The organism is Mesorhizobium sp. M1A.F.Ca.IN.020.04.1.1, from assembly GCF_003997315.1.
In the GTDB taxonomy this organism is placed as follows: Bacteria; Pseudomonadota; Alphaproteobacteria; order Rhizobiales; family Rhizobiaceae; genus Mesorhizobium.
In genome coordinates this window covers 1-55856 of sequence record NZ_RZSN01000009.1, presented here as the reverse complement: position 1 = coordinate 55856, position 55856 = coordinate 1, and the positions used below count along the sequence as shown (strand labels likewise).

The 55856-nt window shown below is 64.8% G+C and carries 59 protein-coding genes and 1 tRNA gene (1 of these 60 running past the window's edge); 41 read left to right on the top strand and 19 right to left on the bottom strand.

The window, feature by feature from the left end; all coding sequences use genetic code 11:
• Both EOA49_RS04060 and EOA49_RS04055 read left to right on the top strand, forming a co-directional pair.
• Window positions 1-542: the 3' end of a GAF domain-containing protein gene (locus EOA49_RS04060; protein WP_095799666.1), read on the top strand. 736 nt of this gene lie to the left of the window's left edge; 542 of the gene's 1278 nt are visible here — the last part of the coding sequence; its start codon lies beyond the left edge, outside the window; the stop codon is at window positions 540-542.
• On the top strand, window positions 542-1282 hold the full coding sequence (locus tag EOA49_RS04055) for a response regulator transcription factor (RefSeq protein WP_095799667.1): 741 nt from the start codon (window positions 542-544) through the stop codon (window positions 1280-1282). The genes EOA49_RS04060 and EOA49_RS04055 overlap by 1 nt, the downstream gene beginning before the upstream one ends.
• A 22-nt stretch (window positions 1283-1304) precedes the next feature.
• Here the strand turns inward: EOA49_RS04055 and EOA49_RS04050 are convergent, their stop codons facing one another.
• Complete coding sequence (locus EOA49_RS04050; protein ID WP_095799668.1) at window positions 1305-1643, bottom strand: putative quinol monooxygenase; 339 nt, start codon at window positions 1641-1643, stop codon at window positions 1305-1307.
• A 142-nt stretch (window positions 1644-1785) separates the two neighbouring features.
• Between EOA49_RS04050 and EOA49_RS04045 the strand changes: the two genes are divergently transcribed.
• The 10 genes from EOA49_RS04045 (at window position 1786) to EOA49_RS04000 (ending at window position 12292) form a co-directional block, all read left to right on the top strand.
• Window positions 1786-1980, top strand: coding sequence for a 4-oxalocrotonate tautomerase family protein (locus tag EOA49_RS04045; RefSeq protein WP_095799954.1), 195 nt, complete (start codon window positions 1786-1788; stop codon window positions 1978-1980).
• Complete coding sequence (locus EOA49_RS04040; RefSeq protein WP_095799669.1) at window positions 1980-2870, top strand: SMP-30/gluconolactonase/LRE family protein; 891 nt, start codon at window positions 1980-1982, stop codon at window positions 2868-2870. The genes EOA49_RS04045 and EOA49_RS04040 overlap by 1 nt, the downstream gene beginning before the upstream one ends.
• A gap of 95 nt (window positions 2871-2965) precedes the next feature.
• Window positions 2966-3982, top strand: coding sequence for an ABC transporter substrate-binding protein (locus tag EOA49_RS04035; RefSeq protein ID WP_066998252.1), 1017 nt, complete (start codon window positions 2966-2968; stop codon window positions 3980-3982).
• Between the two features lie 45 nt (window positions 3983-4027).
• Complete coding sequence (locus tag EOA49_RS04030) at window positions 4028-5491, top strand: sugar ABC transporter ATP-binding protein (RefSeq protein WP_067323041.1); 1464 nt, start codon at window positions 4028-4030, stop codon at window positions 5489-5491.
• 1 nt (window position 5492) lies between these two features.
• A complete protein-coding gene (locus tag EOA49_RS04025; RefSeq protein WP_095799671.1) occupies window positions 5493-6467 on the top strand; it encodes an ABC transporter permease in 975 nt (324 codons plus the stop codon).
• Between the two features lie 3 nt (window positions 6468-6470).
• Window positions 6471-7418: an ABC transporter permease gene (locus tag EOA49_RS04020; RefSeq protein ID WP_067323048.1), complete on the top strand. Its 948-nt coding sequence runs from the start codon at window positions 6471-6473 to the stop codon at window positions 7416-7418.
• 145 nt (window positions 7419-7563) lie between these two features.
• Window positions 7564-8589, top strand: coding sequence for a BMP family protein (locus EOA49_RS04015; protein WP_067323051.1), 1026 nt, complete (start codon window positions 7564-7566; stop codon window positions 8587-8589).
• 164 nt (window positions 8590-8753) lie between these two features.
• Window positions 8754-10265, top strand: a complete 1512-nt coding sequence (locus EOA49_RS04010) for an ABC transporter ATP-binding protein (protein ID WP_127241720.1) — start codon at window positions 8754-8756, stop codon at window positions 10263-10265.
• 30 nt (window positions 10266-10295) lie between these two features.
• Window positions 10296-11351 carry an ABC transporter permease gene (locus EOA49_RS04005; protein ID WP_127241719.1) on the top strand — a complete coding sequence of 352 codons (1056 nt, stop codon included), beginning with the start codon at window positions 10296-10298 and terminating at the stop codon, window positions 11349-11351.
• The gene (locus EOA49_RS04000) at window positions 11348-12292 is read left to right on the top strand and encodes an ABC transporter permease (RefSeq protein ID WP_127241718.1); all 945 of its coding nucleotides are present in this window, start codon (window positions 11348-11350) and stop codon (window positions 12290-12292) included. Before EOA49_RS04005 ends, EOA49_RS04000 begins: the two co-directional genes overlap by 4 nt.
• 61 nt (window positions 12293-12353) lie before the next feature.
• Here EOA49_RS04000 and EOA49_RS03995 read toward each other — a convergent pair whose 3' ends face one another.
• Window positions 12354-13121, bottom strand: a complete 768-nt coding sequence (locus EOA49_RS03995) for an SDR family oxidoreductase (protein WP_095826244.1) — start codon at window positions 13119-13121, stop codon at window positions 12354-12356.
• Between the two features lie 279 nt (window positions 13122-13400).
• Here EOA49_RS03995 and EOA49_RS03990 point away from each other — a divergent pair, with 279 nt between their 5' ends.
• Window positions 13401-13550 carry a hypothetical protein gene (locus EOA49_RS03990; RefSeq protein ID WP_082953811.1) on the top strand — a complete coding sequence of 50 codons (150 nt, stop codon included), beginning with the start codon at window positions 13401-13403 and terminating at the stop codon, window positions 13548-13550.
• A gap of 144 nt (window positions 13551-13694) precedes the next feature.
• A complete protein-coding gene (locus EOA49_RS03985; RefSeq protein ID WP_245460514.1) occupies window positions 13695-14696 on the top strand; it encodes an LLM class flavin-dependent oxidoreductase in 1002 nt (333 codons plus the stop codon).
• 158 nt (window positions 14697-14854) lie between these two features.
• Here EOA49_RS03985 and EOA49_RS03980 read toward each other — a convergent pair whose 3' ends face one another.
• Window positions 14855-15529, bottom strand: a complete 675-nt coding sequence (locus EOA49_RS03980) for an isochorismatase family cysteine hydrolase (protein WP_127241717.1) — start codon at window positions 15527-15529, stop codon at window positions 14855-14857.
• Between the two features lie 190 nt (window positions 15530-15719).
• Between EOA49_RS03980 and exbB the strand changes: the two genes are divergently transcribed.
• From exbB to EOA49_RS03920, 12 genes are all read left to right on the top strand, one after another.
• Entirely contained in the window at window positions 15720-16718 is a 999-nt protein-coding gene (gene exbB, locus EOA49_RS03975) for a tonB-system energizer ExbB (protein ID WP_245432963.1), read from the top strand.
• A gap of 7 nt (window positions 16719-16725) precedes the next feature.
• Window positions 16726-17211, top strand: coding sequence for a TonB system transport protein ExbD (gene exbD / locus EOA49_RS03970; RefSeq protein WP_127243064.1), 486 nt, complete (start codon window positions 16726-16728; stop codon window positions 17209-17211).
• Window positions 17208-18185, top strand: coding sequence for an energy transducer TonB (locus tag EOA49_RS03965; protein ID WP_127243063.1), 978 nt, complete (start codon window positions 17208-17210; stop codon window positions 18183-18185). The genes exbD and EOA49_RS03965 overlap by 4 nt, the downstream gene beginning before the upstream one ends.
• Window positions 18186-18344: 159 nt before the next feature.
• Window positions 18345-19439 carry a transporter substrate-binding protein gene (locus EOA49_RS03960; RefSeq protein WP_095826242.1) on the top strand — a complete coding sequence of 365 codons (1095 nt, stop codon included), beginning with the start codon at window positions 18345-18347 and terminating at the stop codon, window positions 19437-19439.
• Entirely contained in the window at window positions 19436-20038 is a 603-nt protein-coding gene (locus tag EOA49_RS03955) for an ANTAR domain-containing protein (protein WP_127241762.1), read from the top strand. Before EOA49_RS03960 ends, EOA49_RS03955 begins: the two co-directional genes overlap by 4 nt.
• Window positions 20039-20057: 19 nt before the next feature.
• Entirely contained in the window at window positions 20058-20924 is an 867-nt protein-coding gene (locus EOA49_RS03950) for an ABC transporter permease (RefSeq protein ID WP_176478976.1), read from the top strand.
• Window positions 20921-21841 carry an ABC transporter permease gene (locus tag EOA49_RS03945; RefSeq protein WP_067323079.1) on the top strand — a complete coding sequence of 307 codons (921 nt, stop codon included), beginning with the start codon at window positions 20921-20923 and terminating at the stop codon, window positions 21839-21841. Before EOA49_RS03950 ends, EOA49_RS03945 begins: the two co-directional genes overlap by 4 nt.
• Window positions 21842-21874: 33 nt before the next feature.
• Window positions 21875-23518, top strand: a complete 1644-nt coding sequence (locus EOA49_RS03940) for an ABC transporter substrate-binding protein (protein WP_127241763.1) — start codon at window positions 21875-21877, stop codon at window positions 23516-23518.
• On the top strand, window positions 23508-24452 hold the full coding sequence (locus tag EOA49_RS03935) for an acetamidase/formamidase family protein (protein WP_095799684.1): 945 nt from the start codon (window positions 23508-23510) through the stop codon (window positions 24450-24452). The genes EOA49_RS03940 and EOA49_RS03935 overlap by 11 nt, the downstream gene beginning before the upstream one ends.
• Before the next feature lie 151 nt (window positions 24453-24603).
• The gene (locus tag EOA49_RS03930) at window positions 24604-26412 is read left to right on the top strand and encodes an ABC transporter ATP-binding protein (protein WP_127243062.1); all 1809 of its coding nucleotides are present in this window, start codon (window positions 24604-24606) and stop codon (window positions 26410-26412) included.
• Window positions 26413-26541: 129 nt separating this feature from the next.
• The gene (locus tag EOA49_RS03925) at window positions 26542-27936 is read left to right on the top strand and encodes a multicopper oxidase family protein (RefSeq protein ID WP_127239490.1); all 1395 of its coding nucleotides are present in this window, start codon (window positions 26542-26544) and stop codon (window positions 27934-27936) included.
• A 125-nt stretch (window positions 27937-28061) separates the two neighbouring features.
• Window positions 28062-28556: a hypothetical protein gene (locus EOA49_RS03920; protein ID WP_127239489.1), complete on the top strand. Its 495-nt coding sequence runs from the start codon at window positions 28062-28064 to the stop codon at window positions 28554-28556.
• A 54-nt stretch (window positions 28557-28610) separates the two neighbouring features.
• Here EOA49_RS03920 and EOA49_RS03915 read toward each other — a convergent pair whose 3' ends face one another.
• Window positions 28611-28790 carry a hypothetical protein gene (locus EOA49_RS03915; protein WP_095799687.1) on the bottom strand — a complete coding sequence of 60 codons (180 nt, stop codon included), beginning with the start codon at window positions 28788-28790 and terminating at the stop codon, window positions 28611-28613.
• A 276-nt stretch (window positions 28791-29066) separates the two neighbouring features.
• Here EOA49_RS03915 and EOA49_RS03910 point away from each other — a divergent pair, with 276 nt between their 5' ends.
• Window positions 29067-29402, top strand: coding sequence for a hypothetical protein (locus EOA49_RS03910; protein ID WP_127239488.1), 336 nt, complete (start codon window positions 29067-29069; stop codon window positions 29400-29402).
• 36 nt (window positions 29403-29438) lie between these two features.
• On the opposite strand, the gene EOA49_RS03905 is transcribed toward EOA49_RS03910, so the two are convergent.
• A tRNA-Ala gene (locus EOA49_RS03905) sits at window positions 29439-29514 on the bottom strand.
• Between the two features lie 140 nt (window positions 29515-29654).
• Here EOA49_RS03905 and EOA49_RS03900 point away from each other — a divergent pair.
• The gene (locus EOA49_RS03900; RefSeq protein WP_067002157.1) at window positions 29655-29945 is read left to right on the top strand and encodes a YggT family protein; all 291 of its coding nucleotides are present in this window, start codon (window positions 29655-29657) and stop codon (window positions 29943-29945) included.
• A 9-nt stretch (window positions 29946-29954) separates the two neighbouring features.
• Window positions 29955-30266, top strand: coding sequence for a DUF167 family protein (locus EOA49_RS03895; RefSeq protein WP_127239487.1), 312 nt, complete (start codon window positions 29955-29957; stop codon window positions 30264-30266).
• A 105-nt stretch (window positions 30267-30371) separates the two neighbouring features.
• Here the strand turns inward: EOA49_RS03895 and EOA49_RS03890 are convergent, their stop codons facing one another.
• The 3 genes from EOA49_RS03890 to EOA49_RS03880 are packed head-to-tail and all read right to left on the bottom strand — an operon-like array spanning window position 30372 to window position 33103.
• Complete coding sequence (locus EOA49_RS03890) at window positions 30372-31253, bottom strand: MurR/RpiR family transcriptional regulator (protein ID WP_067001412.1); 882 nt, start codon at window positions 31251-31253, stop codon at window positions 30372-30374.
• A 9-nt stretch (window positions 31254-31262) separates the two neighbouring features.
• A complete protein-coding gene (locus EOA49_RS03885; RefSeq protein ID WP_127239486.1) occupies window positions 31263-32330 on the bottom strand; it encodes an ABC transporter ATP-binding protein in 1068 nt (355 codons plus the stop codon).
• Between the two features lie 2 nt (window positions 32331-32332).
• Window positions 32333-33103: an SDR family oxidoreductase gene (locus tag EOA49_RS03880; RefSeq protein ID WP_095799691.1), complete on the bottom strand. Its 771-nt coding sequence runs from the start codon at window positions 33101-33103 to the stop codon at window positions 32333-32335.
• A gap of 169 nt (window positions 33104-33272) precedes the next feature.
• Between EOA49_RS03880 and EOA49_RS03875 the strand changes: the two genes are divergently transcribed.
• The 4 genes from EOA49_RS03875 to EOA49_RS03860 all read left to right on the top strand — a co-directional run bounded on the left by EOA49_RS03875 (window position 33273) and on the right by EOA49_RS03860 (window position 38107).
• On the top strand, window positions 33273-34502 hold the full coding sequence (locus tag EOA49_RS03875; RefSeq protein ID WP_095827478.1) for a sugar ABC transporter substrate-binding protein: 1230 nt from the start codon (window positions 33273-33275) through the stop codon (window positions 34500-34502).
• Between the two features lie 305 nt (window positions 34503-34807).
• The gene (locus EOA49_RS03870) at window positions 34808-35677 is read left to right on the top strand and encodes a sugar ABC transporter permease (RefSeq protein ID WP_127239492.1); all 870 of its coding nucleotides are present in this window, start codon (window positions 34808-34810) and stop codon (window positions 35675-35677) included.
• Window positions 35674-36501, top strand: a complete 828-nt coding sequence (locus EOA49_RS03865) for a carbohydrate ABC transporter permease (RefSeq protein WP_127239484.1) — start codon at window positions 35674-35676, stop codon at window positions 36499-36501. The genes EOA49_RS03870 and EOA49_RS03865 overlap by 4 nt, the downstream gene beginning before the upstream one ends.
• A 79-nt stretch (window positions 36502-36580) precedes the next feature.
• Window positions 36581-38107 (top strand): M81 family metallopeptidase, encoded by a 1527-nt coding sequence (locus tag EOA49_RS03860; protein WP_127239483.1) that lies wholly within the window; start codon window positions 36581-36583, stop codon window positions 38105-38107.
• A gap of 109 nt (window positions 38108-38216) precedes the next feature.
• On the opposite strand, the gene EOA49_RS03855 is transcribed toward EOA49_RS03860, so the two are convergent.
• From EOA49_RS03855 to EOA49_RS03830, 6 genes are all read right to left on the bottom strand, one after another.
• Window positions 38217-40271, bottom strand: a complete 2055-nt coding sequence (locus EOA49_RS03855) for a M3 family metallopeptidase (RefSeq protein WP_127239491.1) — start codon at window positions 40269-40271, stop codon at window positions 38217-38219.
• Between the two features lie 82 nt (window positions 40272-40353).
• A complete protein-coding gene (locus EOA49_RS03850; protein ID WP_067323116.1) occupies window positions 40354-40770 on the bottom strand; it encodes a hypothetical protein in 417 nt (138 codons plus the stop codon).
• Between the two features lie 10 nt (window positions 40771-40780).
• Window positions 40781-41422, bottom strand: a complete 642-nt coding sequence (locus tag EOA49_RS03845; RefSeq protein ID WP_067001427.1) for a carbonic anhydrase — start codon at window positions 41420-41422, stop codon at window positions 40781-40783.
• Window positions 41423-41551: 129 nt separating this feature from the next.
• Window positions 41552-42319: a DUF429 domain-containing protein gene (locus EOA49_RS03840; protein WP_127239482.1), complete on the bottom strand. Its 768-nt coding sequence runs from the start codon at window positions 42317-42319 to the stop codon at window positions 41552-41554.
• On the bottom strand, window positions 42316-43200 hold the full coding sequence (gene pdxY / locus EOA49_RS03835) for a pyridoxal kinase PdxY (RefSeq protein ID WP_127239481.1): 885 nt from the start codon (window positions 43198-43200) through the stop codon (window positions 42316-42318). The genes EOA49_RS03840 and pdxY overlap by 4 nt, the downstream gene beginning before the upstream one ends.
• A gap of 12 nt (window positions 43201-43212) precedes the next feature.
• The gene (locus EOA49_RS03830; RefSeq protein ID WP_067001435.1) at window positions 43213-43464 is read right to left on the bottom strand and encodes a hypothetical protein; all 252 of its coding nucleotides are present in this window, start codon (window positions 43462-43464) and stop codon (window positions 43213-43215) included.
• Window positions 43465-43619: 155 nt separating this feature from the next.
• Between EOA49_RS03830 and EOA49_RS03825 the strand changes: the two genes are divergently transcribed.
• The 5 genes from EOA49_RS03825 (at window position 43620) to ppa (ending at window position 47342) form a co-directional block, all read left to right on the top strand.
• Complete coding sequence (locus EOA49_RS03825; RefSeq protein ID WP_067001437.1) at window positions 43620-44264, top strand: LemA family protein; 645 nt, start codon at window positions 43620-43622, stop codon at window positions 44262-44264.
• A gap of 221 nt (window positions 44265-44485) precedes the next feature.
• Window positions 44486-45292, top strand: coding sequence for a YgcG family protein (locus EOA49_RS03815; protein ID WP_245460515.1), 807 nt, complete (start codon window positions 44486-44488; stop codon window positions 45290-45292).
• Between the two features lie 6 nt (window positions 45293-45298).
• Window positions 45299-45937 carry a TPM domain-containing protein gene (locus tag EOA49_RS03810; RefSeq protein WP_127239478.1) on the top strand — a complete coding sequence of 213 codons (639 nt, stop codon included), beginning with the start codon at window positions 45299-45301 and terminating at the stop codon, window positions 45935-45937.
• A 149-nt stretch (window positions 45938-46086) separates the two neighbouring features.
• Window positions 46087-46593 carry a GNAT family N-acetyltransferase gene (locus EOA49_RS03805; protein WP_067324917.1) on the top strand — a complete coding sequence of 169 codons (507 nt, stop codon included), beginning with the start codon at window positions 46087-46089 and terminating at the stop codon, window positions 46591-46593.
• A 215-nt stretch (window positions 46594-46808) separates the two neighbouring features.
• Window positions 46809-47342, top strand: coding sequence for an inorganic diphosphatase (gene ppa, locus EOA49_RS03800; RefSeq protein WP_067001447.1), 534 nt, complete (start codon window positions 46809-46811; stop codon window positions 47340-47342).
• A 280-nt stretch (window positions 47343-47622) separates the two neighbouring features.
• Here ppa and EOA49_RS03795 read toward each other — a convergent pair whose 3' ends face one another.
• Window positions 47623-48213 (bottom strand): hypothetical protein, encoded by a 591-nt coding sequence (locus EOA49_RS03795; protein WP_067324919.1) that lies wholly within the window; start codon window positions 48211-48213, stop codon window positions 47623-47625.
• A 214-nt stretch (window positions 48214-48427) separates the two neighbouring features.
• Window positions 48428-49045, bottom strand: coding sequence for a TetR/AcrR family transcriptional regulator (locus tag EOA49_RS03790; protein ID WP_095824171.1), 618 nt, complete (start codon window positions 49043-49045; stop codon window positions 48428-48430).
• Window positions 49046-49123: 78 nt separating this feature from the next.
• Here EOA49_RS03790 and EOA49_RS03785 point away from each other — a divergent pair, with 78 nt between their 5' ends.
• Both EOA49_RS03785 and EOA49_RS03780 read left to right on the top strand, forming a co-directional pair.
• Entirely contained in the window at window positions 49124-50407 is a 1284-nt protein-coding gene (locus EOA49_RS03785) for an MFS transporter (RefSeq protein WP_127239477.1), read from the top strand.
• 135 nt (window positions 50408-50542) lie between these two features.
• Entirely contained in the window at window positions 50543-52114 is a 1572-nt protein-coding gene (locus EOA49_RS03780; RefSeq protein WP_127239476.1) for an alkaline phosphatase, read from the top strand.
• Between the two features lie 98 nt (window positions 52115-52212).
• Here EOA49_RS03780 and EOA49_RS03775 read toward each other — a convergent pair whose 3' ends face one another.
• The gene (locus EOA49_RS03775; protein WP_245307538.1) at window positions 52213-52497 is read right to left on the bottom strand and encodes a hypothetical protein; all 285 of its coding nucleotides are present in this window, start codon (window positions 52495-52497) and stop codon (window positions 52213-52215) included.
• A 194-nt stretch (window positions 52498-52691) separates the two neighbouring features.
• On the opposite strand from EOA49_RS03775, the gene typA reads away from it, so the two are divergent.
• Window positions 52692-54521: a translational GTPase TypA gene (typA, locus tag EOA49_RS03770; RefSeq protein ID WP_067001463.1), complete on the top strand. Its 1830-nt coding sequence runs from the start codon at window positions 52692-52694 to the stop codon at window positions 54519-54521.
• A 55-nt stretch (window positions 54522-54576) separates the two neighbouring features.
• Here typA and EOA49_RS03765 read toward each other — a convergent pair whose 3' ends face one another.
• Together EOA49_RS03765 and EOA49_RS03760 are read right to left on the bottom strand one after the other, a co-directional pair.
• Window positions 54577-55203 (bottom strand): DUF1062 domain-containing protein, encoded by a 627-nt coding sequence (locus EOA49_RS03765; protein WP_067324929.1) that lies wholly within the window; start codon window positions 55201-55203, stop codon window positions 54577-54579.
• Window positions 55204-55566: 363 nt separating this feature from the next.
• The coding region (locus EOA49_RS03760; RefSeq protein ID WP_206520139.1) for a hypothetical protein at window positions 55567-55856 on the bottom strand (290 nt) is incomplete at its 5' end.

Genomic DNA, 55856 nt, shown 5'->3' with positions numbered 1-55856 from the left:
AGCAGGAGGTGGCGGGCTGCCTCGCGGAGCTGCGCCACATCGTCGACGACATGCGGCCGAGCGTCCTGGAACTGTTCGGGCTGCGCGACGCGGTCGAGGCACATCTCAACCGCAGCGTTGCCAGGGCCAAGCCGCCGATCGCGGTGCGCATCGCCGACACCAGCGACGGCAGCGCCGACGGCCTGTCGGAAACGCTTCGCACCGCGCTCTATCGCATCGTGCAGGAAGCCATCAACAATGCGGTCCGTCATGCCGCGCCAAGCCGCATCGAGGTGCAGCTGGCGTCGACGGCAACCACATTCAACGTGACCGTCACCGACGACGGGCATGGCTGCGGCGCGATCGATCCCGCCGCTCAAGGCGGCATCGGCCACATGCACACGCGAGCGGCCCTTGTCGGGGCGCGGCTGCGTTTCGAGCCGGCCGACCGCAAGGGCGGCACCAGGGTCGTGATCGAGATCGATCGCGAGTCCGCCGAGGCCGAGGCGGCGGCGTGCGGCACCGCGATAACCCAAGCTCAGCCGGTGGCGGAGGCAGTCTGATGCTGGTCATGATCGCCGAAAATGACGGGCTGCACCGCACCTTCGCGCGGCGGACCGTCGAGCAATTGTGGCCCGGCGATGTCGAGGTGATCGAAGCCGGCGACGGCGAGGACGCCATCAATCTTGCGGCGGAACGGCAGCCGCCGCATGTCGTGCTCGACCTGCAACTGCCCAAGGCGACCGGAATCGAGGTGGCGCGCGCCATCTGGAGCCAGCGCGCCGGCACGCATATCCTGTTCTGGTCCAACTTCGCCGACGAGGCCTATGTGCGCGGCGTGGCGCGCATCGTGCCGCCGGGGTCGGTCTATGGCTATGTGCTGAAATCGGCGACGGAAGAAGGCATGCGCTCGGCGCTGCGGGGCGTGTTCCGCGAGGGGCATTGCATCATCGACCGCGAGATCCGCGGCATCCAGCACCGCGTCCAGGACCGGTTCGAGGGCATCACCGACGGCGAATATGAAAGCCTGATCGACATCGCGCTCGGCCTCACCGACCGAGCGATCGCGGCGCGGCGCGGCCTGTCGATCCGCGGCGCGCAGAGCCGCATCAAGCATGTCTATGAGAAGCTCGGAATAGTGCCGCCGGAGGAAGGCGTTGGCGAGGCGTCGGTGTTCAATTCGCGCACCCGCGCGATCTATCTGGCCATGGCGCGCGGCCTGATCAACATCGATGCGCTGCGGCGCGAGCAGGAGCAGCTCGACGCCTGGCTCGCGCAGGCAACGCCGTTGCAGGAGCAGTAAGCCCCGCGATGGGTCAACAGGCTCAGCTTGAATGCTGATTGCTCTTGGCCCTCAGAACGATCGGCTCGGTCTCGATCAATCGAAGCGACCTGACCATATCAGCCGTCCGCGGCTTGTATTTGAGAAAGTGCGGCGCGGTCAGGTGGGCGTGGTAGGCGGAATGATCGACGTAGCATTCGATGACGCGCACCGTTTCGGGCGAACCTTTTATCGAGACCGCGTGCAGGAACAACACGCCGGGCTCGTTCTGCACCGAGGCCTCGATCTCTTCGGCGAGCAAGGCCCTGAAGCTGTCGAGCTGGAAGGCATCGATCTCCAGCTCCGCAATCCGTACGATCGGCCTGCCGCATCTCTCCGCCATCAATGGTTCTCCTGTCTGCAGCCGCGGATGCCGGCGCCGACTGTGCAAAACCACAGTCGGTGCTGCGCTTAGACCGCTATCGCCCGGTCCGCGTCCCGACTAGCTTTTGTCCTACAAAAACAAAAATCACGGGGAAGCGCTCATGCCGTTCGTCAGCATACGGATACTCGAGGGTCATTCGCAAAAGGGCAAGAACGAGATCTCTCGCCGGGTCACCGAGGCGATCAGCGAGGTCGCCGGACTGCCCATGGACGCGATCTGGGTGGTGATCGAGGACGTGCCGGGCAGCGACTGGTTCGTCGCCGGCAAGCCGGTGCGGGAACCCAAGAGCCCGTGATGTCGATCCCGGCGCGCGCCCGTCAGTCCGGCTTTGATGACGTCGTCGGCAATGCGGCGATGGAGCGGCTCGCCACCGGCTACGGCTTCATCGAAGGTCCGGTGTGGCATCCCTATGAGAAATGGCTGGTCTTTTCCGATATTCCGCAAAGCCGCATGTACCGGCGCAGCGCTTCCGGCGAAATCGCGGCGTTCCGCGACCCGAGCCACATGGCCAACGGCAACACGCTCGACCGGCAGGGGCGGCTGGTGACCTGCGAGCACGCCAGCAGCCGCGTTACCCGCGCCGAGCCGGGCGGCACCACGACCGTTCTCGCCAGCCATTACCAGGGCAAGCAGCTCAACAGCCCGAACGACATTGTCGTTGCTACTGGAGGCTCGATCTATTTCACCGATCCGACCTACGGCCGAGCGGAATTTTACGGCGTGCCGAGGCCGCAGGAACTGTCCTACCAGGGTGTCTACCGGATCGACGGCGACGGCGCCGGGCTGACGTTGCTTGCCGACGATTTCGCGCAGCCCAACGGGCTCTGCTTCTCGCTCGATGAATCGCGGCTCTTCGTCAACGATACCACGCGTGGCCACATCCGTGTGTTCGGCGTCGAATCCAATGGTGACCTCAATGGCGGCGCCGTATGGGCTGTGACCGAGGGCGATGCGCCAGGCGCGCCGGATGGGATGAAGATCGACAGCCGCGGCAACCTCTATTGCACCGGCCCGGGCGGCATCCATGTCTTTGACGCGTCGGGCGATCTCCTCGGCGTCATCGCGACGCCGGAAGATTGTGCCAATTTCACCTTCGGCGACGAGGACCTGCGGAGCCTCTACATCGCCGCGTCGACGTCGCTCTACCGGCTGAGGGTACGGGTGCCGGGATTGAGGCTGTTTTGAGCGGGACCGTTCGCGCTCAGATCGGATGGGAGTGAAGCCGGCCCGCAGGGGCCGGTGGGAAGTGCAGCAGTCAACACATCTGGGAGGATAATGACATGAAGAAACTACTGGTCTTGAGCGCCTTTGCAGCCATGCTCGCCTCGGGCACCGCGCTTGCCGACACGAGCGGCAAGAAGATCGCCTTCTCCAACAATTATGCCGGCAATTCGTGGCGCCAGGCGATGCTCGACAGCTACGCCATCGTCACCAAGAAAGCGGTCGAGGACAAGGTGGTGGCGGCGGCGGATGTCTTCACCACCGCCGACAAGGAAGTGCCGACGCAAGCCGCGCAGGTGCAGAACCTGATCCTGCAGGGCTATGACGCCATCGTCATCAACGCCGCCTCGCCGGATGCGCTGAACGGCGCCATCAAGCAGGCCTGCGACGCCGGCATCGTCGTCGTTTCCTTCGACGGCATCGTGACCGAGCCTTGCGCCTACCGCGTCGTCGTCGACTTCAAGGACATGGGTAGGCAGGAAGTCGAGCAGATGGCCAAGTTCCAGCCGAAGGGCGGCAATTTGCTGGAAATCCGCGGGCTGGCAGGCACCTCGATCGACGATGCCATCCATGCCGGTATCCTCGAAGGCGTCGCCGCCCATCCCGAGTTCAAGATCGTCGGCTCCGTGACCGGCGACTGGGACCAGACCACGGCGCAGAAGGCGGTGGCGACCATCCTGCCGTCGCTGCCGGAGATCGTCGGCGTCGTCGACCAGGGCGGCGACGGCTACGGCGCCGCGCAAGCGTTCGCCGCCGCCGGCAAGCCGCGTCCGACCATCATCATGGGCAACCGTCAGGACGAGCTGAAGTGGTGGAAGGAGCAGAAGGACAAGGACGGCTACCAGACCTGGTCGGCCTCGATCGCGCCCGGCGTGTCGACGCTCGCCTTCTGGGTGGCGCAGCAGGTGCTCGACGGCCGCAAGGACGTGCCGCACGATCTGCTGGTGCCGTATCTCGCCTTCACCCAGGACAATTTCGAGGCCGCGCTGCCGAAGATCAAGGAAGGCGGCGTCGCTACCCACGAATACACCCAGGAAGACGCGATCGCGGCCATCAAGGCCAACATCAAGCAATAGCGGCGCGACGTTGCCAGCCGCATCGCCGACCGGATATCGTTGAGGATGCTCCAGGCTATTGCAGACATCGTCAGGCTGGACGGCGCCGAAAAGCACTTCGGCGCCGTCCGCGCGCTCAACGGCGTCGACTTCCATGTCGGCGCCGGCGAATGCGTCGGGCTGGTCGGGCACAACGGCGCCGGCAAGTCGACGCTGATGCATATGGTTGCGGGCACGCTGCGGCCCGATGGCGGGCAGATCGCGGTGCGCGGCAATCAGGAAGCGAGCTATTCCGTGGCGCGCGCGCTCGAGCTCGGCATACGCTGCGTGTTCCAGGAGCTGTCGCTCTGCCCAAACCTCAGCGTCGCCGAGAACACGCGCATCAACCATCCCTCGCTCAGCGGGCTCGGCTGGCGGCGCAAGGCCGCCGATCTCATCCAGGCCAAACTCGACGAGATCTTTCCCGACCACGGCATCGCGGCGGACGACATTGCCGGCGATCTGTCGATCGGACGCCGCCAGATGGTCGAGGTGGCGCGCGCCTTCACGCTGACCCGCGAGCCGCTGCATCTGGTCATCCTCGACGAGCCGACCTCGTCGCTCGATGCGCACACGGCCGGCCAGCTGCTTTCATTCGTGCGCCGCTTCGTCGCCGCGGGCGGCAGCTGCATCCTGATCTCCCATGTGCTGGGCGAGGTGCTGCAGAATGCCGACCGCATCGTGGTGATGCGCGACGGCAAGGTGGTCGCCGCCGACGCCGCAAGCGCGTTCGACCGGGACAAGCTGGTCGCCGCGATGGGCGGCGCCGGGGAACATCAGAAGGCCGCCGCCGAGACCCGCAAGGTCGCGGTCGGGGCGCTCAGGGTGCGGGCGCGCCCGGCGCGGCAGCAGGATGGCAAGGAGCTTGTCGCCCGGGCGGGCGAGATCATCGGCCTTGCCGGACTCGCGGGGCATGGCCAGACGGACCTGCTGCTCGCGATCTTCTCGGCCGCCTCGCGCGCCAGGGCCGGCATCGAAGTGACGGCGCCGGTGGCGCTGGTCGCCGGCGACCGCCAGGCGGACGGCATCTTCGCCCAATGGTCGATCGCCCAGAACATCGGCATCCGCTCGCTTCAGCGCCTGCGCGACGGCCTGCTGATCTCGCCGCAGCGCGAGGCGGAGCTGGCCGAATTCTGGAAGAAGAAGATCGGCATCCGCACGCCGGACATGAACAACAACATCTATTCGCTGTCGGGCGGCAATCAGCAGAAGGCGCTGTTTGCGCGCGCGCTCGGCTCCGATGCCGAGATCGTGCTGATGGACGATCCGATGCGCGGCGTCGACATCGGCACCAAGCTCGAAGTCTACGACCTCGTGCGCGAGGAGGCCGGAAAGGGCCGCACCTTCCTCTGGTACACGACCGAAACCGAAGAGCTCGACAATTGCGACCATGTCTATGTCTTCAAGAACGGCCGCATCGTCGCCAATCTTGGACGCGACGAACTGACGGAGGAGAAGATCATCCAGTCCTCGTTCGGCGACACGGCCTGAGATGACGGCGATCGCTCCCGGCACGCTCCCCAAATCTTCCCGCGGCAGCGCGGCCCGCGCACGCATGCTGCGCAGCCTGCTGCCGGCGCTGTCGCTGGCGCTGGTGCTGATGGCCATCGCCTGGCTCAATCCGCGTGCCATCAGCTATTTCGGCTTCAACCTGATGCTGAACCTGGCGATCCCGATCGCGCTGGCGACGATCGCGCAGATGTTCGTCATCGCCGGCAATGAGCTCGATCTGTCGATCGGCACTTTCGTCGGCTTTGTCGGCTGCGTCACCGCCACCTGGCTCAGGGATGCGCCGCTCATCGGTGTCGCTGTGCTGCTCGGTTCAATCGGCGTCTACGCGCTGCTCGGCGCGCTGATCCATCTGCGCAACCTGCCCTCGATCGTGGTGACGCTCGGCATGAGCTTCGTCTGGCAGGGGCTGGCCATCCTCATCCTGCCGAAGCCGGGCGGCAAGGCTCCGGACTGGCTGCTGGCGATCATGTCTTTCAAGCCGCCCTATATCCCGTTCCCTATACTGGCGGCACTGCTCATCGCGGCGATCGTGCATTTTGGCCTGATGCGCACTTCATATGGCGTCATCCTGCGCGGTTCCGGCGGCAATGCCGCGGCGCTCAGGCGCGCCGGCTGGTCGCTGCTCAAGACAAAGATCGTGCTCTTCGCGTTGACCGGCCTGTTCGGCGTGCTTTCCGGCATGGCGCTGATCGGCATCACCACTTCGGCCGACGCCAATATCGGCAACGGCTACACGCTGCTTTCGATTGCCGGCGTCATCCTTGGCGGCGGCGAGTTCGTCGGCGGCCGGGTGTCGCCGATCGGCGCGGTCATCGGCGCGCTGACGCTGGCTTTGGCCGCCTCGCCGCTCTTGACCTTCATGCACATCCCGCCCGATTGGCAAGTGGCCGCCAATGGCGCGATCCTGATCATCGTGCTGGCGGCCCGGGTGCTGATCAGCCGCAGGGAGAGGTGAACGATGACCTCGGTCCGGATGCTGCTTGAAAAACCCTGGCTCTGGTCCTTCGTCGGCGCCGTTCTCGTGTGGGTGGCGACCGTCGCCTTCACCGGCGGCTATGGCGCCGGCGGCATGGTCACGGCGGCACTTTCGCTTGCCGTCTTCACCGTCATCGTCGGCGTCGGCCAGATGTTCGTCATCACGCTCGGCCCCGGCAATGTCGACCTGTCGCTGCCCGCCAATATCGGACTGGCGAGCGCGGTGGCGATGAAGGTTATGGGCGGCAGCGATTCGATGATCGTCGTCGGGCTGTTGGCGGCGCTCGCCTGCGGCGCGGCGATCGGCGCCATCAACTATCTGCTGATCTGGGCGCTCAGGATTCCGCCGATCATCGCGACGCTGTCGGCGAGCTTCATCATCCAGTCGGTCGACATCAGCTACGGGCGCGGCCTGCAGATCAAGCCGCCGCCGGGTTTTGCCGATTTTACCAACTGGCAGGTGCTGGGGATCCCGGTGCTGGCGATGCTGACGGTGGTCTTCACCATCGCCGCGGCGCTGGCGCTGCAGCGCATGATCTATGGCCGCTCGGTGCTGGCGATCGGGCAGAACATCCGCGCCGCCTGGCTGGCCGGCGTCAATGTCGGCCGCATCCGCTTCCTCACCTACACGCTTTGCGGCGCGCTCGGTGGCATCGACGGCGCGCTGCTTGCCGGCTATTTCCGCGGCGCCAATGTCGATATCGGCAATGAATATCTGCTCGCCTCCATCGCGGTCGTCGTCATCGGCGGCACCTCGGTCGCCGGCGGCAAGGCCAACGTGCCCGGCGTCTGGGGCGCCGGCCTGTTCCTGGTGCTTTTGCTCACCATGCTCAACACCTTCGGCGTAAGCGCCGGCGTGCGGCTGGTGCTGACCGGGCTGATCATCGTCGGGGTGATCACGGCGGCGGGTGGCGAGAAGGCTGTGCGGTGACAAGTCCGAGGAGGGGGTCGCTCTCCGGGGTCTCTCCAGCCAAATTTGACCATGTGGACAAAGGTCGGGCGTCGTTCCATAGTCCTCCCGTCTGACATGTTTTGAACGGCCGGCTCGACACGGCCGTCGAGCAGAGGGGATTTCAATGGAAAACGATCATCGCAAAACGCAACGCGCCGGCCTGTCGCGGCGCAATGTGCTGGAACTCGGCGCCCTTGGGCTGACCGCGGCGGCGCTGCCCGGCGTGGCCTTCGCCAAGGACAAGAAGCTGAAGGTGGCGGCGATCTTCGCGACGCCGATCGAGGAGCCCTGGGACAACCAGATCCATGTCGCCCTGCAGAAGGCCGAGAAGGAGCTGGGCATCGAATACAAATGGTCGGAGAAGGTGCAGACCGCCGACTTCAGCCGTGTGATGCGCGAATATGCGCAAGGCGGCTACCAGTTGGTGCTGGGCGACGCCTTCGCCGCCGAGCGCGAATCGCGGCGCACGGCAAAACAGTTCCCGAAGACGGCCTGGCTGTTCGGCTCCGGCGCCGGGCCTGCGGAACCCAATTTCGGCGTCTTCGACAACTGGATCCACGAGCCGGCCTATCTCTCCGGGCTGATCGCCGGCAAGATGTCGAAGTCGGGCACGATCGGCGCTGTCGCGGCAATGGGCATTCCGGAAGTGAACCGGCTGGTCAACGCCTTCTTCGCCGGCGCCAAGGAGGTCAATCCAAACATCAAGCGGAAGGTCGCCTTCATCGGCTCCTTCTTCGATCCGCCGAAGGCCAAGGAGGCCGCGATCGCGCAGATCGATGCCGGCGTCGACGTCATCTATGCCGAGCGTTTCGGCGTCATCGAAGCGGCGGTCGAAAAGAAGATCTACGCCATCTCCAACATGTCCGATCAGTCGAGCCTCGGACCCGACACGGTGATCACCGGCCCGGTATGGAATATGTATCCGACGGTCGAGCAGGCGATCAAGCTGGTCAAGGCGGGCGTCTTCACCGCGCAGGACTATGGCGACTTCTCGCGCATGGCCAAGGGCGGCTCCGATCTCGCCCCCTATCACAAGTTCGAGAAGACGCTGCCGGCCGAGGTCAAGGACCTGGTCGCCAAGAAGAGAGCCGAGATCCTGGAAGGCAATTTCCGCGTCGACGTCGACGAGAACACGCCGGTGTCGGATTGACCAGTACCCTCCCCCTTGCGGGGAGGGGTGCCGAGCGAAGCGAGGCGGGAGGGGTCGTCTCAACCGCTCGACCTTGACGACTGAAGATGGAGCGCGTCGCGGGCGACCCCACCCGGCCCTGCAGGCCACCCTCCCCTCGAGGGGGAGGGATATTAGGAGCATCCTTGCCCGTCCCACTGATCGAAATGCGCGGCATCACCAAGAGCTTCGGCGCCGTCAAGGCGAACGAGGGCGTAGATCTCAGCGTCGCCCCCGGCGAGATCCTTGGCCTGCTCGGCGAGAACGGCGCCGGCAAGACGACGCTCATGAACGTGCTGTTCGGCGCTTATGCGCCGGATGCGGGCGAGATCCTGGTCGAGGGCAGGCCGGTCGCCATCCACAATTCGGCCGATGCACTCGCGGCCGGCATCGGCATGGTGCATCAGCATTTTCATCTGGCGCCGCGGCTGACGGTGCTGGAAAACCTCTTGATCGGCATTGCCGGCAAGTCCGGCCGCATCGACCGCACGGGCGGGCTGGCGCGGCTGAAGGAGATCGGCCGCCAACATGGCTTACATCTCGATCCCGGCCTGCCGGTCTCGGCGCTCTCGATCGGCGAGCAGCAGCGGCTGGAAATCATCAAGGCGCTGTTTCGCGGCGCCAGGCTCCTGATCCTCGACGAGCCGACGGCGGTGCTGGCGCCCAGCGAGGTCGATGGCCTCTTCGCCGCGCTGCGCTCGATGGCGGCGCAAGGGCTCGGCATCATCTTCATCTCGCACAAGCTCAACGAAGTCAGGGCGCTCACGCATCGTTGCGTCGTGCTTCGGCATGGCAAGGTCGCCGGCCGCGTCGATCATCTGGCAGGAACCACCTCGGCCGAGATGGCCAAGCTGATGTGCGGCCACGAAATCATGCCGCCGATCAAGGAGGTCTCGACGCCGGGCGCGCCCGTGCTGACGCTCGACGGCGTTTCCACCTCAGGTCATGGCGGCACGCCGCTGCGCGAGGTCTCGCTCTTCGTCCGCGCCGGCGAGATCCTCGGCGTTGCCGGCGTCTCCGGCAATGGCCAGCGGGCGCTGGCTGATGTGATCTCCGGCATGCTGTCGCCGAGTGCCGGTTCGATGACGATAGCCGGCAAAGCAGTTGCACAATTTTCGCCGCGGGCGCTGCAGGCGCTCGGACTCGGCCGCATCCCGGAAGACCGGATGACGACCGGGCTGGTCACCAACCTGCCTTTAGCCGACTCCATGGTGCTGCCCCGCATCGGCACCGAGGCCTTCAGCCGCATGGGGCTGCTCGATCCGGTGGCGATCCGCGCCTTCGCCGAAGCGCAGATCAAGGCCTATGACATACGCTGTCCCGGGCCCATGACGCGCGCCGGCGCGCTTTCCGGCGGCAATCTGCAGAAGGCGCTTTTGGCGCGCGAGCTCGCCTTCGACCCGAAGGTGCTGATCGTTTCGCAGCCGACGCGCGGCCTCGACATCGGCGCTGCACGGTTCATCCACGAAAAATTCCTGGCCATGCGGGCGAAGGGTTGCGGGATCATCGTGATTGGCGAGGATCTCGAGGAATTGCTGATGCTCTGCGACCGCATCACGGTGATGTATGAGGGTCGCATCGCCGGCACGCTTTCCGGCCCGGAGGCCACCGTCGCGAGGCTTGGGCTGCTGATGACCGGCGCGGAGGGGAGGGCGTAGAGCGATGGAATTGCCTCGGGAGCACGCCTGATGTTCCGTCTCGAAGTCCGCACGTCGACGCCGGCCTGGTTCAATCTCGCCCTGCCGCTGCTCGCCATCGCCGTCGCGCTGGTTTTGTGCAGCGGTCTCATCGCTGTCGCCGGCGCCGGTGTCATCGAGGCCTATGGCGTGATGCTCTCGGCCTCGCTCGGCGACAGCTACGCAATCACCGAGACGCTGGTGCGCGCCGCGCCGATGATCTTCACCGGCCTTGCGGTGGCGATCGCCTTCCGCGCCAAATTCTGGAACATCGGGGCCGAAGGCCAGCTGCTGGCCGGCGCGGTTGCGAGTTGTGCCGTAGGCGCCATCCCGATGCCGGGACCGCTCGCCATCCTGCTGATGGCGCTGGCCGGCGCGGCGGCCGGCGCCCTCGTCGCGCTGGTGCCGGCGACGTTGCGCGTCAAATTCAAGGTCGACGACGTGGTCAGCTCGCTGCTGCTCAACTCGGTCATCTATTACGCGCTGATGGCGCTGATCGAGGGGCCCTGGAAGGACACCTTTTCCGGTTATCCGATCTCGCCGCCAATCGAGGATTCCGCCTATTTCCCGGTGCTGATCGAAGGCACAAGGCTGCATATCGGCGTCGTCGTGGCGCTGATCGCAGCGCCCGTTTGCTGGTTCCTGATCGCGCGCACCACGCTCGGCTTCCGCATCCGCGTCACCGGCGAGAATGCGGAGGCGGCCCGCTATGGCGGCATCAATACCCAGCGCGTGCTGCTCTCCACCGCGCTGCTTTCCGGCGCGCTGGCCGGACTGGCCGGCGTCGGCGAGGTTGGTGGCGTCCATTTCCAGGTGATGAGCGACATCTCGCCGGGCTACGGCTATTCCGGCATCGTCGTCGCCATGCTCGCCCGGCTCAATCCGCTCGGCGTCGTGCCGGCCGCGATCTTCCTTGCCGCGGTCATGACCGGCGCCGAGGCGATGTCGCGCGCGACCGGCGTGCCGGCCTTCCTCAGTGAGGTCATCCAGGGTACGGCGCTGCTTGCGATGCTGGTGGCGCTGCTCTTCACCGCCTACCGCATCCGCCGCGTGGGGGCGCCCGCATGAGCGCGGTGTTAGAGCAGATTTTTCAGGTCGGCTTTCTCGCCGCCATCATCCGTATCGCCACACCGCTCGCCTTCGCCACGCTAGGCGAGATGTTTTCCGAGCGGGCGGGCGTGCTCAATCTCGGCATTGAAGGCATCATGCTGTTGGCGGCCATGGCCGGGTTCACCGCCGCGAGCCTGAGCGGCAGCCTGTGGCTGGGCGTGCTGGTGGCCGTGCTTGTCGGGGCGGCGATGGGCGCGGTGCATGGGCTGTTCACGGTGGTCTTGGGCCTCAGCCAGCATGTCTGCGGCATCGGCGTGACGCTGTTCTGCTCTGGGCTCGCCTATTTCCTCTACCGGCTGATCTTCGGCCAGCAATCGGTGCCGCCCAGCATCAAGGGCTTTCAGCCGGCGCCGATCCCCCTGCTGTCGGACATTCCGATCCTGGGGCCGGCGGTGTTCAACCAGTTCACGCTGGTTTATCTCGCGATCATCGCCGTTCCGTTTGCCGCCTTCGTCCTCTACCGCACGCCCTGGGGGCTGTCGGTGCGCATGGTCGGCGAGAACCCGCGCGCGGCGGATTCCGCCGGCGTCAGCGTGATCGCCACGCGCTTCCAGGCCGTGATCCTCGGCGGCGCGCTGATGGGTCTTGCCGGCGCCTTTCTCACCATGGCGCAGTTCAACGCCTTCACCTTCGGCGTGGTGTCGGGGCGCGGCTGGGTGGCGATCGCGCTGGTGGTGTTCGGCCGCTGGGACCCGTGGCGTTCGGCGGGCGCGGCATTGCTCTTTGCCTTCGTCGACGCGCTGCAGCTCAGGATGCAGGCCAGCGGCCTCGGGCACATCCCTTACGAAGCCTTCCTGATGCTGCCCTTCATCTTCACCATCGTCGCCATGGCCTTCATTTCGCGCAACGCGGTCGCGCCTTCGGCGCTGCTGAAGCCGTTTCGACGCGAGGAACGGTAGGTAGATTCTTTCCTCTCCCCCGATCGCCGGGGTAGAGGAAGGGCGCCAAGCTTGGGACGCCTCAGATCGCCGTGAAGGCGTTGTCGACGAAGAGATGCGCGCCGTTGACGAAGCTCGATTCGTCGCTCGCCAGGAACAGCGCCGCCTTGGCCACTTCCTCCGGCTCGCCGATGCGGCCCTGTTGCGCGGCCATGGCGGCATCGGAAACATCGACGCCGAGCTTGCCGAGGTCGGCGACCTCGCGCATTCCGTGCGGCGTGCGGATGAAGCCGGGACAGATGGCATTGCAGCGGATGTTGCGATCGCGGAACTCCACCGCGATGGCACGCGCGAACATATGGCAGGCGCCTTTAGTGGTGTCATAGAGCACTTCGTTCGGCGTCGCCGCCACCGCCGAGATCGACGAGGTGCAGACGATCGAGCCGCCGCCGGCGGCGATCATGCCCGGCAGCACCGCGCGCGTCATCAGGAACATCGAACGCACATTGACGGCGTGCAGCCAGTCCCATTCCTGCAGAGTCGTCTCCAAGAAGGGTTTAATCACAATGGTGCCGGCGTGGTTGAACAGCACGGTCACCAGCCCGAATTTTTCCGCGGCCGCCTTCGCCGCCGCCTCGACCTGCGCCTCATCGGAAACGTCGGCTACGAAATGCTCCGCATCATGGCCGCGCGCGCGGATCGCCGCGGCGGTCTTGCCGGCGGCCTCGCCATTGCGGTCGATGATCGCAACCTTGGCGCCTTCGGCGGCAAACAGCTCGGAAGCCGCTCCACCCATGCCCGTCGCGCCACCCGAGATGATGGCGACCTTGCCCGCCAGCCTTCCACCCATGTTTTTCTCCCTGAGTCCTGTGAGACTATTTTGATGCTATCCCCTCGCGTACCGAGTAGCCAAGCGCTTGAACGAGGCCGTTTGCCGCCGAAAAGCCGGAGCTACAGGCATTTTGTCGGATCCTCCGGTGGCGCATCCCCGCACGTTTTCGATCTCGGCTGAGAATAAACGCCCCTCAAGTTGCCGTTTCCGAGGACGTCCTTCCAAAAACGGGCGAAAAATAGCACTCGACAAAGTCTACTATCTTTATAGATTAATAGCCGAGACGGAGGTTCGACCATGACCTACATGCAGAATGCTCAGCGCAAGGGCCAGAGGCTGACCGCCGACCAGAGCTGGAGGCCCGCCTATGGCGGAACCTTCGCCTATCTCGTTTTCGCGCTGGCATTCGTGTTCACCGGCGCGGTGGTGCTTGGGATCATCCCCTGACAGAGCCGGGGCCTACGGCCCCGCCGTCCAAAAATCTGAGTTGGAGTAACCGGAGAAGATAACTGGCCGAGCGCCAGGCGCGCCTGCGCGCATTGGATTGTTCGAGGTGGAGCGGGGCAAGCCAACGTGACGGAGGAGATGGCAATGCCGATCGAGTTCACGCATGTTCCCGGTGAGCCTGCGAATGGCAGCTTCTTCTACGATTTCGCCGAGACGGCGACCAAGCTGTCGCTGATCGAGGATGCGGGGTTCCGCAAGCTGGTGATCGACGATCCGGCCGGCCTGCTCGCCAACATGGACATCGCCGCGCAGACGCTCGACCGCACCCCGGCGCTGGAAGTGGTGCTGACGCACTGGGCCGGCGTGGTCGAGCCGACCGTGGCGGCAAGGCAGCTCGCGGCGCTCGACTTGAGAGGCGGCGGCCGCCTGTCGCTCAGGATGCTGAGCGAGCCGCTCCAGGACAGTGATGCCGAGGCGCGGCCGGTCGGCCACAGCGTGGTGTGGCAGCGCATCGACGAATATCTTGTGCTGTTGAAGCGGCTGTGGTCGAACGACGAGCCCTTCGACCATGAAGGCGCCTTCTACAGCGTCAAAGGCGGTTACGTGCCGCGCAAGGGCCCGCATGGCGGCGACCTCACCATCCGGCTCGGCGGCCAGTCCGGCACCGCGCTGAAGGTCGCCGGCCGGCATGCCGATATATTCGAGCTGGCGGCCGGCTCGCCGGACGAAGTCGCGCAGCTGATGCAGCGTGTGCGCGGCGCTGCAGCCGAGCACGGCCGCGTCGGCAGATTGCGCTTCGCGCTTCCCGTCCGCATTCGCCCCGAAGGCTGGTCCGGCGCCTCCGACCACAAGGCGGTCGAGGTCGCGGGGCCGCCGGCGCGGCTTGCGCTCTCGCTGTTGCCCTATGCCGCGCTAGGCATCGAGGAATTCATGATCTGCGGTATCGACCGTCCCAGCGAGATCGCGCGGATCGGCCGCGAGACGGTCACGCTGATCGCGAAATTCGCTGGCGCGGTGCGACGCCGACACCCTGGCGCCAGGAACGTTCGCGTCGCGCTCGTTCACCGGGGCACACCTTCGGTGAAATCGCCGGATGGCGGTGAGACCGGCCGCTGCGGCTGCCGGTTTCATCAAGACGGGACATAGTGAAGACATTGATCAAGGTCACTGCGGTTGACATGGCTTGGCTCCGTCTGTCCTGGCGGCGGCGGCTAACCGTGAAGACGAAAGCGTCGCCGGCAACGGAACGGTGCACGCAAAAAGATTTGTGACCGATGGATTCTTGTGATCCCGAAATCCCGATATCAATCCCGTTCTTCTGCGATCCGCGACAGCGCGGCGATGACCGCCTCCGAGCTCGCCAGCGCGCCGAAGACGCCGTCCTCGACCGTCACCATATGCAGCGCGGCTTCGTGCGCCCGGCCGTCGCCGCTGGCGCAGGCGTCCGCAATCGTCAGGCATTGGAAATTGCGGTCGCAGGCCTCGCGCAGCGTCGTGTGAACGCAGACATCGGTCGTGCAGCCGGTGAACATCAGATGGGTGATGCCGCGCGCCCTCAGCACCAGTTCCAGATCCGTATAGGTGAAGGCGCCGTTACAGGTCTTGTCGACAATGATGTCCTCGGGCCTGACTTCTATGTCGGCGACGATCTGGAAGCCTGGGCTGGAGCGCAGCAGGATATCGGTGCCGTCCAGTCCCGCCCGCTTGCGGCGCCATTTTTCGTAAGCCGTCATATCGGCCATGTCGGCGCGGTAGCCTTGCCTCGTATGGACGATTGCGAGGCCGGCGGCGCGCGCGGCCGCAATCAGCCGATTCACCGTCGGCAGAATGGCCCGCAGCGGCGAAGGGTCATAGCCTTTCCTGGCGAAATAGCCTGTCGGCGACAGGAAATCCTCCTGCAGGTCGATCACGAGCAGGGCGGTGTCTTGCGGCACCAGCATTCCGTCATAGGGGAAGTCGAACGGGGTCGCCCTGATCATCGCCTGCTGCCTCGGTTGTGGCTGACATGGTGGCCCAGCGACGGCGTCGCAGTCCAGACCTCACGGCGTCCCCGGCTACCGGCGCGCGACCCGGATATTTGATGGTGATGGACATCTTAATAGTTGACTCGCTAACTCATGTTTTCTAGTCAGACGGCATTGGCGTGCAATGATGAAGCGAGGACTAGCCTTGTCCCGGAACAGTCTTTTTGTGGTGCTGGCCGCGTTCGCCATTCTTGCGGCCGGCTCCTTTCTTCCCGACGTCGCGCTGGCGCAGGAGCAGCCGGCACCCGCGGCACCGGCCGCACAAGCGCCCGCTCAGCAGCCCATAACAGCTCCGGCAGCCGTGCAGGCAGCTCAGGCCCCGGCCGCGGCACAGCCCCCGGCGACGGAGGCACCAACCGCTGCCGCACCGACCGAACCGCGCGTTCAGCCGGCGCCGGGCACTGCCGGGGGCGAAGAGACTTCCGCCATTGCGCTGACGCTGCCGCATGACCTGTCGCCCTGGGGCATGTTCATGAATGCCGACATCGTGGTGAAGGCGGTGATGGTCGGACTTGCTCTCGCTTCTCTGGTCACCTGGACGATCTGGCTCGCCAAGTCGCTGGAGATCCTCGGCGGCAAGCTCAAGGCGCGGCGCGCGGCGAACGCGATCGGCAATGCCGCGACGCTGATGCAGGCCGGCCGCGCGCTCGGCCACAGCGGCGGCCCGGGCGCGCTGCTGGTGCGGGCGGCGGAGGAAGAGCGCGCGCTCTCGGCCGGCGCGTTGGATCACATCTCGGGCGACGGCCTGAAGGAGCGCGTCACCTCGCGGCTGTCGCGCATCGAGGCGGCAGCGTCCCGGCGCATGTCGCGCGGCACCGGCCTACTCGCCACCATCGGCTCCACGGCGCCCTTCGTCGGCCTGTTCGGCACCGTCTGGGGCATCATGAACGCCTTCATCGGCATCTCGCAGGCGCAGACCACCAATCTTGCGGTGGTGGCGCCGGGCATCGCCGAAGCCCTGCTCGCCACGGCAATGGGTCTGGTGGCTGCGATCCCGGCGGTGGTGATCTACAACGTCTTCGCGCGATCGATAGCCGGCTACAGGCAGATCCTCGCCGACGCCTCGGCAGGCGTCGAGCGGCTGGTCAGCCGCGACCTCGATTTTCGCACTGTGCCGCCGGCAACCGCGTTGGCAGCGGAGTGAGCGGCCAATGGCGGCGCGGATTCGCGAGACGGCCGGCGACGATCTCGAGGAAAGCCACGAGATCAACGTCACCCCGTTCATCGACGTCATCCTGGTGCTTTTGATCAACTTCATGGTCGCGGCTCCGCTTGCGACCGTCGACGTCAATGTCGACCTGCCCGGGTCGACGGCGACGCCGGCGCCACGGCCGGAGACACCGCTGTTCCTGACGCTGAAAAGCGATCTTTCTCTGGCGATCGGCAATGAGGCTGTGCCGCGACCGAGCTTCGCCACCGTGCTCCACATCCGCACCAAGGGCGACAAGCAGACGCGCATCTTCCTGCGCGCCGACAAGACGGTGGGCTATGGCGAGCTGATGGAGGTAATGAACCTGCTGCGCGCTGCGGGCTACCTCAAGATTGCGCTGGTCGGGCTGGAGACGGCGTCCGGCACCGGGGCTGCGGCCGCGGGCGCCACCTCCGCGCCGGCGACAAGCGGAAGCGCGGCGCAATGACGCAAGCGATCGCCGCCTTGTCCACCCAGCCACGCTTCGGCTTCCGCGAAGCCGGTCTGTGGGCAAGCGCGGCCACGGTTATTTTCGCCGCGCATGTCGCGGTCGCTTATGCGGTGCAGAATCTGAGCTTTACCGAGGTGCCGGACGGCGGCGCGCCGCCGGCGCTGGCTGTCGAAATGGCGCCGCTGCCGACGACGCCTGCCGTGCCGGAAGAGGCGGCCATGCTGGACACGGTCGCGTCGGACCAGCCAGATGCGGCGGAGGAGACGGAAAAGCCCGCCGAAGTGAAACCGGTGACCGATCCGGCGCCGGTCATGAAAAGGGTCGAGCCGGTCGCCGAGCCGCCGGTCGTTTCCGACAAGGCGGCGGAGGCCGAACCGGTGGAGACAGCAGCTGCGCTCAGCGAGCGGCCGCCGCTGGACGAGGTCGTGCCCGACCCAGTCGAGACGGTTACTCCCGACGGCTCCGTTCCGCTGCCGCAGCCAAAGCCTGTCGAGGCGCAGCCGAAGGCAAGCCAACCCGTCGAGGCGAGGAAAAAAGCGGAAAAGAAGCCGGTCGAAAAGCCGAACCAGAGGAAAAGGGCAAAGGCCGCGCCGCCAAAGGCCGTGACGATGGCCAGCATCGATGCCAACGCAGGCGCGAAAGCCGCCGCGCCGCAATCCTCCGAGTCGGTGTCGCGATCGAGCGTCAGCCCGTCGCGCTGGAATTCCAGCTTGGCGGCATGGATCAGGCGGAATATCCGGTATCCGAGCGCGGCGCGCTCCAGGCGCGTCGAGGGCACGCCTACCGTAACCTTCACGGTAGACGTCTCCGGCAGGGTGGTCTCTGCCCGGCTGGCGCAATCCTCGGGCGATCCGGATCTCGATCGCGCCGCGCTCGGCGTGTTGCAGGGCGCGTCGGTGCCGGCGCCGCCGGCCGAACTCGGCGCCCACGTCACCCGCACCGCGCCTTTCGTCTTCAGCCTGCGCGATTAGATGCCCCGCCGCGCCATGCAACTTTGAGGCTTGACTGGCGGGCGGTAGGGAATAGGGTAGCTGCGAACATATCGGCCTCGGTCGCCGGACGGCAAGAATGCCTCGTATGCCTCGCCTGTCGGCGGCGGCTGCGGGGCTTTTTCATTTTTGGGGCATTGCTTGAAACGGCGTATCGAGATCGGCGTCCTCTATTCGCGATCCGGCAGCTACCAGCTCGTCTCGGACGCGTGCCGTACGGGCGCGATGCGGGCGATCGCCGACATCAATGCCGACCGAAGCTGCGGGATCGAGCTGGTGCCGGTCGAACGCGATCCGCAAAGCAATGCCGACCGCTACGCCTCACTTTGCGAGGATATCTTCCGGACCAGCAGCGCCCGCCACGTGATCGGCTGCATTACCTCCTGGAGCCGCAAGGAGACGATCCCTGTGCTGGAGAAGGCGGGCGGCATGCTCTGGTATGCCTGCCCCTATGAGGGGTTCGAGGCCAACGAGCATGTCGTCTACATGCATGCCTGCCCGAACCAGCATCTGGTTCCGCTGATGGCTCATGTAGCGCCGCGTTTCGGCGCCAACGGCTTCCTGCTCGGCTCGAACTATATCTGGGGCTGGGAGATGAACCGCGTCGCGCGCGACCTGATCGCCGACGCTGCGGGCAAGGTGCTCGGCGAGCGCTACCTGCGCATCGGCGAAACCGACGTTTCGCGCCTGATCGATGAAATCCGCGCCACGCGGCCGAACTTCATCCTCAACAACCTCATCGGCACCTCGTCCTATGCCTTCCTGGCGGCATATCGCGACTTGGGACGCGAGAATGCGGCCTTCAAGGCCGATGCCTGCCCGGTCATATCCTGCAATCTCACCGAGGGCGAGTTGCCGGCGATCGGCGAAACGGGCAGGGGCCATTTGTCGGCCGGACCCTATTTCGCGCCGCGCCCGGCTGCCTTCGCCTCGTCCTTCGAGGCGTCCGCCTATGCATCGGTGCAAGTGATGGCGGACGTGCTCTCCGGCGATCCCGACGCCGGCCCGGCGGCGTTCTCAAAAGCCTTCGCCGGGCGCCGCTTCACGACCCGCCTGGGGCCTATCGCAATCGATCCGCACACGCAGCATGCAACCCTGCCGGTGATCATCGGGCGCATCGCCGATGGATTTTTCGAGGTCGTCAGCCGCGAGGAAGAGGTGGCGCCCGATCCCTATCTGTCGCGTTACGACCCGGCGAAGACCTTCGGCCGTCCGCGGCTCAGGGTGGTGTCGTGAGCCGGTCCGCACGCATCCCCAATCTCGGCGGCGCGCGGGCCTTCGTGCTGCATCGCCCGCACGCGACGGTGCAGGCGATCACCAGGCAGCTGTCGGCGATCGGCCTTGAGGCGGTCGAATGCTGGCCGCAATTGCCGGCAGAGGCGCTTGCCGCGGATTTCGTCTTCTTCGACGCCGATCTCGGCTTCGACGAGCAGTTCCCGTGGCAGCCGGGCGAGGCGCCGATGCCCCTGGTGGCGCTGATCGGTTCGGAAGCGCCGGGCCGCATCGAATGGGCGCTGTCGCAAAAAGCCGACGCGCAATTGTTGAAACCGGTCGGCAATGCGGGCGTGTACAGCGCGCTGCTGATCGCCCGGCAAAGCTTCGAGGCGGGGAAACGGCTGGCCGACGAGATCGCGTCGCTGCGCCAGCGCGTCGGCGAGCGCCAGACCATCGTGCGCGCGGTCGCGGCGCTGTCGAAAGGCAGCGACGACGATCGCGCCTATGCGCAGTTGCGGTCGCTGGCGATGAGCTGGCAGATCAGCGTCGAGGAAGCGGCCCGGCGGATCGTGGCGATGACGGAAAACGAGGATGGCGGTGACCAATCCGATCGCGCCTGATCTCCCGGCGCCGGGCCAAATGCCGGTCAAGCCGCGCGCCGGCGTCTGGCGCCGGCTGCTCAAGCGGCCGCTGGCGCTGCTCGGACTCTTCATCGTCGCCATCGTGCTTGCTGGCGCCATCCTGGCGCCGTGGCTGACCGGCTACGATCCCAACGAGCAGATGTTCGACGGACTGACGCTGGAAGGTTCGCCCTTGCCGCCGAACGCCAAGTTCTGGCTGGGCACCGACCTGCTCGGCCGCGACCTGTTGACCCGCATCCTGTTCGGCGCCCGCACCTCGCTGATCATCGGCATCGTCGCCAACGGCGTGGCGCTTCTGATCGGTACGCTGGTCGGCGTCACGGCCGGTTATTTCCGCGGCTGGATCGGCAGCGCGCTGATGCGCTTCACCGACCTGATGATGGCCTTCCCGGCACTGCTTCTCGCCATCTGCCTGGCGGCGGTGTTCGAGCCGAGCCTTTGGATCGTTGCCATGGTGATCGCGCTGGTCAACTGGGTGCAGACCGCGCGCGTCATCTACACCGAAACCTCGTCGCTGTCGGAGCGCGAGTTCATCGATGCCGAGCGCACGATAGGGGCGAGCGCGCCGCGCATCCTGTTGCGCCATATCCTGCCGCATCTGCTGCCGACCATCATCGTCTGGGGCACGCTCGGCATCTCGACCACGGTGCTGCTCGAAGCCACGCTCAGCTATCTCGGCATCGGCGTGCAGCCGCCGACGGCCTCCTGGGGCAACATCATCTTCGAGAACCAGACCTATTTCCAGGCGGCGCCCTGGCTGGTGTTCTTCCCCGGCGCCGCGATCCTGGCGCTTGCGCTTGCCTTCAACCTGATCGGCGACGCGCTGCGCGACATCCTCGACCCGACGCAGAGGGGGCGGGCATGATCGCCTATCTCGGCCGACGTCTCATCCAGTCGCTGCTCATCCTGCTCGGCGTCTCGCTGATCACCTTCGCGCTGCTCTATCTGCTGCCGGCTGATCCAGTGCGCCAGATCGCCGGCCGCAGCGCGACGCCCGACACGGTTGAAAACATCCGCAGGCAGCTCGGCCTCGACCAGCCCTTCATCGTCCAGTACTGGCACTATCTCACAAGGCTGCTCAGCGGCGATCTCGGCCGCTCCTACATCCAACGCTCTGAAGTCACCGAGCTCATCGTCTCGCGGCTGCCGGCGAGCCTGCTTCTGATGGTCGGCGCCATCCTGTGCGAGCTCGCGATCGGCCTTACCATGGGCCTGATCGCCGCCGTCAAGCGCGGCACCTCCACCGATCAGACCTTGATGGTCGCCTCCTTTGTCGGCGTCTCGGCGCCGCAATTCGTCGTCGGCCTGCTCCTGCTCTATGTCTTCGCCGTCCGGCTCGGCTGGTTCCCGATCGGCGGCTACGGCAGTTGGCGGCATCTTGTGCTGCCCTCGCTGACCATGGGCATACTCGGCGCCGGCTGGTATGCGCGCATGATGCGCTCGTCGATGATCGACGTTCTGCGCCAGGACTATATGCGCACCGCCCGCGCCAAGGGCCTGGCGCGCGGCGCCATCCTGTTCCGCCATGCGCTGCCCAACGCCATCCTGCCGGTGGTCGCCATGATCGGCATCGACATCGGCGTCTTCATGGGCGGCATCGTGGTGGTCGAAAGCGTCTTCGGCTGGCCCGGCATCGGCCAGCTCGCCTGGCAGGCCATCCAGCGCGTCGACATCCCGATCATCATGGGCGTCACCCTGGTCTCGGCCTTCGCCATCGTGCTCGGCAACCTGCTGGCCGACGTCATCGCGCCCTTCATCGACCCCCGAATTAAACTCAGATGAACAAGGCAACAACCAGAGAAAGGGAACAGTGACGTGAGACGATTTCTGGCATCCACCGTGGCGGCCTCGGCGCTTGCGCTGATGCTCGGCATGGCAAGCGCGATGGCCGACGATGCGATCGACCCTAACGCCAAGCAGGGCGGCGCCATCACCATCACCTACAAGGACGATGTCGCGACGCTCGATCCGGCGATCGGCTACGACTGGCAGAACTGGTCGATGATCAAGAGCTTGTTCGACGGGCTCATGGATTACGAGCCCGGCACCACCAAGCTGAAGCCCGACCTTGCCGAAAGCTACGAGATCTCGCCGGACGGCAAGACCTTCACCTTCAAGCTGCGCCACGGCGTGAAGTTCCACAATGGCCGGGAGATGACGGCCGACGACGTCAAATACTCGCTCGACCGCGTCACCAATCCGAAGACGCAGAGCCCGGGCGCCGGCTTCTTCGGCTCGATCAAAGGCTATGACGAGGTCGCCGCCGGCAAAGCGAACAGCCTCTCCGGCGTCACCGCGGTCGATCCCTACACGATCAAATTCGAGCTGACCCGGCCGGACGCCACCTTCCTGCATGTCATGGCGATCAATTTCTCGCATGTGGTGCCGAAGGAGGAGGTCGAGAAATACGGCGCCGACTTCGGCAAGCATCCGGTCGGCACCGGCGCCTTCAAGCTTGCCGAATGGACGCTCGGCCAGCGCATCGTCTTCGAGCGCAACCCCGACTACTGGCACAAGAGCCTGCCGCATCTCGACAAGATCACCTTCGAGATCGGCCAGGAGCCGATCGTGGCGCTGCTGCGCCTGCAGAAGGGCGAGATCGACGTGCCCGGCGACGGCATTCCGCCGGCCAAGTTCCAGGAGGTGATGAACGATCCGGAGCAGAAGGCCCGCGTCGTGGTGGGCGGGCAATTGCACACCGGCTACATCACCATGAACACCACCATGCCGCCCTTCGACAATGTGAAGGTGCGCCAGGCGGTGAACACGGCGATCAACAAGGACCGCATCGTTCAGATGATCAACAACCGCGCGGTGCCGGCCAATCAGCCGCTGCCGCCGTCGATGCCCGGTTACGACAAAGCTTTCAAGGGCTACCCCTATGACGTCGCCAAGGCCAAGGCCCTGCTTGCCGAGGCCGGCCACCCCGATGGCTTCGAAACGCAGTTGTTCGCCATGAACACCGACCCCAATCCGCGTATCGCGCAGGCGATCCAGCAGGATCTGGCGGCCATCGGCATCAAGGCCAGCATCCAATCGCTCGCCCAGGCCAACGTGATTGCCGCCGGCGGCGACAAGTCCGGCGCGCCGATGATCTGGTCGGGCGGCATGGCCTGGATCGCCGATTTCCCGGATCCGTCCAACTTCTACGGACCGATCCTCGGCTGCGCCGGCGCGGTGCCGGGCGGCTGGAATTGGGCGTGGTACTGCAACAAGGATCTCGACGCCAAGGCGGCCGAAGCCGATTCGGTCGTCGATCCGGCAAAGTCCGCGGATCGCGAGAAGATGTGGAGCGCGATCTACGACAAGATCATGGAGGACGCGCCCTGGGCGCCGGTCTTCAACGAGCAGCGCTTCACGCTGAAGTCGGCCCGCATGGGCGGCGCCGACAATCTCTATGTCGACCCGGTCCATATCCCGATCAACTACGACAATGTGTATGTGAAAGATGTGCAGTAACTGCGACTACACCATCCACGGGCGCCATCACCACTTCGGCTGGGACAATTCCTTTGCCCCGGCCGAGCGCGTGGCACCTGGCTCGACGATCGAGTTCCAGTGCCTGGATTCTTCCGGCGGGCAGCTCAAGGCCGACAGCACCGTCGGCGATATCGCCAATCTCGATTTCGGCATGATCAACCCGGTGACCGGGCCGATCTTCGTCGAGGGCGCCGAGCCCGGCGACGCGCTGAAGGTGACGATCGAAATGTTCAAGCCGTCCGGCTTCGGCTGGACGGCGAACATTCCGGGCTTCGGTCTGCTTGCCGACGACTTCAAGGAGCCGGCACTCAACATCTGGAAATATGACCCCGGCTCGCTCGAGCCGGCGCTGTTCGGCAGACAAGGCCGCGTGCCGCTGAAGCCGTTTGCCGGCACGATCGGCAACGCGCCGGGCGAGATGGGCCACCATTCGGTGGTGCCGCCGCGGCGCGTCGGCGGCAATCTCGACATAAGGGACCTTGCCGCCGGCACCATTCTCTATCTGCCGGTGGAAGTGGCAGGCGCGCTGTTTTCGGTCGGCGACACGCATGCCGCGCAGGGCGACGGCGAAGTGTGCGGCACTGCGATCGAGAGTCCGATGGACGTCGTGCTCAAGCTCGACCTGGTGAAGGACGCGCGGCTGAAGACGCCGCGCTTCACCACGCCGGGCCCGGTGACGCGGCATCTCGACGCCAAAGGTTATGAGGTGACGACCGGGATCGGGCCCGACCTGATGACCGGCGCCAAGCAGGCGGTCAGTCAGATGGTCGACCTGCTGGCCGGCCGATACAAGCTCGACCCGGTCGACGCCTATATGCTGGTCTCGGTCTGCGGCGATCTCAGGATCAGCGAGATCGTCGACATGCCGAACTGGGTGGTGTCGTTCTACTTCCCGCGCTGCGTGTTTGAATGAGAGGTCGGCGCCCCACCCCCGCCCCGCTGCTTCGCAGCGACCCTTCCCACAAGAGGGAGGGTAAAACGCCAGCGCCCTACCTCCCCCTCGTCGGGAGGTCGGACCAAAGGTCCGGGTGGGGACCGGCGCTCCGACTTGCTCGGGGAGAGCAATGACGCAAAGCGTTCGCGAAGTTCCATCAGCGCTGGCCGGCGAGGCGGTGCTGGAAATCGCCGGCCTCAGCGTCAGCGTGCGCGGCGAGGATGGCGAGCGCGAGGTGGTATCCGGCCTGTCGCTGTCTCTCAAACGCGGCGAGACGCTGTGCATCGCCGGCGAGTCCGGCTCCGGCAAGTCGATGACCGCGCTGGCAATCATGCAATTGCTGCCGCAGCCGGCCGGCCGCATCGCCGCCGGCACGATCCGGCTTCGCGATAAGGATGGCAGTGCCGTCGAGCTGACGGTGCTCGACGAACGGCGCATGCGCGACATCCGTGGCGACCGCATCGCCATGATCTTCCAGGAGCCGATGACCTCGCTCAATCCGGTGCTGTCGATCGGCCGGCAGCTCACCGAGTCGATCGAGGCGCATACCGGTGTATCCCACACGGAGGCCAAGCTGCGCGCGGTCGCGGCGCTAAAGGCGGTGCGCATCTCCGAGGCCGAAAGCCGGCTGAAACAATTTCCGCACGAGCTGTCCGGCGGCATGCGCCAGCGGGTGATGATCGCGATGGCGCTGGCGCTCGAACCCGCCGTGCTGATCGCCGACGAGCCGACGACGGCGCTCGACGTGACCGTGCAGGGCGAGGTGCTGGAACTGCTGCGCGACCTGCAGCGCCAGCACGGCACCAGCGTGATCCTGATCACCCACGACATGGGCGTCGTGGCCGAAATGGCCGATCGGGTGATCGTCATGCGCAACGGCCGCATGGTCGAAGAGGGGACGACATCGGCTATTTTTGCCAGGCCGCAAGCCGCGTATACGCGCGAGCTCCTTGCCGCCGTTCCGCGCATCGGCTCCGGCGCGCGCCGCCGGGCTTCCGGCGAGTCCGACGTGGCGGCAATGCAAGACAAGGTGGCGGTCGTGAAAGACCTGCATGTCCGCTTCGACCTGCGCGGTGGCTTCTTCGGCCGCGTCAACCGAAGGGTGCATGCCGTCGAAGGCATTAGCTTCTCGATCGCGCCGAACGAGACGCTGGCGCTGGTCGGCGAATCCGGCTGCGGCAAGTCGACCACCGCCAAGGCGCTGGCCGGCCTCGTTCCTTATAGCGGCGGCGTGACGATCGGCGGACGCGAATTGTCCCGCCTCGGGCGCGACGAGCGCAAGGCGGTGCGACGAGACGTGCAGATGGTCTTCCAGGACCCTTATGCCTCGCTCGACCCGCGCATGCGCGTCGGCGAGCTGGTGGCGGAGCCGCTGCTGATCCATGGCATCGGCTCGAAGGAAGAACGGCGGGGGCGCGTGGCAGCGCTGTTCGAGCGGGTCGGTCTCTCGTCTGAGCAGATGGAGCTTTATCCGCATGAATTCTCGGGCGGCCAACGCCAACGCATCTGCATCGCGCGGGCGCTGGCGCTGAGGCCGAAGCTGATCATCGCCGACGAGAGCGTTTCGGCGCTCGACGTTTCGGTGCAAGCGCGCGTGCTCGATCTCTTGAAGGAGCTGCAGCGCGAATTCGGCGTCGCCTATCTGTTCATCTCGCACGACATGGCGGTGGTCGAAAACGTCTCGGATCGTGTCGCCGTCATGTATCTCGGCCAGATCGTCGAGATCGGCAGTCGCGACCAGGTGTTCTCCAATCCGCGCCATCCCTATACGCGGCGGCTGATCGAGGCCGTGCCTGTTCCCGATCCGTCATTGCGCCGGACACGCTTTGCCCGTCTCGACCGCGAAATTCCAAGCGCGACGCGGCGGATCGGCGAGAGCGTGCCGAAACTGGTGCTCAAGGATTTCGGCGGCGGACATTTCGCCGCCGTCGGAGATTGATCAGGATCACGGCCTGCCGCATTCAGCCTGGCATTCGATTGGCTTTCGGGAGCGGCGATCTGTCCGTTTCGGGATGTACGCGAATGATGGTAGAGCCTGAAGCCGCCACTCACCCATTCCGGATTCTCAATGTCGGTCTTCACACGCCGCAGACTCCTGCAGGGCGCCGCGGCGGCCGGCGCGGCCGGCATCGGCCTCTCGACCGCCGGCAAGTTCGCCGGCTGGGCGGCGGCGAAACCCGAACCGCTGATCTTGAAGACGGCAGGCATAGCAGCGCAGTTGATGGCCGGCGCGCCAACGAAGAATGTCCTGACCTATGGCGAGGCCGGCCCGCCGCCGGTCATCAGGATGAAGAAAGGCAAGCCATTCGCTGCGCGGCTCGTCAACGGCATCGACGACCCGACGACCATCCATTGGCATGGCATCCGCGTTCCCAACAAGATGGACGGCGTGCCGTTCATGATCCAGCCCTATGTGTATCAGGGCGATCATTTCGACTACGCCTTCGCGCCGCCAGACGCCGGCACCTTCTGGTATCACCCGCATTGCAATACGCTGGAACAGATGGGCCATGGGCTGACCGGCGTCATCGTGGTGGAAAACCCGAACGATCCTGCCTTCGATGCCGAAGTGGCGCTCAATCTGCGCGACTGGCGCCTCGGCGATGACGGCCAGTTCATCGCGCAGTTCCGGCCGCGCGATGCGGCGCGCAGCGGCACCTATGGCACGGTGCGCACGGCCAACTGGCTCGACCAGCCGCAATATGACGCGCCGGCCGGCGGGCTGGTGCGGCTGCGGGCCGCCATCACCGACGTCACGCGCATCTATGGCTTCCGCGTCGACGGCGCCGAGGCCGCCGTCATCGCGCTCGACGGCAATCCGGTGCCGCAGCGCTTTGCGCCCGACGCCCTGCAGCTCGGGCCCGGACAGCGGCTGGAGCTTGCCATCCGCATGCCCGACGACGAAGGCGCGATCGTCAGCCTGCGGGATGTCAGGGGCACGAAGCCAAAAGTTCTGGCGACGCTGCGTGCGGTCGGCCAATCGCTCAGGCGCGATCTTCGCGATCTCGGCCCGCTCGAGCCCAATCCGGTGGCGGAGGTGGACGTCGCCGCCGCGAGGCGCATTCCGCTGGCGCTGAGCGCCACGGCCGAAAATGTCGCGGCCGACAGCATCTGTGGGTCGCTCGGCTATAGTTTCTGGGCGATCAACAAAGTGCCGTGGCCGGGCGACACGCCGGACCCGACCGCGCCGCTGGCCGAGCTGAAACTCGGCCAAAGCTACATCATCGACATGGAAAACCTGACGCCGCACGCGCACCCGATCCACCTGCACGGCATGAGCTTCAAGGTGCTGTCGTCCTCGACGCGCGCGGTCCAGCCGCTTATCTCCGACACCTATCTCATCCAGCCCGACGAGAAGGTGCAGCTGAGCTTCGTCGCCGACAACCCCGGCGACTGGCTGCTCCACTGCCACATCATCGAGCACCAGAAGACGGGCATGACGAGCTATTTGCGGGTGACGTGAACACGTAGAGCGATAGGCGCCCTCGCCTTTGACGGGAATTCGCGGACCTCGACGGGTTGACGCCGTTGCCCGCTTGCCTAGGTAGGCAAGAGGCGCTGGGGCGGCACGCAACTCCGACCGACGGCATGACAACTTTGCGCATTCAAAAACTTGCCCTTGTTGCGGCAGGCATCTCCATCCTGTCGTCCTGCGTCATCCCCGACGATACGTCGCGGGTCGCGAAAGAGGATGCCACCACGGCCGCCGCCCGCAGGGAAATGGTCGGCCTCAGCGAGGCCGATGTCCGCATGTGCGCCGGCTTTCCGACCGCGACCGCCGATGTGGGACCTTCCGGCCAGATCTGGACCTATCAGCGCAGCGTGCAGCGCGGCAATCTCAACATCGCGGTGCCGACCATGGCCCTGGGCGCTATCCCCGCGGTTGGAGGGTCCGTCAACGTCGCGCCCGGCGGCTATTGCAACACGCAGATTCGCATGCTCGGCGGCCGTGTCGCGGAAGTGACCTATGCCGGCGATAACAATTTGCCCAACAGCATCGATGCGCTCTGCGTCAGCACGGTGGACGCCTGCGTGGCCTATGCGCGACAGCGCAATCGCAAAGCGACGGCGGTCTCCAGATGATCGGGCAATACCGGCCACGCGGAGCGTCCAATTCGCACTTATCCTGGAGCTGTCTTAGCGTCCGCCGGGATGAATGGCGCCGGGCTCTTTTTCGGAGGCGCCGGGTGAAATTTGCCGGCCCATGTCTCTGCGGGTTTCGGGCGGCGAGGCGTCCATCAGGTTCCTGACCTTGGCGTTGTTGTGCGCATGGATGATGGCACGGCCGAGATGGAGCAGGATTCCCACCACTGACATTGATACTTCCTCCGTTGGGATGGCGGATACGTCGGCGGCGGGACGCCCAACCCAATGCGCCCCGTCTGTTTCGTGGGAATGACGCGGAAGATGGCTTCTCGTTGCCAATTCGTGACCTGGAAACAGAGCAGGCCGGCGTGCAGGGCGCAGGATGCTAGTGGAAACATGATCTGACGCTCATATGTGCGGCGGGAAAGAAAAGTGATGCTGGTCGCCGCAAATCGTCCTGAATCCGAAGGTCTTTCGGCCGCCCAATTCGAGACGATGGAGAGGTCGATGAAATTGTCCGTCCTTACTCTTGCCGGCACCATGCTGGCGCTGGCGCCCGCGGTTCAGGCGGCGCCGATGATCGGTATCCCGGCTGGAGACGGCCTCGTGCAGCAGGCGCATGTGACATGCGCGTACCTGACCGAAGACGGCTATTGCGTGCGCCCGCACAAGAAGCACAAGCATTGGAAGCGCGAGCGGCACTACCGGCCGATCTATCGCACCTACGAGCCGCAGCCGTCGGACGAGTATTACTGGCGCTACGAGCGCCAGCGGCCGATTGTCCGCGTCATCCCCAGCTATCCGCGGCAGGATGAAGACAATTGGGACGATTGGGATGATTGAGCGACTGGCGGGCCCAGAGCCCGCCCTGCTTTCGGCTGGTGGAGCTGAGGGGGATCGAACCCCTGACCTCATCATTGCGAACGATGCGCTCTCCCAGCTGAGCTACAGCCCCGTTCCAGCGGATCGGCTTGTATCGGTCGCGGCGGTTTGATGTCAAGGCGAAACGGCTGCCCGGCATCGAGCGCCGAAACGGCCGGGCCTTGCCGGTTCCGCGCGCAATGGCTACATGTCGGCGACAATTTGGAGACCGGCATGATCGCCCTTATTCAAACCATCGTCATGGCGCTTGATATCTACTGGTGGATCATCATCGCCTCGGCGATCTTTTCCTGGCTCTATGCCTTCAACGTCGTCAACTCGCGCAACCAGTTTGTCGGCACCGTCGGCAATATGCTTTACCGTCTGACCGAGCCGGCGCTGCGGCCGATCCGCCGCTACATGCCCGATCTTGGCGGCATCGACATCTCGCCGATCATTCTTCTTTTGATCATCTTCTTCATCCGCCAGTTTTTGATCACCACCGTCTTCTCCTGGGTCGCTTAAGGCCGATCCATGGCCTCGCCGTTCCGTCCGCGCGACGACGGCATCGACCTTTTCGTGCGGCTGACGCCGAAGGCGGCAGTGGATCGGATCGAAGGCATTGAGATGGCCGCCGACGGGCGCAGCCATCTCAAGGCGCGTGTGCGCGCGGTGCCGGAGAACGGCGCCGCCAATACGGCGCTGGAGCGGATGGTGGCGAAGGCGCTTGGCGTGCCGGGATCGGCGGTTTCGGTGGTGGCCGGAGGCACGTCCCGGCTTAAGACGCTGCGGATCTGGGGTGATGCGGTTGAGCTGGCGAAGAGCGTCGAGGCGCTTTCCGGGTAATCCAAACTTGAGAGGCGAGGCGGGCCAGCGCCCGCCCCTGTCCTGCCGGACATTTCCTCCGCTTGGGTTCCCACTCGGGGCGATCGGCAGTTCAGCGCCGGCGCTTCAATCTCCCAGCGGCAGCTTCGGATCGTCGACCTTCAGCGTGTTCACGCTCTGCTTGATGCGGCGCAGGTTCTCCAGCACCTTCGGCCCGCGCGATTCCGCCACCGTGGTGGCGATCATGTCGAGAATGGCAAGCAGTGCGTAGCGCGACGAGGTCGGCTTGTAGATATTGCCGTCCTCGAAAGACTGCAGCTGGATGACCGTGTCGGCGACCTTGGCCAAAGCCGAATCGGGCGCGGTGATGGCGACGGTGGCTGCCCCATATTGCTGCGCGACCTCGACCGCCTCGATGACCGAGCGGGCATAGCCCGAGACCGAGAAGGCGACCAGCGTCGTCTCCGGTGTCGCGACCGCCGCATACATGCGCTGTAACTGGCCGTCGACCTGGGCGAGCGCCGAGAGGCCCAGCCGGAACAGCCGATTTTGCATCTCCGTCGCCATCATCGAGGAGATGCCGCCGGAGCCGATGCACAGCACATTGCCGGAACCGGCGATGCGGGCGCCGACAGCCATCAGCGTCGTCATGTCGAGATTTTCGCTGGCGCGCTGGATGGCGGCGACCGCTGCCTCGGTAATGGCGGAAGCGATGCGCTGCTCCCGCGCGTCGCGGCTGAGCGGTTCCGGCGACAGGTACTGACCGCCGATGGCGATCGCCTGCGCCAAATAGAATTTGAAATCGCGCAGGCCCTCGCAGCCGAGATTGCGGCAGAAGCGGGTGACGGTCGGCTCGCTGACGCCGACACGCGCGGCAATCTCCGAAATCGCTGCCTTGGAGGCGAAATCGAGATCGGAAAGCACCAAGCCGGCCAGCCGGCGGTCCGATTTGGTGCCGTCCTGCGACATCAGTTGCAGGCGGGTGATGATGTCGGCCGGGGTCTTCATCCTTTCATCTCACAGCGGCAGGCCCGTCGCCTTGTCGAAGAGATGGATGTTGCGCGGGTCGACGCTCACTGGCAGCCGGTCACCCGGCTTCACCTGCAGCCGGTCGCGGAACACGGCGCGTACCGTGTCGTAGCCGATCGAGCCATAGACATGGGTCTCTGAGCCGGTCGGCTCGACCACGTCGACGTCGATGGCGATGGCATCGTCACGCGCGCCGATGATGAAATGCTCGGGGCGGATGCCCGCCTCGACCGTGTCGCCGCCGGACGCTGTCTTGCCGGCAAGCGCCAGCCGGCCGCCGCCTTTGGTCTCGAACCAGGACTTGGCGTCGGCGGTCTTCAGCGCGCCGGAAACAAAACTCATCGACGGCGAGCCGATGAAGCCGGCGACGAACTTGTTGGCCGGCCGGTCGTAGAGTTCGAGCGGCTGTCCGACCTGTTGGATGCGACCACGATCCATCACGACGATGCGGTCGGCCATGGTCATGGCCTCGATCTGGTCGTGGGTGACGTAGACGATGGTCGATTTCAGCCGCTGGTGCAGCGCCTTGATCTCGGTGCGCATCTGCACGCGCAACTGCGCGTCGAGATTGGAGAGCGGCTCATCGAACAGAAAGACGGAGGGCTCACGCACGATGGCGCGGCCCATGGCGACGCGCTGACGCTGGCCGCCGGACAACTGCCTGGGATAGCGGTCGAGATAGGAGAAGAGGTTGAGCACGCCGGACGCTCTCTTCACCTTGTCGTCGATCGCGGCACGCGTCTCGCCGCGGATCTTCGGGCCGAAGCCGATATTGTCGGCGGCCCTCAGATGCGGGAACAGGGCATAGGACTGGAAGACCATGGCGATGTTGCGCTTCTGCGGCGGCAGGTCGTTGGCACGGGTGCCGCCGATCACGAGATCACCGGAGGAGATCGTCTCCAGCCCGGCCAGCATGCGCAGGAGCGTGGACTTACCGCAGCCGGACGGACCAACCAGCACGACGAACTCGCCGCTTTTGATCTCGAGGTTGATGTCCTCGAGGATTTTATGCTGGCCGAAGGATTTCGACAGGTTGCGAAACTGGACATCGGTCATGGTCACGCTCCCAAAATGTCGTCGATGAAAGGCAGGTAGCCGGCTGTCAGTCCGGCGTCCACCGGCACCACGGCGCCCGTTATGCCGGATGCGCGGTCGGAGGCAAGGAAAGCCACGGCCTCGGCCACTTCCGACGCATTCACGATGCGGCCGAGCGGATAGAGCCGCTTCAGCCGGCCGAGGATCTCGGGATCCTTAGCCAGGCGATGATCCCAGGCGGCAGTGCGGATCGAGCCAGGGCAGACGACGTTGGCGCGCACGCCGCTGCGGCCAAGCTCGACGGCGATCGACTTGGCGTAGGCGTTGATGCCGGCCTTGGCGGCGGCATAGGCCGGATTGCCGAAATGCGCGATGGCGTTGACCGAGGAGATGAAGACGACGCTGCCCGAGCCGCGCGCGGCCATCGCCTTGACCAGCGGATCGGCGAAACTCATCACACCGGCGAGGTTGAGATCGAGCTCCTGTTCTATTCTCTCCGGCGTCAACGCTTTCAGCGTCTCGGCGCGCGTCCAGCCGGCATTGTTGACAAGGATATCCGGCACGCCGTCCTTGTCGAGCAGGCTTGAGATCGCCGCTTCGATCGAGGTGCGGTCGAGCAGGTTGAAAACGTGACACGAGGCGATGTGCGGGCTGGTCAGCGCCTCGGCCGACTGGTCGCAGCCGACGATGCGGCCGCCGCGCTCGGCCATCAGCGCCACGATCGCCGAGCCAAGACCGCCGCCGGCGCCGGTGACGACAATTGTCTTGCCCTCGAAATCGCCCTGCGACACCACGATCAGTGCTCCTCGCCACTTCCGACAGGGAGAGAACGCTACTCAACGAGATGTAATTAAGCAACATGATAAACTGCTGCTTCCCCGAAAACCATCGATAATGTAGGAAAGTAACATAAATCCTGTGCCAACCGGCCAGGCGCGAATGCGCATTATGGGAGGAGATCAGATGAGCCTTGCGAAATGGACTGTCGGCCTGTTGGCCGGAATGAGCATGCTGGCGCTTGCCGCGCCGGCCGATGCGGGCGAGGTGCGCGTCACCGTCGCCGAATACAGCGCCAAGACTGGCCCCTATTTCGAAGAGGTGAAGAAGGAGTTCGAGGCGGCCAATCCCGGCATTACCATCAAATATGAAGTGGTGCCGTGGGACGTGCTCCTACAGAAGCTGACCACCGACATCACTGCCGGCACCAATGCCGATCTGTCGATCATCGGGACGCGCTGGCTGATCGACTTCGTGCAGCAAGACGTCGCCGAGCCGCTCGACAGCTACATCAAGCCCGAGTTCAAGGACCGCTTCATAGATACCTTCCTGCAGCCCTCGATCATGAACGGCCATACCTATGGCCTGCCGATCGCCGCCTCGGCGCGTGCCATGTATTACAACAAGGAGCTGTTCGAGAAGGCCGGCATAGCCAAGCCGCCGGCAACCTGGACCGAGTTGCAGGAGGACGCGCGCAAGATCAAGGCGGTCGGCGCCTTCGGCTACGGCCTGCAAGGCAAGGAGATCGAGACGGACGTCTATTACTACTACGCGATGTGGTCATTCGGCACCGAGATCCTCAACAAGGACGGCACGTCGGGTCTGAGCACGCCGGGCGCGCTTGAAGCGGCCAAGCTTTACAAGTCGATGATCGACGAGGGCCTGACCGAGCCTGGCGTGACCTCCAACAACCGCGAGGACGTGCAGAACCTGTTCAAGCAGGGCAAGGTCGGCATGATGATCACCGCGCCATTCCTCTCCAACCAGATCAAGGAAGAGGCACCGAGCCTGAAATACGGCGTCGCCGCCATTCCGGCCGGGCCGACCGGCGCGCGCGGCACCTATGGCGTCACCGATTCCATAATCATGTTCAAGAACTCCAAGAACAAGGACGAGGCCTGGAAGCTGCTCGACTTCCTGTTCACCAAGGAGCAGCGCGCCAAGTTCACGCAAGGCGAAGGCTTCCTGCCCGTGAACAAGGAAGAGGCGAAGATGGAGTATTACGTCAACAACGCCGACCTCGCCGCCTTCACCGCGCTGTTGCCCGACGCTCGCTTCGCGCCGGTCATCCCGGGCTGGGAAGAAATCGCCCAGATCACTTCCGACGCCATGCAGAAGATCTATCTCGGCAGCGCCGAGCCGGAGGCCGCTTTGAAGGAGGCGGCAGACAAGGCCAACGGCGTACTGAAGAAATAGGGCGTATCTCCCTGCGCCCGTGGCGCGCCCCACCCCGTCGGGGCGCGCCACATCTCTCCGGCTTGGCAATCCCAGGAGAACGGGCGCGGTTTTCTGTCGGATTGCGGAAGAACGACCGGGCAATCGGTTCAGACAAGGACAATCATCGATGTCGGCTCAAACGCCGGCGAGGAATGCAAATCCTGAAGCAATTGCCCAGGAAGAACGACAGCCAAGCCGGCAGGCCAGCGAAATTCCAATGCGGGGACCGTGCCTTGAGCACCAATGCCACTGCCATCTACCCGCAACGCGGTGCAAGCCAGCCGATGCAAAGCCGTGTCGTGCCCTATCTGCTGACGCTTCCCAGCCTTTTGCTGGCGGCGGTGGTGATCTTCTGGCCCGTCTGGGATCTCGTGCAGATCTCGACGCATGACGTGAATCGCTTTGGCCAGCTGCGCGACTTCAGCGGCCTGGCCAATTTCCGGGCGCTTGCTGCCGATCCCGATTTTGTCGCCGCCCTGTGGCGCACCGGCCTATGGACCGTGCTGGTGGTCGGCGGGGCGCTGCTCTTGTCGATCCCGGTGGCGATCATACTCAATACCGACTTCTACGGCCGTGGGCTGGCCCGCGTCATCATCATGCTGCCCTGGGCGGTGTCGCTCACCATGACGGCGGTGGTATGGCGCTGGGCGCTCAACGGCGAAAGCGGCATGCTGAACTCGGGGCTGATGAAGCTCGGCCTAATCAGCCAGAACATCCAGTGGCTGGCGAGCGCCGAGACCGCCTTCCCGATGCAGGTGCTGATCGGCATACTGGTGACGGTGCCGTTCACCACCACGATCTTCCTCGGCGGCCTGTCGTCGATCCCCGACGATCTCTACGAAGCCGCGGCGCTGGAGGGCGCGACCCCCTTACAGCAGTTCCGCGAGATCACCTTTCCGCTCCTAAAACCGTTCATCAACATCGCGATCGTGCTCAACACGATCTACGTCTTCAACTCCTTCCCGATCATCTGGGTGATGACTCAAGGGGGACCGGCGAACTCCACCGACATATTGGTCACCCATCTCTACAAGCTCGCCTTCCGCATCGGCAAGCTGGGCGAGGCTTCGGCGGTGTCGCTGGTGATGTTCGTCATCCTGCTCATCGTCACCATGATCTATGTGCGGCTCGCCATGCGGGAGCAACGCGCATGAGAAACGGCAAGCTGAAACGCTCGATCATCGCCTGGCTGCTGCTTGCGCCATTGATCGTGGTGACGATCTTCCCCTTCGCGGTGATGTTCCTCACTGCGGTCAAGCCGCGGACCGAAGTGCTGGCGCCAACATGGTGGCCGAGCGAATTCCGCTGGTCGAATTTTGCCGATATGTGGGTGGCGACCGGTTTCGGCCAGGCGCTTCTCAATTCGCTCTATGTCTCGGCGCTCGCCACCATCGGCGCCATCCTGATCTCGGTGCCGGCGGCCTATGCCATGTCGCGCTTCCGCTTTGCCGGTTATGGCGCGTTCCGCCAGTTCCTTCTGATCTCGCAGATGATCTCGCCGATCGTGCTGGTGCTTGGCCTGTTCAGGCTGATGGCCGCCTGGGGGCTGGTCGAGAGCACGACGGCACTCGGCTTCATCTACATGGCCTTCAACGTCGCCTTCACCGTCTGGATGCTGCAGAGTTATTTCGACACCATTCCGCGCGACCTCGAGGAGGCCGCCTGGATGGAAGGGGCCGGCCGCTGGCTGACGCTGCGAAAAGTGTTCCTGCCGCTTTGCCTGCCGGCAATCGCTGTGACGGCGATCTTCACCTTCATCAACGCCTGGAACGAGTTCGTCGTGGCGCTCACCATGTTGCGCAGCCAGGAAAGCTACACGCTGCCGATCCAGGTTTTCTCGCTGGTCGCCGGGCGCTACACGATCGAATGGCACCATGTCATGGCGGCAACGCTGCTGGCGACGCTGCCGGTGGCGATCCTCTTCATCTGGCTCCAGCGCTACCTGGTCCGCGGGCTGGCATTAGGAGCGGTGAAATAGCAATCCCGGCAATTCCAGGAAAACTGTGGAGCGGTTTTCCGTCCGGAATTGCCAAAAACAAATAGTCCACGGAGTTTTGATGCGCATCTTCACCGCCTCCCTGGCGACGGAAACCAACACCTTCTCGCCGGTGCCGACCGACCGGGCCTCGTTCGAGATGGCCTTCTATGCCGGCCCGGGAAAACATCCGGAGACGCCGACGCTGTGCTCCTCGCCGATCGTGGCGCTGCGCCGGCGTGCGGCCAGCGAAGGCCTGACCGTCATCGAAGGCACCGCCACCTGGGCGGAGCCCGGCGGGCTGGTGCAGCGGCAGGCTTTTGAGGCGCTGCGCGACGAGATCCTCGACCAGCTCAATGCCGCCCTGCCGGTCGATGCGGTGATCCTCGGCCTGCACGGCGCGATGGTGGCGCAGGGTTATGACGACTGCGAGGGCGACCTGCTGGAGCGTGTGCGCGCTATCGTCGGGCCGAAGGTGGTGATCGCCTCGGAATTCGATCCGCACAGCCATCTGACGCCCAAGCGCGTCGCGGCCTCCGACATCATGGCCTATTTCCTCGAATTCCCGCACACCGATTTCTACGAGCGCGGCGAGCATGTGGTCGAGCTCGGCCTTGCCGCGGCGCGGGGCGAAATCAAGCCGGTGATCTCGACCTTCGACTGCCGCATGATCCAGGTGCTGCCGACCAGCCGCGAGCCGATGCGCTCCTTCGTCGACAAGATCAAAGCGCTGCACGGCAAGGACGGCGTGCTGTCGGTCTCGGTCATCCACGGTTTCATGGCCGCCGACGTGCCGGAAATGGGCACGCGAATCCTGGTCATCACCGACAACGACAAGGAAAAGGGCGAGAAGCTTGCCGAGACGCTGGGACGCGAGCTCTATGCGCTGCGCGAAAAGACGGCGATGACGATGCTCTCCGCCTCCGCCGGCATCGAGCGGGCGCTTGCCGTGCGTGCGGCACAGAAGGACAAGCCGGTCGTGATCGCCGATATCTGGGACAATCCGGGCGGCGGCGTGCCGGGCGACGGCACCATCGTGCTCTCCGAATTGTTAGCGCGCGGGATCGACAGGGTCGGCGTCGCCACGATCTGGGATCCGATCGCGGTGACCTTCTGCCAGGCCGCCGGCGAGGGCGCCGTCATCGACCTGCGCTTCGGCGGCAAGGCCGGGCCGCAGGCGGGCGAGCCGATCGACGCGCGCGTCACGGTGCTCAAGGCCGTCAGCGAGGGCTGGCAAAGCTTCGGGCCGAGCCGGGTGACGCTCGGGCCGGCTGCGGTGGTTCGCATCGAGGGCACCGAGGTCGACGTCATCCTCAACACCAACCGCACCCAGACCTTCGAGCCGGACATCTTCTCCAATATCGGCGTCGATCCGATGTCGAAGGACATCCTGCTGATCAAGTCGACCAACCATTTCTACGCCGGCTTCGCGCCGATCGCCGCCGAGGTCATCTATGTCGCGGCGCCGAGTTCTTATCCCAGCAATCCGGCGGTGACGGATTACAGGAAGCTGAGGAGACCGATATGGCCGAGGGTGAAGGATCCGTGGAAGGATGAGGCTCCTCCTTCTCCCCCTGTGGGAGAAGGTGTCGCCGCAGGCGACGGATGAGGGGTGCTCCAAGGAATGCTGACGTCTCACTCCGCTGGAACACCCCTCATCCGTCTCGGCGCTCCGCGCCGATCCACCTTCTCCCACATGGGGAGAAGGGAGGGGCGCGCTACACCAACCCTCTTTTCACCATCATCGCCTCGGGCGAAGGCATTTTCCCACGGAAGGCCGTGTAAAGCTCTTCCGGGTCCTTGGAGCCGCCGGCGGCGTAGATGTTCTTCCTCAGCCGCTCGGCAAGGTCCGGGTTGAAGGGATCGCCTGTTTCCTCGAAGGCGGAAAAGGCGTCGGCGTCCAGCACCTCCGACCACATGTAGGAATAGTAGCCGGCTGAATACCCCTCGCCGGCGAAGATATGCCCGAAATGCGGGGTGCGGTGACGCATGGCGATGGTGTTGGGCATATGCAGCTTTTCCAGCGTTTCAGCCTCGAACGGAAGCGGCTCGGCCGGCGCGTCCGGCCTTGCGTGATAAGCCATGTCGATCAGCGCCGAGGCGGTGAACTCGACCGTGGCGAAGCCGGCGCCGAAGGTGCGTGCGGCGAGCATCTTGTCGAGCAGGTCCTTCGGCATCGGCTTGCCGGTCTTGACGTGCAGCGCATGCTTTTCCAGCACCGCCGGCACCGTCAGCCAATGCTCATAGAGCTGCGAGGGCAGTTCGACGAAGTCGCGGCTGACCGAGGTGCCGGAGACCGACGGCCAAGTGACGTCGGTCAGCATGCCGTGCAGCGCATGGCCGAATTCGTGAAACAGCGTCTTTGCTTCGTCGACGGAGAGAAGGGCCTGCTCGCCGGCCGGCGGCTTGGCGAAGTTCATGAGGTTGTAGATGACGGGCTTCGCGCCTTTCCCAAGCTTGTAGCCGGATTTCAGCGCGCTCATCCAGGCGCCGGAGCGTTTCGAGGGCCGCGCGAAGTAATCCGCCAGAAACAGGCCGCGCTCGCTGCCGTCCGCGTTCTTGACCACGAAGACGCGCGCGTCGGGATGCCAGGCGGCAATGCCCTTCTTCTCCTCGAAGCTGACGCCGAACAGCTTGGTCGCGACATCGAAGCAGGCGTCGATGATGCGCTCAAGCTGCAGGTAGGGCTTCAGCTCGGCTTCGTCGAAAGCGAATTTCTCCGTGCGCAGCTTCTCCTGGTAGAAGCGCCAGTCCCATGCCGCGAATTTGTCGTTGCTGCCGGCTTCGGTGGCCAGCCGCTCCAACTCCTTCTGATCGGCGGCCGCTTTTTCCAGCGCCTTTTCCCAGACCGGATCGAGCAAGTTGTGCACCGCCTTCGGCGTCTTCGCCATCGTGTCGTCGAGCTTAAGCGCCGCGAAAGACTCATAGCCGAGCAGCTTCGCCTTCTCGGCGCGCAGCTTCAGCATGTCGCGCACCACATCGGTATTGTCGCTGGCGCCGCCATTCTGGCCGCGCATGATGAAGGCGCGGAAGGCGATCTCGCGCAGGTCGCGGCGCTCCGAGAAGGTCGAGAACGGCTCGTAGATCGAGCGCGACAGCGTCACCGCATAGCGACCTTTCTGGCCACGCATCTCGGCCGCCTCGGCCATCGAGCTCTTCAAGAAATCCGGCAGGCCGACGAGATCAGCCTCGTCGAGGAACAGCGCCCAGTCGCGTTCGTCGGCCAGCACATTCTGGCCGAATTTGGTGCAGAGCGAGGAGAGTTCCTCGTTGATTGCCGCCAGCCGCTTCTTGCCTTCCGCATCGAGCTTCGCACCGGAGCGGACGAAGCCTTTCCAGGTCTTTTCCAGCACACGCAACGTCTCGGGATCGAGGCTCAGCCTGTCGCGGCGCTGGTAGAGGTCGTCGATGCGGGCAAACAGCTTCTCGTTCATCGAGATCGCGGAGAAGTGCCGCGACATCTTGGGCGAAATCTCGCGCTCCAGCTGCTGGATGGTGTCGTTGGTGTGGGCGCCGGCACGACACCAGAAGATCGACGAGACATGGTCGAGCGGCTCGCCGGCGAGCTCAAGTGCAGCCAGCGTGTTTTCGATCGTTGCCGCCTCGCTGTTGCCGGCGATCGCGTCGATCTCAGCCTGGTGCGCTGCCAGCGCCTCGTCGAATACCGGCCCAAAATCATTGTCGCCGATGCGGGTGAAATCGGGCAGGCCGAGCGGGCCTTGCCAAAGCGTCAGCGGATGGGCGGAGAGGTCGACGGTCTTTGACATGGGCAAATCCATAGGCGCTTTTGGTGGGGCTGAATGCAGGCGGGTTATCCCGATGTAGGGCGGTGCTCGGCACCGCGCAACAACAGGATCAGTAGGCGCTGCAGTCCTGCGCGACCGCCGTCTGGGTGCTGGCGGTGATGCGGCCGCCGACGACGGTGAAGGTCTCGCGCATCAGCGTGTCGTTCTCGGGGAAATCGTAGCAGGCGAGCACCGTGGTCTCGCCCTTTTCGCTCTTCTCGATGCGATGGCGGATGGCGGCGCCGGCAACCGCGCCTTGCCATTCGTCGATCGACGCGAGGAATTCCTGCTTGTCCTGGACGACGCCGACATCGTCGAGCTTCATGTGCACCTCTTCAGAAAGCAATTCGGACAGTTCGGTGCGGTCGGCGACCAGGAGTGCCGAATACCAACGATCGATGACGGCGCTGTCATCGGCGCTGGCGCTGATCGTCGCGGACAGCAGCAGCGCTGCCGCAAGGAGAAACCTACACCAGATCCGCTCCATCAGCCCTCCATCAAAGCTCCGGCCGCTCGAAATCGCCGGTCTCCTTGTTCATCACCCAGAGCTCGCCGGTCGAGATGTCGAACCAGGCGCCGTGCAGGGTAAGCTTGCCCTTGCCCTCGAGGATCGAAACGCAGGGGAATGTCCTGAGATTGGCGATCGAATAGCGGATCGAGATGCGCTCCAGCGCCGTCTGCCGCTCGGTCGCCGTCATGAAGGTGCTGGACGAGACGGTCTCGGCAGCCGGCGCGATCAGGCTCATCCATTTGCCGATGAAATCGCCAGGCGACAGCGGCGCAAAATTGGTATCGAGCGCGGCGCGGATGCCGCCGCAGCGGCCATGGCCCATCACCACGATGTTCTTCACCTTCAGGCTCTGCACAGCGAACTCGAGCGCAGCAGAGGTCGAGTGGAACTCGCCGTCCGGCTCATAGGGCGGCACGAGATTGCCGACATTGCGCAGCACGAAGAGCTCGCCCGGCCCGGCATCGAAGATCGCTTCGGGGGCCGAGCGGGAATCGCAGCAGGCGACGATCATGGTCTCGGGCGCCTGGCCCTCACGCGCCAGCGAGCGGTAGCGGTCGCTTTCGGCGGGATAGCGGCCGCTCATGAAGTTGCGATAGCCGGTCAGCAGATGTTCGGGGAGATGGGGCATGGGCGCCTTTCCGGGTTTGGGGCGGCAGCTCGTTGCGATCGAAAAAGCCTCTAGCGGCAAAAGCCGGTCGCGGGCAATGCCGAATTGCGGATGGCGGCGTCGCAGACGCATGCCGGCCGCCCCGATCGGTCATGCCCAGATGGCGACCTGAATGCCGAACCGGTCGGTAAGCGGCGGATCGGGAGAGGGCCGCGCCTCGCCGCTGGCGATGCGGCCGGCGATCAGCATCATGGCGGCCGCGTCGAGGAAGTCGTCGCCGGCGGCACCCTTCGGCGGCGCCTGGTCGAGGAAGGTCTTGTCGTAGCCTTGCCGGCAAAGCAGCGCCTTGCGCTCCTCCAGGCCGGCCGGGTTGATAGTGCCCTTGATCTTCTTGGGCAGGATCATCGCGGTGCCGCCGTTCATCCGGCAGAAGGCGACTTCTGGGTGCGATTCGAAGATGCGGCCGCGCAAATCCGGTCGCGCGATCAACAGCTGGTCGATCTCGCGAATCTTCGAAAAAATACCGAAGGCCTGGATGGAAACGCCGCGCGGCGGATTGGAAGTCGTCATCGCCACCTCGCTCGCCCGCCGGTGCGCGGCATACCAGGCTTCGACCGTGGTGAAGTTGCCGGTATCGGCGTAGAGCGCCGCGCGCGATGGTATGGCAAAGACGCTCGACTGCCGTGCTCCGAGCAGCGGACGCACCAGCGCTTCGGGCCCGCGACCGCCGCGGCTGGAAAAATCAGGCAGGCCGATCGGCATGTCGACGGCGATCGTGGCATCGGGTAGGGCGTGTAGCAGAGCCTCGAAAGTCGCGAAGACCGATGCCGATGGCGGCGCGCCAGGTTCGCGATGGACGGCGATCCAGCCGGCCTTGCAGCCGTCGACGCCGGCCAGCACGCCGCCGCCTGGCGTCACGCCCGCTTGTCCCGCCCGGGATGAAGGAGATGGCGAAGCTGCACCATCGCCATCGGATGCGAAAGGCTCTGCGCGTCCGTCTCGAGCTGCAGCTCGTCGCCGCCGCGTTTCGCCGTGCGCGCCAGGATCTCGTAGACGGCGGCCGTGGTCGACTGCAGCGCCTTCGCTGCCGGCTGGCTGGAAAGGATGCGGGCGAGATAGACGGCGGCCGTCAGGTCGCCCAACCCGTTCGGCGGCTTCTCGATCAGGCGGTGCTCGGCAAGCAGCGCCTGTCGGTCGTCGAGGAGGAAGTTACCGGTGCCGCCCGCCATCATCGAGGGTGCCGAGGTGACCAGCATTGTGGCGGGACCGGCGTGCAGGGCGGCCGCCGTCACCGATTTGATGTCGGGTAGCGGCGCTCCGGCCATCCATTCGAGCTCGTAGCGGTTGGGCGTGGCGATGTCGGCGATCGGCATCAGCCTGTCGCGCAGCGCGACGGCCGTCGGCTCCGGCACATAGAGCCCGCCTGAATCGCCCATCACCGGGTCGCATACATAAAGGGCATCCGGCGTCCTCGCCTTGACGGCGGCAACCAGCGAAGCGACGGCCTCCGCCTGGCCGGCCTCACCGAGATAGCCCGAGAGCACCGCGCTCACCTCGCCCAGCCACGGCGCGCGCTCGAGGTCGGCCATCAGCGCCTTGAACTGATCGAGCGGCGGCACGATGCGGGTGGCGCGGCTGTGGCCTGGGTGCCAGGGCAGGATCACGGTCGGCACCGCCCAAACCGGGAAACCCAGCGTCTCCAGCGCGAAGACCGCGGCGCGGTTGCCGACCGAGCCGCGGGCGACATGACTGGAGATGACGATGACCGCGCGCGGCGCGTCGGTTTTATCAGCATTCATGAAATTCGGTTCCTAGCCACCCTGCGTGGCGGCATACACCAGCCAGACCAACAGCCCAATGGCGATGATGAGGCCGAGCGTTCGGCCAATGCGGGTGCCCCAAACTTCGATCGGATCGGAGCGGTCGGCATCCGCCGCGGTCACGTGGTCGCGTGCGTCCTTCGCGGTGCGGGCGACGAAGGAAGCGCCGCCCGGCGTCGTTTCGCGCGCCACGCGCTCAAGGATGCGGCGCGATTCATTCTCGTCGTCCCGGCGCTCGGCCATGGCAAATGTCCTTTCCGGCCCGGAGCTTAGCCTGTTCGGTCGCGTATTCACAGGGGCGAGCGGCCAAGATCAGAGCGCTGCCACGACCGGGTCATTTTCTTGCGCACGGATTGTGGTAATGCTTCGCATCACAACTTCTGTCGAGGGGACCAATCATGTTCGCCGAGCGCCTTCTTCTACCCTCCGCTTTCCGCAATTTGCCGGCCTTGCTGATGATGGCCTTCGTGCTGCCGCTCCTTGCCGGCTGCGGCTACAACACCATCCCGACGGCGGAGGAGAATGCCAGGGCGGCCTGGAGCGAGGTGCTCAACCAGTATCAGCGTCGCGCCGACCTGATCCCCAACCTGGTCGAGACGGTGAAGGGCTACGCCTCGCACGAGAAGGACACGCTCGACGCGGTGGTCCAGGCGCGCGCCAAGGCGACGCAGATCACGGTGACGCCGGAGACGCTGAAGGATCCGGAAGCCCTCAAAAAATTTCAGGATGCCCAGGCCGGGCTGACGGGCGCGCTGTCGCGGTTGATCGCGGTCTCGGAAAACTATCCCGACCTCAAGGCCAACCAGAATTTCCTCGCGCTGCAGGCGCAGCTCGAAGGCACCGAGAACCGCATCGCGGTGGCGCGTCGCGACTACATCCAGGCGGTCAGGGAGTACAATCTGACACTGAGGACCTTCCCGTCGGTGCTGTGGGCGACATTCTGGTTCCGCGGCAATGAGCCGTTTGCGAACTTCACCGTAGAGGAAGACAAGATGCAGGTGCCGAAGGTGGATTTCGGCACGAGCACCAAGCAGGGCGGGTGAGCGGCGCGACTCAAATTTATTCGAGCTTGCAGGCCTTGCGTTCCTTCGCGCCCCCCTCTGTCCTGCCGGACATCTCCCCCTCTTGGGGGGAGATCGGCAGTTTCGCTGACCGTGCATCTCCTGCAACGCAGGCGGTTGGCGAAGGCGGCGGTGACATCCAATCTCCCTCCTTGCGCGGGAGATGGCCGGCGGGCCAGAGGGGGGTGGGACGGAGTGCCTTCATTGGCCTTTTGCTGAGCATCTTCTACCTCCTCCTCCCCATCGCCGCCCTTGCCGCCGACCTGCCCCCGCTTAGCGGCCGTGTCGTCGACAATGCCGGCATTATCGATGCCGGCACGCGCGCGGCGCTGACCCAGAAACTCGCCGATTTCGAGAAGAAAGGCTCCGATCAGATCGTCGTCGCGACCATCCCCACCCTCGGCGGCGAGGAGATCGAGCCCTACGCCAACCGGCTGTTCCGCTTCTGGAAGCTCGGCCAGGCCAAGGAGAACAATGGTGTTCTTCTCCTGGTTGCGCCGAACGATCGCAAGATGCGCATCGAGGTCGGCTATGGGCTGGAAGGCACGCTGACCGACCTGCACACCAAGCTGATCATCGAAAACGACATGGTGCCGGCCTTCCGCGCCGGAGACTTCTCCGGCGGCATCAGCAAGGCCGTCGACGACATGATCATGGTGCTGGAGGGCAATCCGGAGGAGCTGGAGGCGCGCGGCAAGCGCAACGAGCAGGCGCCGTTCAACTCCGACGACCTGTTCTTCGCCATCTTCATCACCCTCTGGGCGCTGATCTTCTTCGGCAGCATCGCCCTGACGGTGCTGCCGCCGATCTTCGGCCAGAAGATCGGGCCCGGCCGCTACCGCTGGCTCGGCATGACCTTCGAGCCCAGCCGGCGATCCTCCGGCGGATGGTCGTCCGGTGGCGGAGGCTGGTCGTCGGGCGGTGGAGGTTGGTCCTCCGGTGGCGGCGGTGGCGGGTTTTCCGGCGGCGGCGGTTCGTCGGGCGGCGGCGGCTCCTCTGGAAGCTGGTGAGAAACCATGGCAACGCGACCGATCAGCCCCGAGGACCATGACCGCATCGCCGAGACCATCCGTGCCGCGGAAGCAAGGACCGACGGCGAGATATACTGCGTCGTGGCGGGGTCCAGCGACGGCTATTTCTTCCCGGCCGCGTTCGCGGCGGCGCTCGCCACGATTGTCGTCAGCCTCGCAGTGGCCTACGGGCTGGAAGCCTTGTGGCTGACCATCCGTTTGCCGCATTTCGTGCTTGCTCAGCTTCTGGCGTTTGGCTGCATGCTTGCGCTCCTCTGGGCGCTGCCCGGCTTGCGAATTCACCTCGTGCCGAAACGGCTGCGCTACCAGGCGGCGCATGCCAATGCGATGAAGCAATTTCTCGCCCGCAACGTCCACCGCACCCAGGCGAGGACGGGCGTGCTGATCTTCGTCTCCATCGCCGAGCGCTATGCCGAGGTGGTGGCCGACAGCGGCATCGACGCTAAGGTCAGCCAGCATGTCTGGGATGGCGTGGTGCGGGACCTGACAACGCACGCGGGCGACGACCGACTCGCCGACGGTTTCGCCAAGGCGATCGAATCGGTCGGCGCGGTGCTGGCCGAGCATTTCCCGGTTACCGCCGACGACACCAATGAATTGGATGACCATCTCGTCGAGATCTGACGGAACTGGCTGAAAATCTGCTCTGCCGGGGCCGGGTGAGGGCTGGTTTTCGGCGCCTCCGATGCCGCCAAGCTCGCTTGTGAGAAAGCGCGGGCGCGACAGCGCGGACTCTTTGCAGTCGGGCCAAGCGGGTTTATGATTAACAAATCATGAACACGCTGACGATCGACATCCGGAAAGCCGACCCTCGCGATGCAATGGCTATCGCGGACGTGCACCAGGAGGCATGGCGCGGCGCCTATTCCGGCATCATCCCGCATCGCACGCTGACGGCCATGATCAATCGCCGCGGCCCCGATTGGTGGGCGAACGCAATTCGCAAGGCGGCTACCGTGCTGGTAGTCGAGATCGGGGGCACGATCGCCGGCTATGCCACGATCGGCAGGAACCGCGCCCGCGAGCTCAGGCAGCAGGGCGAGATCTACGAGCTGTACCTGCGTCCGGAATATCAGGGCATTGGCCTCGGCAGCAGGCTGTTCAAGGCGGCGCGGACGCGCCTTGCCGACCATGGGCTCAGAGGCCTGGTGGTGTGGGCGTTGGAAGACAATTACAACGCGCTGGCCTTTTATGCCGGCAATGGCGGCCGCGACGTCGCCGAAGGCGTCGAGGTCTTCGAGCAGAAGGCGCTGAAGAAGGTTGCCTTCGTCTGGGAATGATGGCCGCCACTTAAAACGCGTTGCGGTGACGTGCTTCAAGTCTTCGTTTGATGCATATCGTTTGCCCAAAACCGCTGCGCAGCCTTGGGCGACATGCATTGGGTTACAATCCATCACAAACTGTGCGCTTCCATTAGCGTCCAGTGCTATTCGCCGCATTGCACCATGAAGCGCCGCCCGCTATCGATCTCACAAATCGAGAGAGGGATTTGAGCATGCGCATCGAAGCCGTACCAACGGGGAAGAATCCGCCCGAGGACATCAACGTCATCATCGAGGTGCCGATCGGCGGCGAGCCGATCAAGTACGAGATGGACAAGGAGGCCGGCACGCTGTTCGTCGACCGCTTCCTGCACACCTCGATGCGCTATCCCGGCAATTACGGCTTCGTGCCGCACACTTTGTCGGGGGACGGCGACCCAATCGACGTGCTCGTCTGCAACACGCGCGCGCTGGTGCCGGGCTGCGTCATCAATGTGCGGCCGATCGGCGTCTTGATCATGGAAGACAATGCCGGCCAGGACGAGAAGGTGATCGCGGTTCCCTCGCCGAAGCTGACGCTGCGCTACGAGAATGTCACCGAATACACGCACCTGCCGGAAATCACCCGCCAGCAGGTGCAGCACTTCTTCGAGCACTACAAGGATCTCGAGCCCGGCAAATGGGTCAAGATCGAGGGCTGGCACGATTCCAACTATGCCAAGAAGATGATCGTCGAGGCGATCGAACGGGCGAAGGCGGTCAAGTAGGTAAGCGGCAGCCAACGGCTGGGCGATGGGGCTTGGGCGAGCCCTCAACGTCGTCATCCCAGGGCGAAGCAGGAGCGCCGCTCCGTCGCGGAGACCTGGGATCCATGCCGTGAGGTCGCGCGAAGATCGTTACGGAACAGAATTACTGCACCGTGGCAACGCCTTGATGTAACGGCATGGATCCTTGGGTCTGCGCCGCGTCGCTTCGCTCCTTGCTCCGCCCAAGGATGACGGATGCGCAACCTTCGCCGTCTCGCATTCGTCGAACACCCTCTGATTTCTAGTTATCTACTCGCCCGAAGTCCGGCACGTTGCCGATCACCTCGCGCTTGTCCTTGCCGCAAGCAAAACCCTTCGCCTTTTGGTCGGCGAGCTTGCGGGCCTGATCGTTGGCCTGAGGGTTGCCGGTAGCGAGCACGAGGCCGATTGTGCAGCCCTCATGCTCCTCCGGCTGCGCGACCTTGGCGACGACCAGCACCTCGGTCGGCTTGTTTTCGTTTTCGGGATTGCTGATCTCGCGACGATGAATGACGGCGAAGGGCACCGCCTTGTCGCCATTGGTTTCGATGCGCCACTCGACCTTCGCCCCAGCGGTGTTGAACCCGGAGAAACTCTCCCAGATGGCGGTCATGTCGTCGGAGGGAAAACCGTAGTAGACGGACTCACGCGCGTCGTCATAGCCGATCAGCACCGGATAGCCGCGATAGCCCGCGCAGGCGAGGTTCGCCCAGTCGCCGTCGCCTTCTTCCGATTGCGCGTAGGTCACGCAGTCCTTCTTCCAGTCGAGGTCGGTATAGTCGCTGGAAATGTCGCCGGCATGGGCCGAGCCACCAAGGATGACAAAGGCAGTAAGAGCAAGCCAGGCGCGCATCCGAAGACCTCCGTTTGGTGCAGCAGCGTAGCGTTAAAACCCGCGTGAGCCTAGGAAGCTGGGTTGGCGCGAAGGGTCAATTGTCTAGGCCGGTGCTGCTCCTCACCTGCCTGCCGGCATCCTCTCCCTGTATAGCGACGGGGAGAGGGGCGCTCTCCTCGATGGTTTTCGCCAACAGCCGACGTTGCAGGAAAAGCGCCGAAGCAGCGGACCACTAGTTCTTCAAGCTGGCTTCAATCAGCAGATCGGCGTTACGGGCGACTGATGCCGCCGGTCCGCCGAGGCCGAACAATTGGCCGCTGATATAGGCGCCCTCGATCAGCAGCAGCAGCCCATCGCCCAGCGTGTCGGAATCACTCGCACCCATCGCTGCCGCCATGGCGCGCAGGCGCCGGCGCAATTCCTGCTTGTTGTTCTCGCTCACCACCCGCGCGGGATGGCCGTGCTCGGGATATTCGACCGCCGCATTGGTCATGCCGCAGCCGCGATAGTCCGGCCTCTGCGTGCGTTTGCCCACGCGGGTGAGGAAAGCGATGATCTGCGCGCGCGGGTTGCCAGGATGCGCGTCCACGGCGTCGTCGAACCGCTGCCAGAATTCGAGGTCGTACTTGCGCAGATAGGAAGCGGCGAGTTCGTCCTTGGACGGGAAGGTCCGGTACAGGCTGGGCTTGGTGACGCCGGCGCGCCTGACGATCTCGTCGACGCCGATCGCCCGGATGCCTTCGCGATAGAACAGATCGCGCGCCACGTCGAGGATCTTGTCGGCAGCCTTCGGCGCCGGTGCCGTGCCGGCTCCGCTGATCGACGCTTCAATTTTATTGTCCGATGGCATTCAACAAACTCGCTTGACAATGTTACTGACCGGTACGTATGAATGGCGCCGCTCCATTGCAACGTACCGGTCAGTAACATGATAGCTCATTCCCGTCCCTTTGGCCAGCGCTACGCCTTCGTCGTCGTCGCAGTCATCTTCTTCTGCCTGCTGATCGCCGCCGGGCTTCGTTCCGCGCCGGCGGTCATGATGCTGCCGCTGGAAGAGAGCTTCGGCTGGCGGCGCGATGTCGTCTCGCTTGCCGCCGCTGTCGGCATCTTCCTCTATGGCCTCACCGGGCCGTTTGCCGCGGCGTTGATGGAGCGGATCGGGCTACGCCGCACGCTGCTTGCCGCGCTGCTGATCATGTCGGGTTCCACAGCGCTCAGCCTGCTGATGACCAAGCCGTGGCATCTGCTGCTCACATGGGGGGTATTTTCGGGCATCGGCTCGGGCGCGGTCGCCACCGTGCTCGGCGCCACCATCGTCAATCGCTGGTTCAAGACCAATCGCGGCCTGGTGATGGGGCTGATGTCCGCCTCGAGCGCGACCGGCCTGCTGGTGTTCCTGCCGCTGCTCGCCTCGTTGGCTCAGTCGGGAGGTTGGAAGCCGGTCGCCGTTGCCATCGCCATTGCCACGGCGGCTCTCGTGCCGCTGGTCTTTCTGCTGGTGCCGGAGCGCCCGGCTTCCATCGGCCAGGTGCGTTATGGCGCCGATGCCGACGACGTGCCGCCGGTGTCGCCGGCCGCGCAAGGCAATTTCCTGGCGCATACGCTGAACACGTTGCGCCGTGCCGCGGGAACCAGGGTGTTCTGGTACCTGTTCGCCACATTCTTCGTCTGCGGTTTCACCACAAACGGCCTCGTCGGCACGCACCTCATCGCCTTTTGCGGCGACATGGGCATCGGCGAGGTGCAGGCAGCCGGGCTGTTGTCGATGATGGGCATCTTCGACCTGATCGGCACGACGCTGTCCGGCTGGCTCACCGACCGTTTCGATCCGCGCAAGCTGCTTGGCGTCTATTATGCCGTGCGCGGCCTGTCGCTGATCTATCTGCCCTATTCCGGCTTCTCGGCCGTCAGCCTGGTCATCTTCGCCGTGCTCTATGGGCTCGACTGGATCGCCACCGTGCCGCCGACGCTCAGGCTCGCCAACGAAGCTTTCGGCGACCGCAGCGGCCCGATCGTGTTCGGCTGGATCGTCGCCGGCCACCAAGTGGGCGCCGCGGCGGCGGCGGCCTTCGGCGGCACGATGCGCGAATTGCAGGGCAATTACGAGCTTGCCTTCCTGATCGCCGGCATGACCGGCATAGCCGCGGCCTGTATTTCGCTCTTGATCAACACGAGCAAGCCGGCTTTTGAGCCGGAACCGCAGGCGGCGTAAGCGCGACTTCCCTTCTCCCGCAAGGGGAGAAGGGGAGAGCTGTGACCTGTTATCAAAATTTCATGGTTCCGATATGCGCCTGAAACATTGAGGCCGGAGGTTGGCGGTCCCGTTCAACGCCATCCGGAGACAGCCATGAACAAGCTCTCGTTAACCCGCCGCCCTTTCGTCACCTCGGCCAGCGCCTTTGGCCTAGTCGGCGCCTCCGGACTCGCGTTGCCTTACTATTCGCGCGCCAATCAGCGCCCGGCCTTCACCCACGGCGTCCAGTCCGGCGATATCGACGCCACCTCCGGCATGGTCTGGACCCGCACCGACCGGCCGGCGCGCGTGTACGAAGTGTCGACCACCGAAAGCTTCGTCGACGCCGTCAGGCTGGCGCCGCTCGATACCTCGCCCGCCAGCGACTATACGGTGAAGCGGCTGCTCACCGACCTCGCCGCCGACCAGGACATTTTCTTCCGGATGACGGCCGCCGATCTTTCCGACATCAACGCCATCTCCGAGCCGATCGTCGGCCGTTTCCGCACCGCGCCGGCGTCGAAGCGCGACGTGCGCTTCGCGTGGTCGGGCGACACCGCCGGCCAGGGCTGGGGCATCGACGAGACCGGCATGAAGACCTACTCCACCATCGCCAAGCACACGCCTGACTTCTTCCTCCATTCCGGCGACACGATCTATGCCGACGGCGCCATGAAGGACGAGGTCGACCTGCCCGGCGGCGGCAAGTGGAAGAACGTCGTCATGATCGACGGCAAGCGCAAGGTTGCCGAAACGCTGGACGAGTATCGCGACCAGTGGAAGTACAACATGATGGACAAGCACGTGCTCGCGCTTAGCGCCATCTGCCCGACCTTCTACCAGTGGGACGACCACGAGGTGGTGAACAACTGGTCGGATTCGAAGGACCTGACGACCGACAACCGCTACACGGAAAAATCCATCCCTGTGCTGGCGGCCCGCGCGGCGCGCGCCTTCCATGAGATGACGACCATCCGCTACGAACCTTCGGAACCGGGACGCGTCTATCGCAAGATCGCCCACGGGCCGCTGCTCGACGTGTTCTTCCTCGACATGCGCTCCTATCGCGGCCCGAACGGCCCCGACATGGAGGACACGCTGACGCCGAAGTCGCGCATGCTCGGCGAGCAGCAGACGCAGTGGCTGAAGCGCGAGCTGGCGAATTCCAAGGCGACCTGGAAGATCATCGCCGCCGACATGCCGCTCGGCCTCGTCGTCTGGAACGACGCGGCCAAAAAGGCCGGAGCCGAGGCGGTCAGCAACGGCGACAATGGCACGCCGAAGGGCCGCGAGCTCGAATTCGCCGACCTGCTGCGCTACATCAAGAACGCCGGCATCACCAACACGGTGTGGCTGACCGCCGACGTCCACTACACGGCGGCGCATTACTACAATCCAGACAAGGCGCAGTTCCAGGATTTCAACCCGTTCTGGGAATTCGTCTCCGGCCCGATCCACGCCGGTACCTTCGGTCCCAACGATCTCGACATGACCTTCGGGCCCGAGCTGAAGTTCATCAAAGCGCCGAGCGCCGAGCAGGGCCAGAACCTGCCGCCATCAGCGGGCCTGCAGTTCTTCGGCCTGGTCGACATTTCCGGCGCCACCGAGCAGCTAACGGTGCGGCTGATGGATCGCGACGACAACGAGCTCTACAAGGTCACGCTCGATCCGGTGCGGTCGGCTTAGGGTCGGCGCCAGGCAACCCTCTCTATCCTGCCGGACTGTCCGTCACGGCAGAGGAGGGTGTGCCGGAGTGCCACCTTTGTCAGATAGCCGTCGCAATATTAATCCGGATAGCAGGTCGCGGGAATGTTCGGCCAGACGGCGGTGTCGCAGTTGGCTGCCTTCTGGCGCTGCTTGAATGCGGCGCTGACCGGGCCGGTGACGATCGGGTCGACCCCGTCCGGGGCGTCGGCAAACATCTGCTGCGCGGTTTTGGCATCACGGGGCGAGGGGTCAGCTTCTCTCAGGGCAGCCGCCGACTGTGCGGCGCCAGCCGCAACAAGCACGCCAAGCGCTGCCCACGCGAAAACCGGACGCAATCTGGACATCTGATCGGTCATGAACATGAAATTGCCCGGCCCCTCAAAGGTTCCGCCTTGGTTAACAGAATCATTTCACACCAAGACGTTTAAGAATCAGTGACCATTTATTTGGGGCGGGGCCTCCCCTTTCGCAATTGCGAAAAACCTTGTATGAGCCGCCCAACCGAAAAAGGCGGCGCTTTCGGGCCTGCTGCCTGCAACGCTCCCGAGACCAGACAATGAACCTCCGCAATATCGCGATCATCGCGCATGTCGACCATGGAAAAACCACGCTCGTCGACCAACTCCTGAAACAGTCCGGCGCCTTCCGCGAAAACCAGCGCGTCGCCGAGCGCGCCATGGACTCCAACGACCTCGAAAAAGAACGCGGCATCACCATCCTGGCCAAGGCGACCTCGGTCGATTGGAAGGGCACCCGCATCAATATCGTCGACACGCCCGGACACGCCGACTTCGGCGGCGAGGTCGAGCGCATCCTGTCGATGGTGGATTCGGCGATCGTGCTCGTCGACGCCGCCGAAGGGCCGATGCCGCAGACCAAGTTCGTCGTCGGCAAGGCGCTGAAGGTAGGTCTGCGGCCGATCGTCGTCATCAACAAGATCGACCGGCCGGACGCCCGTCACATCGAGGTGGTCAACGAGGTGTTCGACCTGTTCGCGGCGCTCGATGCGACCGACGAACAGCTCGACTTCCCGATCCTCTACGGCTCGGGCCGCGACGGCTGGGTCTCGGAAAATCCTGAAGGCCCGAAAGACCAGGGCCTTGCGCCGCTGTTCGATCTCGTCGTCAAGCATGTGCCCGCGCCGACGGTGCATCCCGGTCCGTTCCGCATGATCGGTACGATCCTCGAAGCCAATCCGTTCCTCGGCCGCATCATCACCGGCCGCATCGAGTCCGGTTCGCTGAAGCCCAACCAGGCGGTCAAGGTGCTGCACCATGACGGCACGCAGATCGAGACCGGACGAATCTCGAAAATCCTCGCCTTCCGCGGGCTCGAGCGCCAGCCGATCGAGGAAGCCCAGGCGGGCGACATCGTCGCCATCGCCGGCCTGTCGAAGGGCACCGTCGCCGACACCTTCTGCGATCCGAGCGTGAGCGAGCCGCTGCATGCGCAGCCTATCGACCCGCCGACGGTGACCATGTCCTTCCTCGTCAACGACAGTCCGCTTGCCGGCACCGAGGGCGACAAGGTGACCAGCCGCGTCATCCGCGACCGGTTGCTGCGCGAGGCCGAAGGCAATGTGGCGCTCAAGATCGAGGAATCGCCGGAGAAGGATTCCTTCTTCGTCTCCGGTCGCGGCGAGTTGCAGCTTGCCGTGCTGATCGAGACGATGCGCCGCGAAGGCTTCGAGATCGCCGTGTCGCGCCCGCGGGTCGTCATGCAGAAGGGCGATGACGGCCAGTTGCTGGAGCCGGTCGAGGAAGTCGTCATCGACGTCGACGAGGAGCACGCCGGCGTGGTCGTGCAGAAGATGTCGGAACGCAAGGCCGAGATGGTCGAGCTGCGCCCCTCCGGCGGCAACCGCCAGCGCCTTGTCTTCCATGCGCCGACCCGCGGCCTGATCGGCTATCAGTCGGAACTGTTGACCGACACGCGCGGCACCGCCGTGATGAACCGGCTGTTTCATGCCTACGAGCCCTACAAGGGCGAGCTGCCCGGCCGCACCAATGGCGTGCTGATCTCCAACGAACAGGGTGAGTCGGTCGCCTATGCGATGTGGAACCTGGAGGATCGCGGCCCGATGATCATCGATCCGGGCGTCAAGGTTTACCAGGGCATGATCATCGGCATCCATTCCCGCGACAACGACCTGGAAGTGAACGTGCTGAAGGGCAAGAAGCTCACCAACATCCGCGCCGCCGGCAAGGACGAGGCGGTGAAGCTGACGCCGCCGGTCCGCATGACGCTGGAACGCGCGCTGGCCTGGATCCAGGACGACGAGCTGGTCGAGGTGACGCCGAAGACCATCCGGCTCAGGAAGCTCTATCTCGATCCGAACGAGCGCAAGCGCTTCGAGAAGTCGGCCAAGGTAATGGGCGCGGCGTAGGGTTTTAGCCCAGGCAGTTACTCAAGGGAGGAGCAGCGCTCCCTCCCTTGTTACTTCATGCACATGCGGCCGAAACGACAGCGTCACGGCCGGTCTCGCCGGAGAGGTCGACGCGTACCACCATGCCGTCGCGCACCGGCCTGCGCAGGGCTTTGGCGCCGCACGGTTCGATAGCGAGCAACCGCCGCGCTTCCCAGGCCTGCAGCCTCGACCGGGAGATGCCGAGCTCGCCGGCGAGCAAGCGGTCAAGCCGCAAGGGCGTTGCGGCATCGAGCCGAAGCTCAAGCCAAAGCGCCGTCGCGCCTTCCGGCCTGCCATCCAGCGGCTCCTTTCGCACCGTGACTTCGGGAGATTCTTCGATCCGCCCGACCCGATTTCTGAGCGCCACGGCATCGAAGCCATAGTGTCGGACCAGCGTCGGATCGTTGCGCTCCAGTGCAGCCATCAGCGCCGGTGCGATGTCGCGACGGTTGCATCGCTCGAAAATGGTTCGGTTCCAGGAATTGTCGCAGTCGGTGCAGCGATAGATCAGCCAGGCATCGATGCGCTTGCCGTTGGCGTTGACGCGGAACTTTCCGCTGCATTGGTAAGGTTTGACGCCGCCGCAGCGATTGCAGTTGATGAGAGGTCGAGGCGCGACTGCGGGCGCGACCACCCAGCGAATGCGCAAAGTTCGAGACATGCCGATAGGCCCTTCCCGTCGGGAAGTCCGTCAGCGCGGCAATGTCCGAGATGCCCATGCGGGCACGGTGTGGCGAAAGGCTGTAGTGGTTGAAAATCAGGCGCCCGCGCAAATTGCGCGACGGCGGCTCAGCAATGCCAAACCGGTCTCGAGCCGCCGCCTGAAGAACACATGAGATGAATGCAGGTGCCGCCAAAGCGCGCCTGCGGTGCTTTCGGGAGTAGACGAGACCGGCGGTTACTGAGGCAAAGTGAAACTCGAAATCGGGAAAGGATCGGCTCTTCTAGCCGTGCGACGGCGGGCGGGCAAGACGGGTATGCCGCCCGCCGTGTTTCACTGTGACGACCTTCGGGCGCTTTGGCGCTACATCATCTCGATGATCGGCGCGACCTCGACGCTGAAGGCCGGGTTCATCAGGATCGGACAATCCCTTGCCTTGGCGACGGCATCGTCGATATCCTTCGCTTCGACGATCGTGTAGCCGGCGGTTGGATTGCTGCCGCCATTGTTCTCGACCACGCCGCCGGGCAGCACCGTTCTCGACATGCCGACAGGATTGCCGCCGTCGATCACGGCCGAACCCAGCTTGTCGTACCAGCCGGTCCAGGCATCCATCGCGGCTTTGCGCTCGGCCTCGTCGGTCGGCATCTTGC

Coding starts and splice junctions, on each gene's coding strand:
- pdxY (WP_127239481.1), bottom strand. CDS start 43,200: ATGAATGCTGATAAAACCGACGCGCCGCGCGCGGTCATCGTCATCTCC.
- EOA49_RS03810 (WP_127239478.1), top strand. CDS start 45,299: ATGGCAACGCGACCGATCAGCCCCGAGGACCATGACCGCATCGCCGAG.
- EOA49_RS03790 (WP_095824171.1), bottom strand. CDS start 49,045: ATGCCATCGGACAATAAAATTGAAGCGTCGATCAGCGGAGCCGGCACG.
- EOA49_RS03780 (WP_127239476.1), top strand. CDS start 50,543: ATGAACAAGCTCTCGTTAACCCGCCGCCCTTTCGTCACCTCGGCCAGC.
- EOA49_RS03805 (WP_067324917.1), top strand. CDS start 46,087: ATGAACACGCTGACGATCGACATCCGGAAAGCCGACCCTCGCGATGCA.
- EOA49_RS03910 (WP_127239488.1), top strand. CDS start 29,067: ATGAAATTGTCCGTCCTTACTCTTGCCGGCACCATGCTGGCGCTGGCG.
- exbD (WP_127243064.1), top strand. CDS start 16,726: ATGGCGGCGCGGATTCGCGAGACGGCCGGCGACGATCTCGAGGAAAGC.
- EOA49_RS03875 (WP_095827478.1), top strand. CDS start 33,273: ATGAGCCTTGCGAAATGGACTGTCGGCCTGTTGGCCGGAATGAGCATG.
- EOA49_RS03765 (WP_067324929.1), bottom strand. CDS start 55,203: ATGTCTCGAACTTTGCGCATTCGCTGGGTGGTCGCGCCCGCAGTCGCG.
- typA (WP_067001463.1), top strand. CDS start 52,692: ATGAACCTCCGCAATATCGCGATCATCGCGCATGTCGACCATGGAAAA.
- EOA49_RS03950 (WP_176478976.1), top strand. CDS start 20,058: ATGCCGGTCAAGCCGCGCGCCGGCGTCTGGCGCCGGCTGCTCAAGCGG.
- EOA49_RS03915 (WP_095799687.1), bottom strand. CDS start 28,790: ATGTCAGTGGTGGGAATCCTGCTCCATCTCGGCCGTGCCATCATCCAT.
- ppa (WP_067001447.1), top strand. CDS start 46,809: ATGCGCATCGAAGCCGTACCAACGGGGAAGAATCCGCCCGAGGACATC.
- EOA49_RS04035 (WP_066998252.1), top strand. CDS start 2,966: ATGAAGAAACTACTGGTCTTGAGCGCCTTTGCAGCCATGCTCGCCTCG.
- EOA49_RS03850 (WP_067323116.1), bottom strand. CDS start 40,770: ATGGAGCGGATCTGGTGTAGGTTTCTCCTTGCGGCAGCGCTGCTGCTG.
- EOA49_RS04055 (WP_095799667.1), top strand. CDS start 542: ATGCTGGTCATGATCGCCGAAAATGACGGGCTGCACCGCACCTTCGCG.
- EOA49_RS03795 (WP_067324919.1), bottom strand. CDS start 48,213: ATGCGCGCCTGGCTTGCTCTTACTGCCTTTGTCATCCTTGGTGGCTCG.
- EOA49_RS03995 (WP_095826244.1), bottom strand. CDS start 13,121: ATGGGTGGAAGGCTGGCGGGCAAGGTCGCCATCATCTCGGGTGGCGCG.
- EOA49_RS03935 (WP_095799684.1), top strand. CDS start 23,508: ATGTGCAGTAACTGCGACTACACCATCCACGGGCGCCATCACCACTTC.
- EOA49_RS04045 (WP_095799954.1), top strand. CDS start 1,786: ATGCCGTTCGTCAGCATACGGATACTCGAGGGTCATTCGCAAAAGGGC.
- EOA49_RS04005 (WP_127241719.1), top strand. CDS start 10,296: ATGTTCCGTCTCGAAGTCCGCACGTCGACGCCGGCCTGGTTCAATCTC.
- EOA49_RS03920 (WP_127239489.1), top strand. CDS start 28,062: ATGACAACTTTGCGCATTCAAAAACTTGCCCTTGTTGCGGCAGGCATC.
- EOA49_RS03945 (WP_067323079.1), top strand. CDS start 20,921: ATGATCGCCTATCTCGGCCGACGTCTCATCCAGTCGCTGCTCATCCTG.
- EOA49_RS03930 (WP_127243062.1), top strand. CDS start 24,604: ATGACGCAAAGCGTTCGCGAAGTTCCATCAGCGCTGGCCGGCGAGGCG.
- EOA49_RS04040 (WP_095799669.1), top strand. CDS start 1,980: ATGTCGATCCCGGCGCGCGCCCGTCAGTCCGGCTTTGATGACGTCGTC.
- EOA49_RS04015 (WP_067323051.1), top strand. CDS start 7,564: ATGGAAAACGATCATCGCAAAACGCAACGCGCCGGCCTGTCGCGGCGC.
- EOA49_RS03980 (WP_127241717.1), bottom strand. CDS start 15,529: ATGATCAGGGCGACCCCGTTCGACTTCCCCTATGACGGAATGCTGGTG.
- EOA49_RS03860 (WP_127239483.1), top strand. CDS start 36,581: ATGCGCATCTTCACCGCCTCCCTGGCGACGGAAACCAACACCTTCTCG.
- EOA49_RS03845 (WP_067001427.1), bottom strand. CDS start 41,422: ATGCCCCATCTCCCCGAACATCTGCTGACCGGCTATCGCAACTTCATG.
- EOA49_RS03830 (WP_067001435.1), bottom strand. CDS start 43,464: ATGGCCGAGCGCCGGGACGACGAGAATGAATCGCGCCGCATCCTTGAG.
- EOA49_RS03890 (WP_067001412.1), bottom strand. CDS start 31,253: ATGAAGACCCCGGCCGACATCATCACCCGCCTGCAACTGATGTCGCAG.
- EOA49_RS03925 (WP_127239490.1), top strand. CDS start 26,542: ATGTCGGTCTTCACACGCCGCAGACTCCTGCAGGGCGCCGCGGCGGCC.
- EOA49_RS04020 (WP_067323048.1), top strand. CDS start 6,471: ATGACCTCGGTCCGGATGCTGCTTGAAAAACCCTGGCTCTGGTCCTTC.
- EOA49_RS03990 (WP_082953811.1), top strand. CDS start 13,401: ATGACCTACATGCAGAATGCTCAGCGCAAGGGCCAGAGGCTGACCGCC.
- EOA49_RS03865 (WP_127239484.1), top strand. CDS start 35,674: ATGAGAAACGGCAAGCTGAAACGCTCGATCATCGCCTGGCTGCTGCTT.
- EOA49_RS04025 (WP_095799671.1), top strand. CDS start 5,493: ATGACGGCGATCGCTCCCGGCACGCTCCCCAAATCTTCCCGCGGCAGC.
- EOA49_RS03785 (WP_127239477.1), top strand. CDS start 49,124: ATGATAGCTCATTCCCGTCCCTTTGGCCAGCGCTACGCCTTCGTCGTC.
- EOA49_RS04000 (WP_127241718.1), top strand. CDS start 11,348: ATGAGCGCGGTGTTAGAGCAGATTTTTCAGGTCGGCTTTCTCGCCGCC.
- EOA49_RS03775 (WP_245307538.1), bottom strand. CDS start 52,497: ATGTTCATGACCGATCAGATGTCCAGATTGCGTCCGGTTTTCGCGTGG.
- EOA49_RS04030 (WP_067323041.1), top strand. CDS start 4,028: ATGCTCCAGGCTATTGCAGACATCGTCAGGCTGGACGGCGCCGAAAAG.
- EOA49_RS03825 (WP_067001437.1), top strand. CDS start 43,620: ATGTTCGCCGAGCGCCTTCTTCTACCCTCCGCTTTCCGCAATTTGCCG.
- EOA49_RS04050 (WP_095799668.1), bottom strand. CDS start 1,643: ATGGCGGAGAGATGCGGCAGGCCGATCGTACGGATTGCGGAGCTGGAG.
- EOA49_RS03900 (WP_067002157.1), top strand. CDS start 29,655: ATGATCGCCCTTATTCAAACCATCGTCATGGCGCTTGATATCTACTGG.
- EOA49_RS03965 (WP_127243063.1), top strand. CDS start 17,208: ATGACGCAAGCGATCGCCGCCTTGTCCACCCAGCCACGCTTCGGCTTC.
- EOA49_RS03985 (WP_245460514.1), top strand. CDS start 13,695: ATGCCGATCGAGTTCACGCATGTTCCCGGTGAGCCTGCGAATGGCAGC.
- EOA49_RS03870 (WP_127239492.1), top strand. CDS start 34,808: ATGCAAAGCCGTGTCGTGCCCTATCTGCTGACGCTTCCCAGCCTTTTG.
- EOA49_RS03895 (WP_127239487.1), top strand. CDS start 29,955: ATGGCCTCGCCGTTCCGTCCGCGCGACGACGGCATCGACCTTTTCGTG.
- EOA49_RS03885 (WP_127239486.1), bottom strand. CDS start 32,330: ATGACCGATGTCCAGTTTCGCAACCTGTCGAAATCCTTCGGCCAGCAT.